A 57,671-nucleotide genomic window follows, 5' to 3' on the forward strand; every position below is an offset into this window, starting at 1 on the left:
AGGTATCTGCATTTATTGCCAGGCATCCGGTAGCGATGACAAAGGCGTTTAACTGTGCCAAGCATCAGCATGCCATTACCACTTGTTCTTTACTTATGTATGGCGCTAAATTGGCTTATCTTGCCGATAAATATCACTGTGAACATTTTCACTGTCATTTTATGCATTGCAGCTTGGCGTATACTCTCGTTGCCGCTCGCTGGCTTGAAATCACCACCTCGAGTGTGGAGCATGGGCGTGATGTCTATGAAAATAATGATGACATCAAATTTAAATTAACAGCGTGTAGTTTCAATATTGCCGAGTGCCAAGATATGCTGGAAAAATTTCAACAACTCGGTGCGACACATTTACATTTACTGCATAGCGGTGTCGATATCTCTCGTTTTCCTGCCCATCCTGCACCGCCACACAAGCAGCTTGAATTGTTATTTTTTGGTCATTTGGTCGAGAAAAAAGGCATCGCTTATACATTAGAAGCGTTGGCGCTGATTGCTGAAAGCAAACGTCCGCATCTTGATATTGTTGGGCAGGGTCCTTCACAGAAGCAACTCTATGACTTGATCAAAAAGCTACACTTAAAAACCTTTGTGCGTTTATTAGGTTACCGTTCACCGTATTGGATCGCACAGGAAGGCGCTAATTATGATGGTTTTGTTGCACCATTTTGTGTCTCTGACGATGGCGACCGTGATAGCGGCCCTGTGGTATTAAAAGAAGCAATGGCGATGGGGTTACCGGTTATTACCAGTGATGTGATGGGCTGTCGTGAGATTGTCACTGAGGATACCGGATACATAGTGGCTTCTAAAGATGTGCTGGCTTTAAAACTGGCGATTGAAGCGCTTATACAATGCCAGAACAATGTGCGTGAAAAAATGCGGATCCTTGCTAGGCAACGTGTAGAACAATTCTTTAATGCTCAAGTGCAAGCGCATCGACTATCTCACTTAATTGAAGGAGCCAGTGTTAAATGAACAGTTTGAGGGAGATGTTTATATATGGAATTGGTATTTTTGTATTAAAAGGCTTGGGCTTTATCATGATGCCCATTGTGACTCGCATGTTGACGCAAGTTGACTACGGTGAGCTTAATTTTTTAGTCAGTATTGCGTCAATGGTGAGTTTATTTCTAACCTTAGGGTTAGGGGATATTTTATTTCGTTTTGCCAGTGGCCAGGTAAAAGAAGATAACGAAGCGGTGATGCGTCAATGCTTTCGTTTATCATTATTGTGCGCGGCAACATTTTTGTGTCTAGCGTTACCGTTAAGTAGCTTAATCATGAGTTGGTTACCGGTGAGTTTAGGGTTGTTTGATCTGCAATTATTGCTGATTAGCTTATCGTTATCTTCATTACTCACTGTACCTTATTGTTATTTTAGAATGACTCACCGGGCTGTGCCTTTTATGGTATTTTCGATTGCCCAAGGTGGGCTGCAAACACTGCTTTCAATTGGCTTATTGCTATCAGGTTATGGTGTCACAGGGATGATGCTATCGAGCGCCATTAGTAGTTCCGCCGTCGCGATTGCCGTGTTAATTTATTTTCGCTCTCACTTGCAAGGTACGCGCGCACAGTTTTCACTGGAGCATTATCGTTATATCGCTTTTATTGTTTGTTCCGGCATCTTTGTGTACTGCCTGAATGGCGCCGAAAATTGGCTGGTAGTTATCCATTTAGGCAAGCAACAATTAGCGATATTCTTTGCGGCGGGGCAATTTGGTTTAATGATCTCGGTGGCTTTCGAACCATTTCGAATGTGGTGGTATGCAAGGCGTTTTCAGGTACATGAAATAGACCCGGAACAAGGTGCTAAATATGCGGTGCTCGGTGTGCAAATCGGTATGTTGTTGGCCGGAAGCATGTTATTTTTCGCGCCTATTTTGATGGATATTATGCTGCCTGAAAGTTACCGTGAAAGTATCAGTTTGATTCCTTGGATGTGCTTGATCATGGCGTTGCGATTTCACTCAGAGTTGTTGAATATTGGCTGTTTTTTGAAACAGAGTGCAAGGTGGGCATCCGTTATTGATGGCGCTTGTGCCGTGCATTTAGTGACAGTTGGTTATTGGGCAATTGGCGAATATGGCATCACCGGTTTATTGGCTATCATGGTGTTAACGGTATTGATTCGAGGCATACTCTTTTATGTGATTAGTCAGCGGTTGGTTTATTTACCATACTGCAAATCATATCTACTGACATCATGGGGTATTTTTATGATCCTCTTAACCGTGAACATGAGCAAGATCACTGGTTATCGAGTGATTGAGTTTATTCTGCTGGCGATAAATGTCTTGTTATTACTCTATTTTTATCGAGATTTGTGGCGCGGTTTACAATTTTCAACATGGCGAAGATACATTTCCCACTAATGTTATATTCATAGCTAAAGTTAAAGGATGAAAGATAAAATATGATCGATAGCGGTGACAAGGAATCATTATATGGAGTTTACTGCGTTATTAGTTGAAGACAGTGCGTCTATTGGTGCTATCTATAGTGCTTATTTACGTAATGAAGGGGCAAGTGTTACCCATGTTCAGTCAGGGCGAGAAGCATTAGCTGAACTTACGCGGTGGCAGCCTGATTTACTTATTTTAGATATCCAGTTACCTGATATGTCAGGGATGGATATTTTAATGACGGTACAGCAACGTCATCCCGACATCAGTATCATTATGATCACTGCACATGCTTCCATTGACCTTGCTGTCGATGCGATGCGTGCTGGCGCCTTTGATTTTTTAGTCAAACCTTTCGATGCTAAACGCCTTTCTATTACTCTTCGTAACGCACTTAAACAAAGGCAGTTACTCAGTTTAGTTGCGAATTATGAAAGCAGCTTACCGAAACATAATTACCAGGGTTTTATTGGCGAATCGCTCGCTATGCAAGCGGTATATAAGACGATTGATTGTGTTGCTAGCAGTAAGGCCTCTGTATTTATTGTCGGCGAAAGTGGCACAGGTAAAGAAGTTTGCGCCCAAGCCGTACATGATTGTGGCATACGAAAAAGCAAACCTTTTGTCGCGCTTAATTGCGCTGCGATTCCTAAAGAGTTAATGGAAAGTGAAATATTTGGACACGTAAAAGGGGCATTCACGGGGGCTACGTCTAATCGTGATGGCGCGGCAATACGTGCGCATGGCGGTACATTATTTCTGGATGAAATATGCGAAATGGATTTGGATTTACAGAGTAAGCTATTACGCTTTATTCAAACAGGTGTATTTCAGCGTGTCGGTGGGGCAAAAGAAGAGTGCGTTGATGTTCGATTTATTAGCGCGACTAATCGCCACCCTTGGCATGAAGTGACTGCAGGGAGATTCCGCGAAGATCTTTTTTATCGATTACACGTGATCCCGATTGAGCTGCCACCTTTGCGTATGCGTAATAATGATTGTCTGTTGATTGCCAAGCAGTTGCTTATTGATTACAGCATTGAAGAGGGTAAAGCATTCACTGGGTTCGATCATCGTACAATTGAGATGCTTACACATTACTCTTGGCCCGGTAATGTACGTATGTTGCAAAATGTGATCCGTCAAATTGTAGTACTAAACAAGGGGAAACTGGTAACGAGTAATATGCTACCTATCGATATACAACAAACTATAGAGCCTGATGAGAATAAAATAAACCCGACTGTATTAGCGTTCGATAATTATATTAGTACACATAATTCTAGCGAAGTTTTACCTACCTTATTACCGCATCTGACTGATTATATCCCGCCTAGAGCTGCTGTGGTTGTTAACAGTGTGGATGACGATATCGTGCCTTTGTGGCAAAGTGAAAAGCGTATTATTGAAACTGCTATTACACATTGTCACGGTAATATCCCTAAGGCGGCAGCACTGCTTGATATCAGTGCATCGACTATTTACCGTAAACGCCAGAGCTGGGCGCAAGTTACAGTGAGTAATGTAAATTAACTTGAGTTTAAATTATATTGTCTTTTATATCGATTTAGCTTTACATGATAACCATTATCAAATATAAATGAGAATTATTATTATTTGGAGTGTGATTATGCAAACTTGGGAAGTGTTGATGGCAGATGGTCATCGTTGTTTTAATGATAAGTCATGGCAAGATGCAGAATTGTATTATCAACATGCAGTTGAACAGATACAGCAACAATGGCAAGATAAACCTGAGAATGAAGCTTTATTAATGGCGTGGATATCGGTTCAACATAACTTAGCTGCGCTGTATGAAGCGCAAGACCAGCCTTATACCGCACTGCGATACTTGACTCTGCCTCATCAGTGGATGATGTCATTATTAGGCGGTAAGTACGTATCGGACACCTTAAAAGCATTAGCAACCCAAGCGATTAAAGTCACTTTAGTGCCATTATTAGACTTTAGTCGTCGCCATCCTATCTGTGAATCTTGTTTTGATGCTTTACAAATATCCCCCGAGTGGCTTGCTGAGCCTAATGCTACAGTGCATTAATCACCATTGTCGAATAGGAGTGGTTATGCGATTGATATCAGTCATTAAAACGGTATTTTTAGTATTCATGTGGTCTTTAGTTAATACCTATAGCTTGGCTTATGCGGGGCAAGATAGCCCTGATACTTTACCTTTTTTAACCAACGTGCTGTGGGTTTTACCGGTTATTCTTGCTGTCGTTTACGTGGTTATTTGTATTCGCCGCGTGTATCGAGTGAAGCGTTGAGAGGGATGTTAAGTCGGTGAGAAAGGGGTTACTGGTGAAGTTGTGCTTAGCTGATCTACTGCATAGCAGACCAGATAAGCACTTAGTTTAGCCGATAAAGCTAATGTAGCCTTGTAGGATAATTAAATTCACAATATCAATGAAGAATGCGCCAACAATAGGCACTACCATAAATGCTTGTGGTGAAGGACCGTAGCGTGACACGAGTGAACCCATGTTCATTACCGCTGTTGGTGTGGCACCAAGACCAAAACCACAGTGACCGCCGGCAATAATAGCGGCATCGTAGTTTGAGCCCATTAATCTAAACGTTACAAAATACGAGAATAGCGCTAATACAACAGCCTGCACTGACAAAATGATAAGCAATGGTAAGGCTAAATCAAAAATATTCCATAATTTAAGATTCATCAAGGCCATGGCTAAGAACAGCGATAAAGCCACTGTGCCTAGAATATCAACCGCTTCAGTATTGACTTTATAACTCTTGGTTACTTCCGTTGTATTGGTAAAGATCACGCCTAAGAATAGTGCATATACAAAGTCAGGAATACGTAACCAAGTGATGTTGAGTAATGATACCGCTTGTTCGACATAACCTGCACCAACGACACACGTTAGTAAAATAAACAGTGTTTCGATGATACTTTTACCCGTGATGCGGTCTTCTTCCAATTCATTGTAGGTGACGAGTTCTGGAAACTCTTCATGGTGATTGGTACCAATACCGTACTCGGATTCTAAGTTGTTTTTAGAGATAAGACGTTGGGCAACCGGCCCACCGATAATACCACCTATCACTAAGCCAAACGTTGCTGCGGCCATCGCCAGTTCAAGGGTATTTATCCCGTACATTTCGTAGAATGTTTGCGACCAAGCCGCGCCAGTCCCGTGACCACCAGATAAGGTGATTGAACCTGCAATTAAGCCGAAGATAGGCTCTAAGCCCAGCATTGTCGCTAAGCTAATCCCGATACCGTTTTGAATAATAATGTAAAGCGAAGCCACCGCTAAGAAAAGGAAAACCTTTGTGCCGCCTTTTAGTAGTTGGGTGTAACTGGCCGCTAGGCCTACGGTACTAAAGAACATAAGCATTAATGTGCTTTGTAGAGGCAGAGAGAATTCAAGCGTTATATTTTGAAAGTGTAAAATAGTGATGATGATGGCGACGATTAATCCACCAACTATCGGTTCTGGGATATTAAATCGTTGCAGTAGCGATATTTTCTTATTAAAGATATGCCCAATAAACAGCACTAAAAAAGCGATCAAAAAAGATTCTAGTTCACCAATTGAATAAATAGTATTCATATTACCTCTTGGTCTTTATACAGTCTTACATAACACGCTCAATCTAAAGCGAACCTGAATGAACAGGTAATAAAGCTGATGGTGTGATTAAAATTAAACTTAAAAATTGACAGACTATTGCTGCAGAATGAATGGATCCTGGCAGATGGAAGTGAACAGCATCATCATTGATGGCTGGGTATTCCATACTGGTTTTTAAGTTTTCTTAAATTGCGTTAAGCGCGAAGCTTAAGTATGTAGACAAACGTTACGTCTATGCATTGTATATGCATCGCAAGGTTTGTAATTTGGCTATCTGCGATTGATAGGTTAAATAAAAACAGTGATAGAATATATCATGCTTTGTCGATTTATCATTACCCTCAGCTATTATAGAATGCTTCTTAAACATATTGGTTGGTATTAAATGGTTTTCTGTGTGAATTTAGTACGTAATGTCGTTTTTAAACTATTTTCATGGTTCATCAATTTATGTGTAGTGTTTGGTAGTGCGAATCGATAGCGAACTTAGATTCAAATATTAAGGGACTTCATCTCGCCTTTAATTTACTCACGCGTCGATGATTGAAGCGCACGCGTAAATCGTAGCTTGAGCTGTCTCAATAAGGTAGAATAATATTTGTAACCGCGTACTCTAAGTGGATATTAGAGTTTAAAAACAATAATGAATGGAATCAATTTTGCGACGATTAAATTACAAAATAGTAAGTTTATTACCGCTATTTTTTGGGCTGAGTGCTCAAGTACAGGCAGCCACGGAAAGTGAGTGTATTGACAAGCAAGTCGAAGCCAGTCCAGCAGAAATGACATTAGGTGAAATAAGAGGCATATGCGCAGCACAAAGCAGCCTTGATGAAGATGGCACTGTCATCATCCGCGGTAAAAAAGTAAAAGCAGGGGTATTAACAAGACGTATTGTTGAGGAACGCCAGAATGATTCGTCGGAATTTGTGCTTACTCCTCATCGAATGAATTACATTCTACCAGTTTACAGTACGAATGAAGTTAATCCCGAAGCTTATAAAGACACAGAAGCCTTGGACGATGGTTACAAGACGGTCGAATCCAAATTTCAATTAAGTCTTAAGTTACCGTTAAGTTACAGTTCTTTGCTTGTTGACGGCGATCGTATCTATGCAGCATTCACTATCGAAGCTTGGTGGCAAGTTTATGCTAAGGATATATCGAGTCCCTTCCGAGAAACAAATTACCGTCCTGAGGTGTTCTATGTAGCACCACTTGATTGGCACCCTAATGATGCGAATACCGGAGTAATGGTTGGTTTTGAGCATCAATCAAATGGACGTTCTGGTAGCCTTTCTCGCTCATGGAATCGAGTTTACGCTGAGTTTATCTATGAACAAGGCAACTTAGTCTGGAGTGTGAGACCTTGGTATCGTCTAGCTGAAGATGAGAAAGTTGGTACCAGTCCAAAAGGGGACGATAACCCGGATATCGCTGATTATATGGGTAATGTCGAATATGGTATCGGTTACGCATTTGGTAAATATGAACTGAGCGCGGAGATGCGCCAAAACTTTGCAACCAATAATGGCTCGGTGCAGGTAAACCTAACAACGCCTTTATATGGTAAGTTGAAAGGTTACATCACTGTGTTTAATGGCTATGGTGAAAGCCTGATTGATTACAACCACAGTCAGACGCGCTTTGGTATTGGTATCGCGCTGAATAATATGTTTTAAGCGTATTAACCAAACTTACGCTCATGCGCTTGTAATGTTCGCTCTACCTTTTTTAACGCTAATGCTATTTTATCGGCGACACAAGGCGACGCGTGTTTATCTCTTAATAAGGTTGATGAGTGCGCGGCGCATAAGTTTTCAGCATCTGCCCATTGTGTGATTAATTGGGTTGCCCAATTTCGGAAGTCTTGTGCTGCGCCCGCTCTTTTTGCTAGTGTTTGTGGCAAGGTCATGTGAAATGCGACTTCTGGCTTTTTGAGTACACCAATGATACTAGGGAACTTCAAGTACATTAAAGTATCATCCACGTGTATGGTTTTAGATGCTTTGTGATAAGCAAGTACCGATGAAAAATGTAAGTTTTCGTTACTTGAAATGAAATCAACACCAGCCGGTACAGAAAACTCAAAATCGTCAGCATATAACGCGGCAAACTCGCTTGTTTCAGTGCGCTGTGATTGCCAAGGCAAGTCGGGAAATTTGTTTAGGTGACGCTGAGTTCCGTAGAGTTTAGCGTTCGGGTACTGCGCATGTACTTTTTGTACATGGATAGTATGGAAAGGGTGCAAGTTAATGATGGCGTCCAGATCTGCACCATTATTGGTTAACGCATCGACTTGGTTTTTAAGTTTGCCGGTTAATGTGTAGGCATCAAGCAAAACGAACTTACCATTTTCACAGCGTACAATCGAAGCATGAGTGCCTATGTTTAAGATACCGCCAATTTTAAAATCGCCGCGTATATTCCAAAAATTATCTGCAATATTTAGTATTTGTTCACTCATGATCTTTGTTACCTCAATATCTGCTTAGCTTTTGCTATAAAGCCACTATTTATGGTGACCGCTGTGGTAGTAGCAATAGCACAGGAAATTAGGTGTATATATCTAATTGACTATTATTAACATAAATAATTGCCGTAAATAATAGTGATAAACAGTTGGCGTAAATAATAATCATAAATCGTTGAAGTGAATAATGGTCGTAAAGAGTTGCGGTAACTTAGTCACAACAAGGAAAAATATGAGTTTAAAGAAAGCGTAATGAAGTTTATGACTTGGTTTTGTGCCCTTGCATAACTCATTTGCTTAAATTTGAATCGAAGGGCGTGTAAAGTGTGCATGCGACATAAGCTGGCTTGCTTGTGGAAACTAACTGCGGCATAATCTCTCTGTCGAAACAATAGACGGTCTGGCTAACAATGTTTAGCGGGATAAGTCGATAGTTAATGGCGGTTGTAGCTCAGTTGGTAGAGCCCCGGATTGTGATTCCGGTTGTCGAGGGTTCAATCCCCTTCAGTCGCCCCATATTAAAAAGCCTGCTTATATAAGCAGGCTTTTTTGGTTATAGAGTTATTAAAATCTAAATGATGACTTAAGCTTCAGTTAAAGTCTAAATTAATCTTTAAATAAAGTTGTAACCCGTCCAGTTTCTGAATCGTAGTTTATAGATATGTCTGCATTTTTTCTATTCTGAGTATCGCCTAAGGTTCTTAGGACGTAAGTACATTGGCTTTTATCACTGCCCCCATCGGCTTTGTGGCGATAAGCGGTAAAATCTTTTCCATCATCTTTTAGCGATACAGATGGTGGTGCGTTCAACAAGATCTTCCATAATTCCACACAACCCTTATCCTGTTGCCCTATGTTTTTAGTATTTTTTATAATCTTATTAGGTCCGCCTTTGTCGATGCCTATTGGGAATCCGCTTGGATTTACATCAATAGAGTTATCTGCATAGCCTGGGATATCCGCCATGTGTTCACTAAGACCTAGAATTTGGTAGCGTATTTGCACAAAACCCACAGCCTCTTGGTAAGCCGCCGCAATTGCTTTAACGCGACTAATCTCTGCATCTTCACGAAAATTAATAAATTTAGGGATCGCTACAGCCGCTAGTACCGCCAAAATGATGATGGTAATAGCTAATTCAATAAGGGTAAGCCCTGTGGTTTTGCTGTTCTAGATGACATATAGCGCCTATTTTATGCTTGCCTTTCTTAAGTGTAACTCATTATTAAGTAAGTGGTAAATGATTGGTGTATTCATTTTTGTCGATATGAGTCTCGTTCAATGCTTGATAATATATGGTGATATATAATATCGTAAAATTGAACTAAACGGGTGTTTCAAGCTGCTTTTCGTTTGGTTATTGGTCATTAGTTTTCATAAACTAGTAGCTATTTAGATATATAAACTGGTTTTGTTTTAATTGTGCGATCGAAGCCACTTATTAGGTACTTCTTAAGTGTTAATATCTTGTCGAGTTTACCTTTCTTTACTTATCCATAATAAAAGAGATTAATTATGTGGAATCGACTGAATAAATCTATGATGTGTTGCCAGATGCTGTTTGGCTTATCTTTCTACGGCGTAATGATTATTTTAACCCGCTTCTTTTTAGAAGATTTGGGGTATAGCGAAGCTGACACCATGATGGTTGTTGGCGCATTTTCAGCTATTGGTCCGTTGTTTGCTATTGCTGGTGGTTTCATTGCAGATAAGTTCTTAGGTGCTTATCGCTCGTTAACGATTGCTTATCTTGCCTTTGCCATGGGTTACGGCTTACTTGTTTTCGGAGCATCGGCAGGTAATGTAGAGTTGTGTCTGGTTGGTATTGCGCTAGCCAGTTACGGCCGTGGTCTTATGTCGCCTTCATATCCAAGTTTGTACAAACGTACATTCGCCAGCCAAGAAGATTTTGAAAACGGTTATCCAGTTAATTATTCAGTTAACAATGTAGGTGCATTTTTAGGGCAATATTTATTCCCAATGTTCGTACTTGCAATTGGTTTTAATGGCAGTTTCATGTTATCTGCTGTGATGGCTTTCATTGCTTTTGCTATTCTAGTCGTTTCACGTAAACCATTATCAACAGTAGGCGCTGAGATTGATCAAGCACCTGTAAGCACTAAAAATTGGATTGCATTCACTGTGTTATCTGTTGCCATGATCGGTTTAGTATTCTTCATGTTTTCAAATATGGATATTGGCCAGAATATCATCTACGCAATTGGTGCATCAGCGATCCTTTACTTCATCTCATTAATGCTTAAATCGGAACGTGCAGATGCATTAAAGATGGGTACTATCCTTATCATGACTGTATTAACAACGGCTTTCTTTGTTTATTACGGCCAAATGATGACGTCAATGACGATGGTAACAATTAATACTATGCGTGGTGATTTGTTCGGGTTTATCCCAATCGCACCTGAAGCGGCAATGGCAATGAATTCACTTTGGTGTATCGTTGGTGGTCCAGTGATCGTATATGTATTCTTATCACTTGAAAAACGCAATATTAACTTTACGACAGCCACTAAAATCGGTTTCGCATTTATCTTAACGGCAATCGCGTTTGGTATCCTGACGATGGCTGTATTGAATGTTGGTGAAGATGCTGTTATTCGCCCTGAAATCTTTATGGTGATTCATTTCTTCCAAGCATTTGCTGAAGTGATTGTGGGCAGTATGGTTGTAGCATTCATCTTGTCTGTAGCACCGAAACACATCGAAAACTTCTCGGTAAGCCTATACTCAGTCGCTATGGCAATGAGTGGTATCGTTGGTGCGGTATTCTCTACTTCAATTGCGATGGAGAAGGGGCAGGTGATCACGCAAGAAGTTGTGCAAACAGTTTACGGTGACTACTTCAGCCTATTAACAGGTTTAGCTGTGGTAATGGTATTTGTCGCATTCCTAGCATCATTTGTTATTCGTAAGATGCTTGAGAAGAGTAAAGAAGCTGAAGATATGACAACAGCTCAAGCGTAATTACACATTGTTTTAAATAATACGGTAGGGCTATGACCTAAGCTATAGACCTACGAAAAGAAGGCTTCTAAATTGATATTAGAAGCCTTCTTTATTTTTTACCGCTAATTTGGCCAGATCCAGATCTGGCTAGTGCAATCACGCTAAGCCAAATTTGCCCCATTCTGATTTAACGTAAATACTCAGTTGTAAATTATACGACCAAATATTCGATACTTTTTCTCATGACAACTAATCGTAAACTGTCATATCTATCCTACATTGGGAGCAAAATGATTTTCCCATGTATAGGTGTAGATTTAGACTCAATAAGTTCAATAGCTGATTGAACTTGATCTAATGGAATACAGCGGTCTACATCTAGCTGTATCTTATTGATTATGAAATGGTCTAACATCATCGTAAATTTTTCACGTCTGACATCTTTACCAACCGTGTTTTCCCAGTAACGTAAGAAAAATGTACTGAAATCGATATTCTGGTTTTTCGCATATTCATAAAAACGAGGCTCATAAAATTCCAGTGAAAGAGTTCCATAGTTGATATACCGACCCTTGATACCCACGGTATGAATCAGTTCAGTGCCCACTTTGCCTCCAATAGCATCAAATGCTACATTGGGTCTAGGCAAATTGAGCTGTTGAATTTGAGTAATTAGATCACCTTTAGCATCTATGACAATGCTTGAATCATATGCATAAGTTTCAGGTTTTGAAGTTACAACAAGAAGAGTAAACCCCAGCGATGAAGATAACTGCGCAAAAATCTTACCTATAGCAGAACTACCTGCATTGACAATCAGTACATCATCTCTTGTCAACTGAGCGACTTCTGTGGTCAAAACCCAAGCTGTTAACGCATTAATATATAATTGGCATGCGTAGCCGTTTTCCAGATGGTGAGGAATATGAAAGAGGTTATCTGGTGATACATCGATATATTTCTGCCAAGTACCACTGGTAGCCACAACGACTCTTTGACCTATGATAAATTTTTCATGGTTAGACTCGATGACTTGCCCGACGGCTTCGAATCCAGGAACTCTGGGTGGCTGATGACCATGCCGATATTGACCTATGCCATGAATAGACAACAGATCGCTTGGGTTAATATTTGTAGCTTCGATTTTGACCCTAATGTTATCTTTTTCAAGCGATTCCAACGGTAAATGCTCTACCGTCAATGAGTCCTTTGGGTTCCCGAAACAGATCTGGTTAATTCTGGTATTTGTCGTGGTGTCAGTCATCTCTTGACCATAAGTGGTTGAATTATTAACGTGCATCTAGGTATACTGGCGTTTTTTATCGTGAATGTCCATCTTTATACTTACCAGTCATGTGGCTCACTTTTGCCCCTTTCCTTGTTAGATTTGCTACTCATTCACAATATGATTATGTCTATTTGCCATACATTTTATCATGCAAATTTACCAACTGAGTTGATCATATTTATGCTCTAATAAAACGGTTAGATAGGATGATTTTATACAGTGTTATTGGTATGTTGGTGAAAGCAGTCTCGACCTTTAGAAACAGACAATAAAAAATTGCTGATATAATGATTATTTTCAATGGATGAAAGGTCATTTTAAATGGTGAACGGATTTGGTGATTTGAGACGTCCTACTATACAGAGCTTAAGGTAACTAAAATGAATATATCAATTGAGTCAATTTCCTTAGAAGACGTTGATTCGCTTTTAGCTTTTGAATTGACTAATCGCTCTTGGTTTGAGCAACATGTTCCGCCGCGTGATGACTCCTTCTACACTCCGCAAGGTGTGAGAGAGCAGATTTCCGAGTATTTATCACTGCATACTAAAGGTGAGATGTATCCAATGCTTATCCGTAGTGATTCTAATGAAGTTTGTGGCCGGATCAACGTTCATCGAGTTGAAACTGACACATGTTCTGGTGAGCTAGGTTATCGCATAGGTGAACAATTTACCTCTAAAGGTATTGCGTCAAAAGCGGTCGATATGTTGGTCGAATATTTGATCTCGGAGACTAAGTTGAATTCTTTGACAGCAGTGGTTCTATGCAGCAATTTAGGCTCACAAAAAGTACTTGAACGCAATGGTTTCAGCAAGATTAAGAACATTGCAGATTATTCGGATCTTAATGGTGAAGTCAAAGATGCTGTTGAGTACAAGCTACCGTTACCTTAATAAGGCGTTTAAGGCGTAATGGTTTAGGTTAGGTGTCAGTGTTGCTCACTACTTAACGCAGCGTTAATCTCAATTTCATCATACTTTATGTAATGCGAACTATATTCTTTGAAGCATAAGCGCTAAGCCAGTTATGTCCATCAATGGCTTAGGATGATCGTGTGAAGACTGTGAACACCAAGGGACTTTGTCGTAGCATAACTACCAAGCGACTTTGTCCTGACAGGAAGATAAGAGTAACAGATCGCAATACTGTGGAAGGTTGTTTTCATTATATAAAAAAAGCACTGAACGTATTCACGAACAGTGCTTTTTTATTATTATCATTTGCTTACGTATAAACAATGACGTTTATTTACTTAACCTTTATAGATCTTCGGGTTAAACGCATCACGTAACCAGTCACCCAGTAGGTTGATTACTAGAACTAGTGTAACCAGTAATACACCAGGGAAGGCTGTGATCCACCAAGCACCAGAGAAGATGTACTTAAAGCCAGTACTGATTAACGCACCCAATGAAGGTTGGTCAACCGGTAAACCTAAACCTAAGAATGATAGCGCAGCTTCTGACATGATCGCATTGGCAATTTGTACTGTTGAAATCACTAGGATAGGGGATAAACAGTTTGGCAGTATGTGTCTAAACATAATGCGCATCGATTTTAAGCCCATCACTTGTGCTGCTTCTACATATTCTTTTTGCTTTTCAGCCAATACCGACGCACGAATAGTACGTGCATATTGCGGCCATTCAGCCACACCAATGATCACCACGAGCATGACGACGGCATATTGACTAAAGAACTCACTACCAAAACTGGCTTTAAAGATGGCAGAGACAATAATTGCCACCATCATCGTCGAGAACGAGAGCTGGACGTCAGCAAAACGCATCAGGAAGCTATCAATACGGCCACCGAAGTAACCTGCTGATAGACCAATCACGATACCTAAGATTAACTGCACACCAACGGCTAAGAAACCGATAGTCAGTGATAAACGTGAACCATAAAGCATGGTTGATAAAATATCACGGCCTTGATCATCAGTACCCAATAGGAAACGTTCATCACCGTCTTCTAACCAAGAAGGGGGGAGCTCAGAATCCATAATATCAATACTGGTAATATCATACGGGTCTGTTGGTGCAATCAATGGTGCTGCGAACGCGCCAATCAAGAATGTTAAAAAGATCGCAAAACTGAACATTGCTACCTTATCTCTTAAGAAATAATAGATAAGGTCTGAATTTTTAAAGCGTTCCCAACGAGTCGGGACATGAGAAGATGTTACTGTATTCATACTCATTATCCTTTACCGGTGATGTTTACTGTTGGGTTAACGAACCCGTATAACAGATCTACAATGGTATTTGTTACTACAAAGATTAAACCTACAAAGATCACATACGCCGTAATTAGTGGTGTATCAACACGGTTAATCGCTTCTAAGAAGAGGAAACCTGTTCCAGGCCACTGGAATACTGTTTCAGTCAAAATTGTATAAGCAATCATAGTACCGATCTGCACACCACCAACGGTGATCACTGGTAACATGGTATTTTTAAGCGCATGTACGTAGTAAATCTTGTTTAATGATAAGCCTTTGGCTTTGGCAAATTTGACGTATTCAGAACTTAATGCTTCGAGCATTTCAGAGCGAACCAAGCGGATGAAAAGCGGCAACATGATAGAAGCCAATGAGATGCTTGGTAAAATTAAGTGTAAGAAACCATCCATAGTGAGGAAACCAGTTTCCCAACCCATGACATTCACGGTTTCACCACGTCCATAGGACGGTAGCCAATTAAGCTCGATAGAGAAAATATACATCAGCATGATTGCAGTTAAGAATACCGGTACAGAAATACCAATACTACTTACTGCCATGATTAATTTTGTTATTGCACTTTTGGGATGAATCGCCGAGTAGACACCTAATGGGATCGACACGAATACAATAATGACCGCGGCACCGAACACGAGTTCTAGCGTTGCTTGAAGTTTATCAAAAATAACTTCAGCTGCAGGTCTTTTAAAGAAATACGAGGTACCTAAATCACCTTGTAATGCATTAACAAGAAAGCGGCTATATTTAGTCATGTACGGATCGTTAAGACCTAGTTCATCACGCAGTGCTTGTCGCTCATCTTCTGAAACAGATTGGCCAACTAATTCGCGTAATGGATCGCCTAGATTATCTTGAATGGAAAATGCTACCAAACTGATCACGAACATTACTACCAAGGCCTGAAATAGGCGTTTGATCAGAAATGTGAACATTCCTTGTCTCCCAAAGTAATATGAAATTTATAACTTTTATAGCTATATTTTTGTAAAAATAATCGGTGTTTTTATCGCTATGAATTGATAAAAACACCGCATAGTCAGGTATTAAATACCCTTAGCAGTTAACGTTATTTAACTACTAGGTCACCGAAGTACGGGAAGTTTAGTGCGTTTACAATCGGATCAATTTGTAGATTCGATTTTGCGCCCCAAGCTAGATCTTGCCAATGTAGTGGCACGAAAGCAGCTTCTTCATACAAGATGTTTTCAACACGTTGTAGCATAACGCCACGTTTTGCTGTGTCTGTTTCAGCATTTGCGCTGTTTACTAACTTATCAACTTCAGCGTTTGAGTATTGACCGCAGTTATAAGCACCACGACCCGTTTCTTCATCACGTGTCATTGTTAAGAATTCAGAGAAGTTAGCTGAATCTTCAGTATCTGAATGCCAACCAATCATCATCATGTCTGCTGCGCAAAGATCAAACTCAGGCCAATATTGTGCTTTCGGCATTGTTTTAAGGTCAACTTTAATGCCGATTTTAGATAGCATTGAAGCAGTCGCTTGGGCGATTTTTGCATCGTTAACGTAACGGTTGTTTGGTGCCATCATTGAAAGTTTGAAGCCTTTTTCATAACCCGCATCTTTCATCAACTGTTTTGCTTTTTTCAAGTCATAACGTGGCACTAGGTCAGCGTCATAGCCAGAGTAACCAGCAGGACCTTGTTGGCCAGCTGTTGTACCAAAGCCTTTCATGATCTTCTTAACAATCGCGTCGTTATTGATTGCATGTACGATAGCTTGACGTACGCGCACATCTTTAAGTGCCGGATTACTGTTTTGGTTCATCTGGAATGTGATAATACGAGTACCAGATACTGTCACTAGATCAACATTCTTCGCGTTTTTAACACGTTTTTGATCGTTTGGTGCAACAGGGTGGATCATATCTACGTCACCAGAAAGAAGTGCAGCCACACGTGTCGCATCTTCTTTAATTGGCACAAGTGTTAGCTTATCAACGTTACCTGGTGATTTCTTGTCCCAGTAATCGTTGAAACGTTCGAATACAACTTTGACACCTTGTTCACGAGAAGCAACAGTGAACGGACCTGTACCTGAAACGTGTGTTGAAGCGTAAGAGCTACCATGTTTAACGATTTCAGACTTATCTTTACCGTCAGTTTTACCAGTGTAAAACTTCTTATCCATTGGGAAGATATAAGTTGCTGTCTGTAGTACCAGTGGGTACGGTTCTGAAGATACGATCTCTACAGTGTAGTCATCAACTTTGGTCATTTTTTCGTATGGAGAGAAAACGTTTTTGAAATCAACTGACGATTGTAGACGGTTGAATGTCCAAACAACGTCATCAGCTGTTAGTTGGTTACCAGAGTGGAATTTTACGCCTTTACGTAGGTGAAAACGGAAAGTTGTGTCATTCACACGTTCCCATTTTTCAGCGATACGGCCTTCAAAATCGAAATCTTTGGTAAAACGAACCAGAGGATCAAACAGCATGTGCGACATCTGTAGTGTACCACCAGATAGTTGCTCATGTGGGTCAAGCGATACTGGATCTGCATCATAAGCAACAGTAATATCTGCTGCAGCAGCGCTAAAGCTTAGGCCTGCGGCCATTAGGGCAATGGCTAGTTTGGTCTTTAAGGTTTTCATTTGCATAACTCCTTCATGCTGGGACGTAACGCCCATATGTGTTTATTTTTGTTATTATTTAACGGTTGTTTTTTCGTGTTTTCTTACAGCTAGAACACGAATAGAATTAGCTTGCTAGCTTGTCACGTAAGCCTTTAAATTCAGGCATTAACGAAACAAGATGTTTGCTGTATTCATGCTGTGGATTAGTAAATAATTCTTCAGTAGGCGCGACTTCAAGTAGCTTACCTTTTTGCATTACGCCCACACGGTCACTGATTTGACGAATAACCGGTAAATCATGACTGATGAATAACATCGTTAGATTAAGTTCGTCTTGTAAATCTTTAAGTAGGTTAAGAATCTGCGCCTGTACTGATACATCAAGTGCTGATGTTGGTTCATCACAAATTAATAAACGTGGACGAGTTGCCAATGCGCGAGCAATCGAAATACGTTGACGTTGACCACCAGAAAATTCATGCGGATATTTAACGCCAGCCATTCTGCCTAGGCCAACATGATCAAGTAGATCGTGTACGATTTGACGAATTTCAGTTTCAGACGAGGCCAATTTATGGAAACGAATCGGTTCTGAAATAATGTCATACACTTTCATTCTTGGATTCATCGATGTGTATGGATTTTGGAATACCATTTGCATCTGACGACGAATAGGACGACGTTCTTTTTCTGATTTCAATGCAGTTAAATCAATACCTTCAAAGGTGATTTTACCTTCGTTTGGTGCATACAGACCGGCGATAATACGGGCGATGGTTGATTTACCTGAACCTGACTCACCTACTAGACCGAAGGTTTCACCTTCATTGATCTCGAAGCTTACTTTGTTTGACGCTTGTACGTATTCACGTTTGCTTTCAAAGAATGAATCTTTAGTCACAAAGCGCAGGCTTACATCGTCAACACTTAATAGAGGGCCGGTGAATTCACGTTGATCTTCGCTCTGACCTAACCAATGGTTTTTAATATCGATTTGCTTCATTTCTACCGCTTCTTCGATGTAGCTAACCAGCGGGAAACGATCTAGTTTGATATCTGAACGCGGTACGGCAGAAATAAGACTACGTGTATAGTCATGGTCAGGGTCGCTAAGCACTTGCTTCGTTGGACCAAATTCAACAAGGTCACCACGGTACATTACCGCGATTTTATCGGTCACGTTGGATACTACGCCCATATCATGAGTCACTAGCATACAGCCAACGTTTTTCTTGATACATAGGTCGCGGATCAGCGTTAGAATTTGATCTTGAATTGATACGTCAAGTGCAGTGGTTGGTTCATCTGCAATGATTAAATCGGGTTCACAAGACAGGGCGATGGCGATAACCACACGTTGTCTCATACCACCAGAAAACTGGTGAGGATATTGTTTAATACGTAATTCAGGTTCTGGAATACCCACTTGCTCCATCAAGCTAAGTGAACGGCTAACCGCTTCTTTTTTGCTTACATTTAAATTAGCAAGGATGGTTTCCGTCATTTGCTGTTCGATAGTGAACAGTGGATTTAACGATGTCATTGGATCTTGGAAGATAAAGCCGATTTTAGAGCCACGAACTGAACGCATCTCTTGCGGTGTTAAACCTGATATTTTTTGACCTTCGAGGAATACTTCACCACTTGCGATCACACCTGGAGGGCTTAATAGATCAATAATGGCATTACCCACAGTTGATTTACCTGCACCAGATTCGCCAACTACACCAACGATTTCACCGCGTTCGATAGAAAAAGACAATGATTTCACTGCTGCGTGAACACCATGTCGAGACGGATATTCGATGCGAAGATTTTTTACTTCTAATAAAGACATTACCAGACCCTTATAACTCGATGATTCTACATCCAGTCTGAAAAATTGATTCCATTCATTATCAGCAGTATATGTCACTGATATGTTACGTGAGTATTAATCTGACAAATAAACTGCGATAAAGCAACATAAAAGGTATGAAAATCTATATTCTGCAAGTTTTTTGCACTATGAAGCAGGTTATCTACAGTTTATTTAGATTTATCAAAAATATTTAAGCGAAAAAACAGAGGTTTTTTACGTAAAATTAACCAATAGGTAATATATTAACTATTTAGTAACACCCTTGCTTAGCGCTTGATAAATCCAGTTCATAACCGGTCCACTGGCTTGATCTCGACGTTTAACAACGCCCATTTCAATTAATAATGGGTCAGTAATGTGGGCAGTTGATAATTCTACTAAGGCACCTTCATACCAGTGTATATTAGCGACGTGTTCAGGCACTAATGCCCAGCCGATTCCTCTAATAACTAGCTCCGTGATGTAATAATAACTGTCAATGTGCCAATGATTAGGAGAAATAGCTTTCGCTTCTGTCATGCCCATTCGATCGCGAATGACTAATTCTCGAAATTGATTCAACTGCTCTATTTTAGGAGCCGGGATCTTAGCCAGAGGATGCTCGGGGGCTACAATCAAGGTTTGACTGAATTTACCAATCGACATGAACTCCAACGAATCTAATAGTGTTTTTAAGTGAAACAAAATACCAATGTCGGCTTTTTTCTCATCGACCCATTTACCTATGTCGGCTTGTGAACCACTGATGATATTGATTTTAAGTAATGGATATTTATTGGCTATATCACTAAATAAATGTTGAAACGCCATAAGAGGTGCTGCTTCATCCATTGCGATAGTCAGTGATATTTCTTCACCGCCTGATACTGTCAATGCGCGAGACTGCAGGCGTTGGCATTGTTGTAAAACAGCTTCAGCTTCGGCATACATATCTTCACCAGCTAGCGTCAGTACCGGTAGTCGAGCACTGCGATCAAATAAGGTGATATCGAGATCCGCTTCTAAATTGGCGATAGCGGTGCTGACGCGTGATTGTGCTTTACCCAAATGACGTGCTGCGGCAGAGAAAGAACCGAGTTTTACCGCGGTGACGAATGCTTCTAATTGATCGACAGTCCAGTTCACTTTATTTCTCGCTTATCTATCGTTCTATTTAAGGCAGTCAGCTAGGCAGTAAATGCATCCACCTATCTGTTATTCGGATGGATGCTAACTTTCATCATTATCAAAAACAAGCATAATCCATTAAATAAATAACTATTCAATATTAACTAGAGGTTTTTGTGAGTTCATCGCAGTTACAAGTAGATCCATTAACGCAAAACATGCGTGACGTAGCATCCGATGCTCAGATAAAACGTTATTTTTGGCGTTATGCGATCCCGTCTATTGCAGCCATGTTAGTCAGTGGTCTTTATCAAATTATAGATGGTATTTTTGTTGGTCATTATGTTGGGGTTGAAGGGCTTGCGGGGATCAATATGGCGTGGCCGATCACCTTTGTGGTCTCTGGATTAGGGATCATGATTGGTATGGGCGGTGGCAGTCTTATTTCGATAAAACGGGGTGAAGACGACAAGGCTTCAGCGCAGCAAGCATTGAATACAAGTTTTGTGTTAATGACGGTATTAGCCGTATTTTCCGCCGCTGCTTTATTATTATGGGGCGCGGACTTACTGCGGGTTCAAGGTGGCGATGGGATCACTTTTACGCTTGGTCTAGATTACGTTAATGTCTTTGCTTTCGGTACTATTGCCACCATTATGGCCGCTGCTATTCCGATGTTAGCGCGCAATGATGAAAGTCCTAAGGTGGCGACGGCGTTAATGATCCTTGGCGCGTTATTAAATATTGTGCTCGATTATGTGTTTATTGTTTTGTGGCAGTGGCAACTTGAAGGCGCTGCGTTGGCGACCATTATTGCCCAGTCGGTGGTTGCGGTTCTCGGTATTATTTACTTTTTGTCTCAGTACTCAAGTTTAAAATTAGACAAGAGTTTAGTTAAAGTTAACCCGCTTATGGCAACTCGAATTATTAGCTTAGGAGCCTCATCGTTAGTCATGTATTTGTATACCAGTTTTGTGTTTGCGCTGCATAACCGTTTATTCATGCAGTACGGCACGTCTGTGACGGTGGGCGCGTTTGCTATTGTCGGTTATATCATGACGGTTTATTACTTGATCGCAGAAGGCATTGCAGAAGGCATGCAACCACCGGTGAGTTATTATTTTGGTGCGCAACAGTTTGAAAATATCAAAAAGATGCTGTTCATGTCGATAAAAGTCACGGTTATTACCGGTATTGGTTTTATCATCGTTTTAAATGTGTTGCCAAATCTGATGATCAGTTTATTCACCAGTGACGATTTCACCAGTGAGAGTACCACGCTAATTTCAGAAGCTAAAAATGGTATTCATTTACATTTATTCGCGATGTTTTTAGATGGCATGATTGTACTGGCATCGGTGTATTTCATGGCGATAGGCAAGGGCGCAAAAGCATTAGCAATATCGGTGGGTAATATGCTCATTCAACTGCCGTTTTTATATTTCTTACCGCAGTGGTTTGGGGTTAATGGTATATGGTTAGCCTTACCTTTATCTAATATCGTGTTGTTTGTGATTGTCGCCCCCGTGGTTTGGCACGACATAAAACAACGAGAAAGGGCACTTGCTAATAGTCCTTGTTGATAGCCCTTGTGCTTAGCTCTGGTTAATAGCCCTTGTTAGCCGTTTTAGTGAGCCGACCTTGTTTATTTAAACTATAACAATCAAGATCGTTGGCTAAAAAAAGATTATTGCTATAAACAGTACGCGCTTCGTTTTCGATATCAAAAATTGAAGGGCTGCTGTGTATTGAATTTTGGTAGCGTGGACTAAAGTGAGTCAATACTAAGTTATCTAGACCGATATTATGAGCAAACTGAGCCACCAGTTTGGCGTAGCTATGTTGTGGGCCTGCCCCCACTTTAATAGCGATATCTTCGGTATAGGTGGCTTCATGTACCAGCACGTTGGCTGTTTTAGCGGCTTGAGTCAGCAGTGTTGGATCATCGTTATCACCCGAGACGATGATCTTACGCGGATTGTGCAGCGGTAATAAGTAATCTTGCGCATAAACAATGCGGCCGTCATCAAGTTGTACATTTAAGCCTTGTTGCAACTCGCCCCACAGCTTGCCACGCGCGACCTTATGCTGCGCTAATTTGTCCGTATCGAGCTTATTACTTAAGCGGTTTTCATTAAAGCTATAGGCAAAAGCAGGTACGCGATGGGATAGCTCAATGGCTTCGACATCAAACTCAATCGCTAAATCTTCCAGTGAACAAATATCATCATCAATAGGCTTATATTTGAGTTCATAGCTTAAATGCAGGTCGGTCGCTGTTTGCATTACCTCTATGAAGGTTTGAATGGCGGTTGGCCCTACAATCCACAGAGGCTCGGTTCTACCAGACATTGCCGCACTGGCGAGTAATCCAGGTAAACCATAACAATGATCGCCATGCACATGCGTAATAAAGATGGCTTGTAAGCGTGCTAACGACAGTTTGGTATGCAGCAATTGGTGTTGCGTACCTTCACCACAATCAACTAAGCACCATTGCTTAGAATTAGCTCGGCGAATCGCTAAACCAGATACATTACGATTTTTGGTCGGCATACCTGCAGAGGTGCCTAAAAATACTATTTCCATAATGAGCTTCTTTTTTATTATCTAAGTCGTTGTGAGTTATTAAACATGTGTCATGTAGAACGTCATGGCGTCGTTATTTGTGTACTGCTCTTTAGTTGAATAAGAATTGATTTAAAATAGTTATGGATATAAACAGAATTAATTATCGCTTCAGTGGTCTAGTACCTTAGTCACACCTTGGTTACTCAGAGTTACCAACATACTTATTAGGTGATTAAGTCGTGTTTAACATAGCGACTTTTCCATAGGTTGTAAATAAGGGAAATATAGTGAAAATTACCACCGTCCAAATGGATGTGAATTATAAGAATAAAACGGCAAATATAGAAACTGTGCGAAAGCTACTTAATGAAGCGGATTCATTAGGAGAGGTTGTGTTGTTACCTGAGCTTTTTAGTACCGGATATTTGTTTAATGATCCAAGTGAGATCCACGCACTCTCTGAATCGTTAGACGATAGTCAGACATTACGGGATCTACAGGCAATAGCTACGCTGCATGATGTAGTGATTGTTGCTGGTATTGCAGAAAAAGCAGGGGACTGTTTTTATAATACCGCTGTGTTGGTCGATAAACATGGATTGAAAGACAAATATCGAAAAATTGCACTGACAAATGTGGATAAACAGTATTTTTCACGTGGTCGTGACATAGTTACGTTCGAGCATTTAGGTGTAACATTTGGTTTAGCTATTTGTTTTGATTTATGGTTTCCTGAGATCATAAGATTGTATGCAGAAAAAGGTGTTGATGTACTGTTGCACCCAGCGAATTTTGGTGGCGAACAAAGTTTGCATATTGCCCGTGCTCGCGCTATCGAAAACAGCATGTTTGTCTTTACTTGTAATCGTATTGGTCGTGAAGATACGAGGGCAATAAGCGGAAGTTATTGTGGCAAAAGCCAAGCTATTTCACCTACAGGTGTACCGTTAATGCTGTGCAGTTCTGGTGCCGAAGTGCAAACGCTCACTATCGACGTTGATGCAGGAAAAGACAAAAAAGTAATTGGTGTTAATCTGTTCGATGAAATGACCGAAATTACGAATGAGATAATTGGCTAGAGCATGAATAAGATTTAGATTTAAGGCTGAGATTAAAAATTAAAACCTGAAATTGTAAGGCGGGTGTGAAATTGATTTATTGTGAATATTTCAACACCCGCCTTGTGATTAAACGTCGCTATTATTCAGAAAACGTCGATAAATGCTGTTTTACTTCGTCAGAGGCGAATGCATGTTCAATGCTGATGTTGTAAATATTGAAGTAGTCTTCACGGCTTAAGTTAAACTCTTCCATCACTTTACGTACTTCATCTGTCATTGTGGTATTTGACACGGTACGGTTATCGGTATTAATGGTGATTTGAATACCATCTTGATAGAAAGCTTTAACTGGGTGGCTCGCTAAATTATCAACTGCTTTTGTTTGCACATTACTGCTTGGGCAAGTTTCTAAGGCAATATTTTGCGCTTTAACCAGCTCGTATGCACCTTCATGGCCTGTAATATGAATACCGTGACCAACACGTTCAGCACCTAATAATGACACTGCATCAAATACATTTTGACCGACGCCTTGCTCACCTGCATGAATGGTTACACGGTAACCTTTTTCAATCGCGTATTGTGCGTAAGGTACAAACTGCTCGCAGAAACCTGGTGCTTCACCACCGGCTAGATCGAAAGCTACAATACCGTCGTTTAAGTATTTCGCCGCAGTATCAAGTACTTCTTTAATTCTATCTTTTGGCATGTGACGCAAGATAGATAAAATGTAGTTACCTTTGATGTCATACATCGCTTCGGCACGTTTCATCCCAGCAACAACACTATCAAATACCTGCTCTAGGGTTAGACCTTGTTCAAGGTGGAGCATTGGACCAAAACGTACTTCGAGGTATTTGACGTTTTCTTGTGCTGCATCTTCAAATAATTCAAAAGAAATGCGTTCGATACCAGCGGCTGTTTGCATGACTGATAATGGTAAGTCAAAACGCTGTAAGTACTCACCAAGATCGGTACATGTCTCTGGTGCGATCATCAAGGTTCTGATTTCTTCAATGTCATTACTTGGCAGGGTAATGTTTTGTTCTGCAGCAAGTGCAATGATTGTTTCTGGGCGAACACTGCCGTCTAGGTGGCAATGTAAGTCAATCTTTGGTAAGTCAAAGTAATTCATGAGTCTCTACCTTTATATATTATTTTAGGTTTTAAAGTTACAGACTTCATAATCAAGAGTTTAAGGATCTTGGTAGAAACTCCCAAACCATATTATTGGGATTATACGAAGTGATTTTACGGGAGTAGTTTAACAGGCTGTTTTCAACACTGCAATTGGAGATGCTATCCTCAGAAATGCCCCTTCGATACTCTCAATGTTGATATTATTTATTGATTCTTGATAGGCATTAATTAGGAATAGTTTAGTATTAATTAGAAATGGCTTAGTATTAGTTAGGAATAGCTTAGTGTTAATGAAGGCATAGGATTTTAAGATGAAGATTCAAATATCGGCAAGTAATGCGCTGTGTAAGTGGATGAAACTTGATTTAGATAGAATAACCAGTATCGACGGTAAACGTATTGGCACCCAAACGATTACGACAGATGCTGAAACGCTTGCTTGGCAATGTCATGTAATAAAAAACCACAACAATGATAGAAACGGCACCGTTATTGCGGTTGAAGCCCGTAGCCGATATGTCATTATTCTTCCTGATCTAGCGCCACCAACTCAAGCTGAATTTGAAGAGCTTTTTTTAGGGCGGCTATTTATTGAAGTGGCTAATTTAATGCTACATAGTAGGGCGATTGAAGAATCGGTTGCTGACATAGTAGCGTCTGAATTTACAACACAGGATAAGGAATTTTGTTGGTTTAAAAATACCGACTTGAGTGTTAATGGTCATGTTATCGATGCCGAATCTTGGATCCGTCAAAGCAGTGACAATAATGACGTAACGGCTTATAACGATGATGAAGCATATGGTTTGTCTATGCACATTAATGAAATGCGCAAAGGTATTGCTAAAGAAGGGCGTAATAGCCGCTTTGTGCCGGTCGAACGTTTACTTGAAGATGCTTTATTTCGTTTTGCCAAAGGTTTAGCCCAAAACAGTTATCCTGACACACCTAATGGCCACTTTCCCAGCCCTTATCCAAAACCGATTGCAGTTAATAAACAAGTACCGAAAGTGATACCTGATAACGTGGTTTGTTTAACAAGCTTTCGTAAACAAAAATTGCAGTAATATAACGTCGACCAGTTACCAGCTAGACTTTTATCGTGGCTGGTTTATCTTTCATATTAGCAATCAAGGCTCCGATTAAAATCAACGCCAGTGCAATAACTATGTTAACAGACCAAGCGTTAAAACCTGCAATAGCCAAGATGATAGAAGAGATGAGCGGTGTGCTAAAACTCAATGACGCTAACAATTGTTGATTGCCTTTTTTTAAGGCAACGTCCCATAAATAAAAAGCGCCGCCGACCGGCCCTAATCCGAGTAATAATATCCCGCCCCATTCCGATAGGCTAAAATTCCAATGACTGGTTTCAAATTGCCAATGCGCGCTCAATGCCAATAGAGCAACTGCCGCAGATAACCAAGCGATATCTTCAACTTCGTTGTCTGATGTAGACAAAAACCATGAATAGCAGCCCCAAATAATGGCGCAGATAGCCGCAAGCAAATAACCAATACGATATTCGCTATTTAATGTTAAATCACCATTGCCCACAATAATGAAGGCGATGCCGATAAAGCCTAAGCTGCCGCCGATGAGTGCTCTGAATCGACTTTGTTTGTTCGCCACTAGTGTGGCTAATAATAATGGCCACAGATAGACAATCAAGCTGACCTCGATAACGGGGGCGAATTTAAGCGCCATGAAATAACAGAAGTGGAAACCAAACAGTCCAATTATGCCAAGCAGCCACTGTGTTAGGGTTAACGATGGTTTGGTAAATATGGGTTTTTTAATCGCAATTCGTTTGATAACGATAATGACTGCGGAAATAGAAAAACAAAGTGAGAGCAATTGAAATGCAGGGATATTAGCCGTTATTGTGCCTAACAGCGCTAAAGTGCCCCACAATCCAATTGCCATAAAACCGTATAGTGTAGCCATTGTTATTATCCTGAAGTCATATTTAAAACCGTATAATAAGGCTTGAATAAACACGTTAGTTTGCTGAAAGGACGATTTTATTGGCTGAAACGCTGCTTGTTTATAGCTGGCTAACTAATAGCTGAATGCTTTGGGAGATTGACCAAAATAACGCGAAAAACGTCGACTAAAGGCCGATAGGTCTTGGTAGCCGATTTGCTCTGCGACAATGCGAATTGGCAGGTCGGTATGAGCGAGCAGCGCTGAAGCCTTTTCCATACGCAGTTGGGTGATATATTGATGTGTAGTCATGCCCATACTTTGTTTGAACAATTTTTTGTATTGGCTTGTGCTTAAGCACGCAATGTCAGCTAACTGCTCAATGCTAAATAGTATGCTGAGATCTTGTTTAATAAAGTGAATAACCTCCGCTATTCGAGAGTCGATGCGTTCATGGCATGTTTGTTGAGCAAGGAGTTGATAGAACAATTCAAACGCAGTCGATTCAAGCTGTTTATTGACTTGATGTGCCAGCTGTTTGTCGATGAATTGTATATAAGCAAGCAGGGGTGGGTTAATCGAGAACTTTTCAATCTTTGATGCGGTAATATTATCTGGAAGAATTACCATATCAACCACAATAAAACGGGCGGCGTCATCTGCCCGAAAGTCATGTTGCTGCCCTGCTTTAATGATCACGCAATCACCAATACTTACTTTACCTGTGTAATCGCCAACCTTAATATCAATTGCGCCATGTAAGGGTAATACCAGCTGGTGGAACTCATGATAATGACTGCGTATTTGGCTTGTATAAGTACGAATTGAAAGGTTGTTATGCATGTTTATCGCTTATCCTTAGCAATTGACGGTCGGTCATATCTTAAAGGGTAAGAGTTTATTTTAAAACGATATTAATAATAAAGTATGACTTTAATATTAATAAAGGGGTCAAAATGAAGAACACTATCTTAGCAGCAACTATTTTCTCTTCATTTCTATCTGTCCTTATAAATACTGGTGGTTCAGTATCTTATGCTGCTCTTCAAGCAGAAGGGCAAGAGTTATCTCTGCGATGAATAACGCAGAATAAATACAGTTAGTAAAATTGGTGCTGATTACTTTTGATTGGCCCCAATAAAAATACCTCTATTTAATTAGAATTAAACACCTACTTTATAGGTAGTGTGATAAACCTCTGATGTTAATTGATTGCTTAATGGTGTTGATTGATTAGTAACTGTAAACAACTGTAAAATAATGTAAATAATAAAAACCTCTTGGTTGTTAATTAGATTGAAGCTAGTTATTAGCTTAGCAAAAGGTTTCATGGAAGTCTTACAGTTGAATTATCTGCCGTATTACTTTAAATATTGAATATTTATAAAGGATTTAAAATGAAGAAGACAATTTTAGCAGCAGCAATAGCACTTTCAATGATTTCTGGTTGTTCAATGATGGGTGCTTCAGAGCAAACACCTGATGAACTACTTGTTGCAGTACAAGAAGTTTCATCACAAGAATATACAGCATCAAAAATTGCTCCTTTAGAACAAACTCGTATGGCAGTAAACACATTATCAGCTGAAGCACAGCCAGTTTATGCTGACTATGTTAACCACTTGAACTCTAACGATGACGCAAAACAGATCCAAGCTGGTCTAAGTATGCAAGAAACAGAAGAAGATAAAGCCGCATTTTGGGCAACGTTGTCTAAAGAAGAACAAGCTGCATACACTGATTTTGTTAATGACGAATATATGACAGCAGTTTATAAAAAAGCAGCTGTTGTAGGCCTAGAAATTGCTGCACAAACAGCAGCGTTTAGCCAATTAGATACTAAAGCTTTAATGGGGAATTTAGATTTTTCAGATATGGGTCAAGAAGCAAGCAACGTAGATCTAACGGTAGATCAACTAGCACTATTGAATGACACAATCTACAGCCTATATCAAGAATATCAATACAATAAAGCAGCTGGCTTCATCAAGTAACTACCTATCTTCTTTATTAATTTAAAACCTGAGGCTATAAATCTCGGGTTTTTTAGGATCATGAATGAACAAAAATAAAATATTAGTAATGTTAGCTTTAATTGGGCTAGCGGGCTGCCAATCAACACCTTCAAATTTATATGCTGATAAAGAAGCAGAGATAGGAGAAAATTCAACGTTACAAATCGTAACCGCTGAAGGTCTTTCGGATGAACGAAACATAACTGTACCCGCTGGCTATAGCGTTAAAGAATTTACGCGTTTATCAATTGCGCCGTACATTACAAAGGTTGGGTTCGATAAAGACTCGATTCAAACTACGATTGATAATGGAATGCCTGCAATCATGCTCGGTGATGGTTTAGCACGAACACAGCGTTTTGTGGTATTAGATAGAACAAGTACGGCACGTGATTATGAAGTTACATTCCAGGCGGAAAATACACGTTCAGAAGGCGCTATTGTTCTCGGTGAAGCTCTTAATCCTGATTATATTTTGGAAGCATCTGTTCAACTTGGGACATCGACCAAAAAAATTAGTGACGAACGAGGGAATTATCAAGAATTAACATTTCGTAGCGTTGTGAGTGCAAAGTTAATCGATGGTACAACTCGTGAAATAAAACATGCTTTCCCACCTATTAGATATAATTTAGAACCAAAAACTTACGTCAGATCTAAGAACAGAGAATGGATAGCAGGTTTTAAATATACTGAACCAGAAGTTATAGATGCAGCTTACCAAGAAGCGGCACAAAAAAGTTTACAAGTCTTAGTTACAGATGTCATGCAGCAATTCCCTGTTGGTGGAAAAGCCGTTCACTATCGAAGTAATCGTTTTGCTATTGCTGCGGGTTCTTCTGAAGGGCTACCAACACAAGGTGTTAAAATACCAGCAATTATTTTCCTTGATGAGTTTGGTCTTCCTATACCTTTAGCTTCGGGGTATTTAACACCAGGCGGTGAGCATTCAAGTACATTTGAAGTTATTAAGTGGAAAGAAAGTGATAAAGATGCAATGAGTATTCGAAAAAAACTTGAGGCACTTGGCAAAGATTATTTAGATCGTAATAAAATATATGCTGTATCGGTTGGTACATCAGCTGATTGGAAACTATAAAATGAAAAAACTACTTCGTAATATCTATTCAGCATTAGCACTTGTAACGGCTTTATTGCTTATATCACCACTGGCGGTTGCTGGTGATCCTATGGACGATGTATTTTCACTATTAGATAGTGGTGGCGGTACGCGTTCAGGTATGAATAAGGTGGATGGATATTACGTTGTAGCCATGGGTACATCTAGCCGTTCTTCAGAAGCTAAAGGTTATGAAGAAGCTAGAATAAATGCTTTGCGTCAGTTAACCGAAATGATTAACGGTGTGACGATGAGTGGCAGTACAAGTTCATCAATGGAATATGTCACTGTTTCAGATGGCGATAGCAATAGTGAATTCTCTAAAGAATCGTTTATAGATGTTGCGAATGTGAGCTTTAAAGGCCAGTTGTCTGCGGCTAAAATGTTGAAGAAAGGCCAATATGATGGTGACTACTTTGTCGCGATTAGTATTGCGCAGTCAGATATTAAAAATGTAAATAAGCTTCAATCTACGGCCGGTAATTCGAATCGCGGTGGTAACACTATCATCATATCGACAGATGCTAGTAATCAAAGTATTGCTGACTTTAATAACGGCTCTTCTTCTGTTGAAGCGAAAGGTCTTGCGTCAATGAAAGTCGGTGAGCAAAAAGCACGAGAGCAAGCATTACAAGACGCAATTCGCAATGCGGTTCAACAGGCTCAAGGTGTGATGTTGCAAGGGAAATCGGGCACATTTAATGATGCATTGACGATGGCGCTGTCAACGAAGACAGAAGGCTACGTTAACGAATACGAGATCCTAGATGAAGATATTGAACGTGGTAGCTATTACGTCATTCTCATGGCTGAAGTTAACTCAGGAAAATTATTAAATGACGTTAATTTTTACCTTAATGTTTTAGGTCAACCTATCTTTACGGTCACCTCTGAAAACAAATCAAAATCAGCCTGGATCTCCGATGAACTAGAACGTCTTGGCTTTTCACTTAACGATGGCAAAACAGAAGCCACTCACTCTTTCGCTTTGAAACAAAGTCAGCGCCAAATTGAAGATCATAAGGGCAGTAAAGGTATAGAAACGGCATTAACTGTGACGTTAAAAGATAACTATACCGGCGATATATTATTTACGGTTATCAACGAACCCATCAAAACCCGTATCGTTGTTAAGCCCGTCAGTCGTGCGAAACAAGTATCTGAACATGTTGCCTATAAGCAAATGAAAAAGAAACTCGGTATCGAAGTTATTCAATCTTTAGCTAAAAATGCAGAAAAAGGCACTGTTTATAAAATTGTGCTGAAGAATGCGAAACGTACCGATGTTGATATTTTTAAGCACGTGTTAAACAACGGTACTGCTGGCAGTGTTGAATCTTGGGATTGGGATAAAACAGGCAAAAAAATGACGCTGAATTATCGTTTTTCAGGACCGCTTAGTGAGGCTTTTGATCAAGGTTTACACGAGATCTATCGGACCTTTAAAACGCAAGGTAAGGGCCGACGTCCACATATGGAAAAGAAAGATCCACGTGCTGCGTATTTTAATATGGTAAGAAGTTAATGAAAAAATTGAGTTTTTTATTAGCCCTTTTAATATCTCAATCCGTATTTGGATTTGATGCAAGGGAGTTATATAACCAAAAATATGCCACGGTAGATACAGGCGTTTATGAAGATAGTGGTTATCTATTTTTTGTTGTTAAGCAACAGTGTCTAACAACAAAAAAATATTCAGGCACTGATGAGTCAGATGCTGCTGAATTAACATTTTATGGATTGCTCGCCAGTGAAATTAAACAACGAAGCGTTTCTTTTGATCCGAGTTCAATCTCATTCGATGGTCAACTACGTCAAGATATTTACGATCATGTATCAAATAAATATAACGCGAAGAACTTAATTTCACATCAGTTGTTGTTTGATCGCGATAACAAAAGTTGCACTCGTGAATATGTACAAATTGCCGAAGCGATACAATTTGAAAAAAACAAAATAACTATACCTGCAATTGATATAAACAATGCACAAAGTGAGCTCTTCAGCACAGCATTAAAAGATCAAGATAATGCTCGTATTCATGCCTATTTTCAATCATTGGGGTTACAGAGGTTAGCGTTAATATATCGTGAAATTGAGAGTGATTCAGTTTATCCATTTGGACTTCAATTTCATAGTGACGCAAGTACATATGAAAAATTTTGTAATGAAAATCAGTATTGTAAGTCAGCGCTGAAGATTAATTCTCCGCATGATTTTAACGGTGTGTTAGCAAAAGTTATCGATGCTAAAGGTATTATTAATATCACATCATTAACTAATAATATTGCGTTGAGTAATGAATACTATATCAAAGCAAAAGCTAATTTTGATCATGGCCAAAGTCCTCATAAAATAATTTCAGATTTAACGCTTGCTATTAATGCGCAATCAAAAAATGCAGAAGCATGGAAAATGCTCTCAACGATATTTAGAGCGACGAACAAAGAACAATTAGCGCTTTATGCCAGTAATCAATACATTATTCAAACACCAGCATCAGTAGAAGCCTGGGTTTACTTAATGAAGTCACTATCAGCGCTCGATAAAGATGAAGCAGACTCGTTGCATTCATTATTAGTTTTAATCACCAGTCATGTTGAGTTATCAGCATGGGCACAAAAACAAATCAAGGAATACCGATGAACAATACGTTGAAGCCATTAACACTAGCTATTGCTTTAGTTTTTTCTCCGACTACTTTTGCGGAAGATTTTATTCCACAGCAAAGTGCCCCTGCACTCGAAGCCATGACTGCAGTAACGGAAGCTCCGTTTGTACAAGAGGCTGTTAGCGAAGAGTTTGTATCTGCTGAGCAACAGGTTCTAGATTTCATGAATACTAAAGGTTGGAATGAAGGCTGGGATCCTACAAAACAGCGTTTATTCGTGATGCATTCAGAGAGTTTTAATACTGAAGATCCATCATACGATGATTCATTTATTACTAAACGTTCGCAATATGCATTGATTACCTCAATGGGCTCTAAAGCGAAGATGGTTGAGTTTATGCGTACTCAAATGACAGCGATGGATCAAATGTCGGCGCCTGGTACAGACGTACATGCTGCTTTAAATGCAAAATATCAAAAGCTAGAAAAAAAGATTGATGCTCAGCAACGTCAATTAATGAAACTGCTTGCAGAAGTTGATGCTGCAGAAGCTGAAAAATTAAAAGGTGTTACTTGGCAAGACCGAAGAGACGCTTATGCTGATGCTTTAATTAAAAAATTAGATGAATCATACAGCGCAGGTAAATTACAAGATAAAAAATTAGCTAAATTTGAAAAAGCTAAGAAACGCTATTTAGAAGCTGCAACTGAAATGTCTGAGATTGAAAAACAAGCACAAGCAATCAAAGGTTCAGTTTCTTTGGAAGCAACAAGTACGGTAGAGACATTAGCTAAAGCGCCTATTATGGGAGCATCTATTTTATTACAATCTGAATCATGGAATGAAGAAGAGGAAGAATATCAAGTTGCGACATTAATGGTATGGAGCCCTAAATTAGAAAAAGCAGCTAAAGCAATCATCACTGGTGAAGAATTCCCCCTTAAACCTAAAAAAGCAATGACGGTAGGGAACTGGCTTAAAACGCAAGAAGCTGCGACTTTGGTTGGACCAAGACAGTATGTTGATAAAGATGGTCATCGCTGGTTTATCGGTGCTTATGCAATGCCAGTTGAAGGCTCATCTTCTTTAAAACGTAAAAATAAAGGCATTGCTGAATTGTTTGCTAAAAAAGAAGCGGCAATGGCTTTATATGCTGATATTGAAACTCAAAAGTCAGCTGCTATTGCAATGCAAACTCGTAGTGGAGATCTAAAAGGTAAAGACCATACAGAAGTAGCAACGAGTCTTGCAGAAACAACTAAACAGTCAATCGAAAATCGCCCAGTAAGTGGCTTATCAAAACTATTTACTAAAACAGTTGTTCACCCAATTTCACAACAAAAGATTTATGTTGTAGCTTATGGTATTTCGGGTAATAGCGCAGCTGAAGCCTTGAAAATGGAACGTTCAGCATTTCAATCAGCAGCATCAGGTAACCGTGCTATCCAACAAAGCATTGCAGATAAAAAGCAACTTGATAAAGAACTGACTAAATCTAATGCTGTCGTTCAAAGTTCAAATGTTTCATTAGCGGAAGAAAACAAAGTCAAAGCTAACGTGACGAACCACTCTGTGAAAATTAAATCAACATCAACAACTAATTCACTCCTTAATGCACCAAGCATTGATGAAGATGATTTTTAATTAGCACCTACTACAGCAGCTGTTATAACCAGAGATTCTGAGAGCTCTGGTTATAACTTACAATAAAAACAACAAGGAATAATAATGAAAAAATTACTCGCACTATCTGCTTTAATGTTAGCTTTAACGGGCTGTCAAACCACACAACAAGCTGTTGTTGAAGTTAAACCACAACCTGCAGAATGTTACTACTACGGTAAATCAGAAATGGCAGCGCCAAACTGGATCTGTAACCCAAATGCTAACCGTGACGAGTTTATTCGTGAAGCTGTTGGCTTTAGTGGTAACACAGCTGGTGGGATTGCACATCAGAAAAATTTAGCGATCTTACAAGCTAAAAAAGAATTAGCAGACCAAGTGAAAACTGAAATAATCTCAAAAGTGAAGAGTAAAGTCGGCACTTTAGGTGTTGACGGTGCTGCTGGTGCAAGCTCAGCTACATCAGCTGAAATGGAAGCGATTGCTAATGTGCAACTTGAAGGCGTTGAAATTATTCGTTCATTCCGTGGACCTGATAGTTACTTCTACGTTCACGTCGGTCTACCTCGTGATGTATTCAAACAAAATGTAGAAAACGTAATCGCTGCAGTGGAAGAGAAATCACCTGCAACAGTATCGACAACAAACCCTGCTACAAATAAGCAATTATCAGATGATATTGCAAAAGCTCTTGGCGAGATGTAAGGAATAATGACTATGGCTAGATTTGTAAAACCATTAGTACTAAGCATAAGCTTGTTTACAAGTTTAGCTGTAGTTCAAAATGTGGCAGCAGAAGACAGTTTTGCGGAAAATAAAGCGGCAATGCTTTCTACCTTCAACCAATCAAAACAAAATTCTATAGATGCTTTCGAAAATTCAAAGTTAGAATACTTAGCACAGTTCAATAAAGTGAAACAAGAACTCGCTAAAACATGGGATACTCCAGAATTAACAAGCCGCAGTACTTGGGTGCAGTACAGCCAAGATAATACTGTTAAAAGAGCGGTTAATTTTGAAACAGGTAAGATTACCGTTGAAGTTGTTGGTGATAATTTAACCTCTCAAAATATTGCTGATGTTGTACAAACGCAATTAACAGAATTACAGACTGAAACAACAGCTGAAGCTTATAAAAAAGACAAAGTTGTGACTAGTGAAAAGCCAAGTAAGTTGGTCGCAAACAATAAGATGTTACCAGACGTAAATGTTGAAGCATTAACTAAGTCGGCAACGACATCGTCAATAATGCAGAGTAATGGACTGCAGATCACACGCGTAAGTATGAATTATCCAAAAGATAATGTAGCAAAAAAAGGGTTAGTTTATTTACCTTCAGTGATGGAGAAATCAGCTAAATGGGATGTTAAACCTGATCTTATTTTAGCTATTATGCATACCGAAAGTCACTTTAACCCTATGGCTCAATCACATATTCCCGCCTATGGTTTAATGCAGGTCGTACCTACCTCAGCAGGTAGAGATGTGACTAAACGCTTTTTAGGCAAAGAGCAATTGTTACCGGCTGAAGTGCTATTTAACCCTGAGTTCAATATTGATATTGGTACTGGTTACCTTAATATTTTACAAGCGCACTATTTACGTAAGGTAAAAAACCCTGAAATTCGTACTTATTTAGCTATTTCAGCTTATAACGGGGGGATTGGTGCAGTAGCAAGACACTTCACGGGTAAAACATCATTATCCGCTTTAGCAAAAAAAGCGAATACATTAGAACCTGACGCTGTATATTTTTCATTGGTTAACGATTTTCCTGCAGCAGAAACACGCAATTATTTAAAGAAAGTATATGCTAAGCAACAGTTTTATAAAAAAATGCTCGCTGTGAGTAATATATAAATGCTTGCTAAAATTTTACTCTTCATTGTTAGTTTTTGTTCATTCCCTGTGTTTGCTATACCACAATGGGTAAATACACCTCCGAGTCCAGCTGGTTACTTAGTTGGCATCGGGCTAGGTGAAGATGTGAGTACGTCGAAACAGGCGGCTATCGCTGATATAGCAATGGCGCTTAATAGTAATGTCAGCAGTGCAGTTTCGTCGATAGCTAAAACGTCCGGTATGATCGGTTCATTCGATACATCATCGACTCACTCGGTTGTCAGTGCAGGTGTGCTTTTACCTCAGATCAGTTGGGATAACATTGACGCTGAAAATGGTATTGTTTATACAATGGCGAAAGTACGTACATCCGAAGTGGTCGATCTGTATGAGCGTAATTTAAATATTGCGCTTAAATCGTTCACCAACATTTTGAGTAAACAACAGATAGACTTGAATGATTATTTATTTTTGTTAGCGAATCAACCTGTATTAGATTTATCTGCAAAACGTGCTGCTGCTATTTCGTCACGATCAACATCAGCTATTAAACATCACCAGAATATTGAAACTCTTTATTTAAAGAAAAATAAATTTGTTGGCTCTACATGTTTTAACGTCAAAAAAAGTAATGACAGAATGGCAGACAAAATCTATTTACCTTCAATTGAGAGTGCCATTCAATCAAGTAGATTTAAGCTACAGAGTGGTAACGATTGTATCCCAGTGAAATTTAGAGCTAAGACAGAACGCACAGGCAAGACTGTTGCTAATGTCACTATGCAAATTTCTATCGGTCAACCTGCAGCTGTGAGTAAGGTGATTAAATTTAAAGGGCAGAGTGGTGGTTCATACAAATCAGCAATGATGGATGCCGCCGATAACTTTTCCAATCACTTTATTGGCGATAAGGCACTGCTCGCGTCGCTTTTAAGTGCGTCGGGCAATACTATCGAAATCGGTTTGTAACTCATGTAATACGAATCCTCTAATAAAACTTTAAATTATAATGATTTAGCATATTATTTATGCTGAATCATTTTGATTTTGAGAATTATAAAATATATTATATCGGTCTTAATATTAACCCTACAAAGCTACCGTATATGAATGTTACCACTCCCGAACCTGATATTGATGCACTCAAATTAATGCATATAGGCATGCGCTTACTTATTGAAGTTGTTCTCCCAAATGGTACTAAATTTAAAGCTGCATCTCGCTTGATTGGTTATAAAAAAGATGACTTCATTCTACTTGAGTACCCGATGGGCGTGGCAGCTGGCTTTGAGAAAGTGTTTCTGGAAAATGCTAATATCATTGTTCGCGCTATTACGGACACTAGCTTTCGAGATATTGTGGCGTTTAAAACAAAGATTAATACTATTATTTACCGCCCGGTTAAAATGCTGTCGCTTGATATGCCTGTACACATAGCTACGCATAAAGTGCGTGAAGCACCTCGGATCGAAGTTGTATACCCTGTCGAGGTAAAGTGTAATGGAAGAAAGAGCCCAGCAAAAATGCTCGACTTTTCTGTTTCAGGTTGCGGTTTACTGCTTGAAAATCAAGATATATATATACTTCAAGGTAACCGGGTAACCATTAATCTATCAATTTCTTCCGATATTAAAGCCGAGCTTGAAGGGCTCGTTACCAGTGTTCAAGCAGACTCTAGTCAACTCAAGGTCGGTATTAAGTTCAATTTACATCAGCTGGAATTGAAGAAGGAAATTTTCCACCACTGCATCCTTGAAATGAGTAATAGTGGTAAAGTGTCGCTTAGCGGTACTTTTTAATCGATATCGCCGCTAACCTCTTAAAATGACTGCGCTAATTCACTCTCTGTCATGCTCACGCCTTTGATCTGCGCATACACAGCTTGGCCAACTTTTAGCGCTAAATCATCGCATGCCCAAGGAGTGATATTCGCCCAGATATGGTCATCACCAAACGCTAATTTTACCTGCACATTATCATTTGATTCTGAGTGGATGATCTCTGCTATCGTCGACGATAAAATATTACGAATACTGCTGTCTGTTGGGCGGTTTATACACACCGAAACATGGTTAGCATGAATACGTACCCGCAGTTTACTGTCTGTGGGTAAAGGCATGCCATTGATCCATAGATACGTGCCGTCAGCGAGTGATAATTTACTCATGCGGTACTTTTGGTTTAGCTCCGTAATGGTTGCCATTAATAATGAACTTTGCTCCTTGACCGGTAACCAAGGACGCATTTCAGCACTGTCCCAAACTGCATGCAAAGGACCATTCACCAACACTTTGCCTTTATCTAATACCAGCATAGAGTCAGCGAGTTGCAAGATTTCATCCAAGCTGTGGCTAACATAGATAATCGGTAAGTTGAGGGTCTTAGCCAGTTGTAATAAGTACGGAATAAGCTCGCGTTTACGCGGCAGATCTAACGCTGCTAGTGGCTCATCCATTAATAACATTTGTGGACGGGTTAACAAGGCGCGGCCAATGGCTACGCGTTGTTTCTCACCACCAGAGAGCGTTGCTGGATAACGGTTTAGTAACTCCGTTAAACCAAGCAGCCCCACCACCGTATCGAAGTGTACTTGGTCTTTATCTTTATTACCGTAGTTTAGATTACCGCGCACGCTGTAGTGGGGGAATAACCGGGCTTCTTGAAATACATAACCAATACGGCGGCGTTCTGGCGGTAAGTTGATCTTTTGTTGCTGGTGGTACAGATGGGTAGCACCTAAGGTTAGTTGGCCATTGTCCGGCGTTGATAGACCGCCAAGGATATTCACCAACGATGTTTTACCTGCACCGGAACGACCGAAAATAGCACAGATACCTTGCATCGGAATTTGCGCATTCACTTGCAAGTCCAAGTCGCCAAGTTGCTTGTTTATATCAATGGTTAACATTATGAGGTGACTCGCTGTTGGGCTTTTTTGGCTAACCACTGTGATGCAGTTAATGACAATACCGCAATGACAATCGCAATCACACACAGACGTGCAGCTTCATGCTCGGCACCCGGGGTTTGGATAAACGAATACATCGCTAGTGGGATGGTGCGGGTCTCGCCGGGAATATTAGAGACAAAGGTAATGGTTGAACCAAACTCACCCAAGCTACGGGCAAAGGCTAATACCATGCCCGAGACAATACCGGGTAAGGTCAATGGCAGGGTGATGGTAAAAAATACCCGTAAGCGATTACTACCTAGGGTACGCGCTGCTTGTTCTAAGCGAATGTCGACACTTTCAAAAGACAAACGGATGGCACGTACCATCAGCGGAAATGACACTATCGCCGCTGCTAATGCTGCGCCACGCCAACTAAAGCTGAAACTCCAGCCAAACCAATCATAAAGCACCGCGCCAATACTGCCTTGGCGACCCATCGATATTAACAAAATGTAGCCAATGACTACCGGTGGTAACACTAAAGGTAAATGAATTAGGCTATCAAATAGTGACTTTCCGGGAAACTCACAACGGGCTAATATCCACGCACAAATGATGCCGAAGGGCAGGCTGAATAACACTGCAACACTGGATACTTTTAAACTCAGCAGCAGGGCTGCAATTTCATAATCACTTAACAAATGTCATTAACCTCAGAACTATTAACCTCAGAACTATTAACTTAAAAACAATTAACTTAAAAAGAGAGCCTTAAAAATAGTGCATTAAAACAGGGGGACCAAAAAACCGTGTTTAATAAATATTGTTTGTGCGGCGTCGGTTTGCAAGTATTGATAAAATGCAGTGGTCGCCGCATTAGCATTACCCTTGACCATCACCAGTGGATATTCAATGGTCTTATGACTCGTTGCCGGGAAGGTTGCCACCGTTTTTACCTTTTTAGCTATCAGTGCATCAGTCGCATAGACAATACCCAACGGTGACTCACCGCGTTCAACAAGCGCTAATGCGCCACGGACATTATTGGCTCGTGCTAATAACGGCATAGCTTGCGACCACAAACCGAGGCTTTCTAAGGCTTGCTTGGCATAACGTCCTGCGGGTACATGGTCAGGATCGCCTACGGCAAGACGGCTATCACCAACAGCTTGGGTAATATTCCAATGTTTGGTTAAGGCGACTTTATCTACCGGGCTGCTGTTTGGCGCGACGAGCACCAGCGAATTACGTAACAAGGTCACTCTCGATTCGGCTGCTACAGCATGTTGAGAGACTAAGTAATCCATCCATTTTTGGTTCGCAGACAAATAAATCTGTGCCGGAGCACCCTGGGCAATTTGTCTTGCGAGTGTTGACGATGATGCAAACGAAAACACCGGATTTATTTTTGTTGGATTGGCAATGCGATCAGTTTTAAAGGTATCACCGACTTCGGCAAGGGCATTGCTTAATGAGGATGCAGCAAAGATAAGCACGCGTTCTTCAGCGATGACGTTACAGCTGAGTGTCAGTAAAATAAAGGTCGCGAATTGTTTGAATCTATGGCGATATTTTGGTGGCATTTACTATCTCTCATTTATATTTTGTTCGACATATGATTAATTATAATTTTGATACTATGCCGCGATACTGTTTTCGTTATACATTCGATATGTAGTTAGTTATACAACGCTCGTTAAATTTTAGCCCTGTTAAGGTGGATTAACAAGGCTAAATGTTATTTTCTTGGTTAGCTGTTAGATGATAACGCGATTTCGACCTGCAGTTTTAGCTTCATACAGTTTTACATCTGCTCGCTTTAATGTTTTATCAAAACTATCGTCAGTATGACTATTATGCAATGCAATACCGGCACTTAATGTGACTCTATACTCATTATCGTCATTTACAAAGCTTACTTCAGACACTTGATGACGGATCATTTCAGCCATATCAACGGCAGCCATTTCACTTTCAAAGAAACCAATGAGTACAAACTCTTCCCCGCCGTAACGCATACAGTAATGATTTTGTTTGGCGTTTTGACGCATGATCTTAGCGACTTTTTTTAGTACTTTGTCACCATTGTCATGGCCATGTACATCATTGACGGATTTGAAATGGTCAAGGTCGATGAATATCGCGGTAAGGTGATAGTCTGTGAGCTTATTGTGATTCAATAGCGCCGGTGAAATCTCTTTTAAGAAACGCTTTGTGTACAGGTCTGTGAGTGAATCTCGGACTGATAATTCACTTAACTGATGCACAAAATAGTTAATAATAAGAATAATCGTGAAGATAAAAATGAGGAATCCAAACAGTAAAATACCTGAGGTTCTTAATACGGCCCAAAAAATATTCGACTTCATATCATCAAGATAAAGCCCCGTACCAACCAACCAATCCCAAGCGGGATAGTGTGCCACATAAGATATTTTGGGAAACTCTTCAGTGGTGTTTAGCTTAGGCCAAGTATAAGAAACCCAACCGCCGCCATTTCTCGCCTCTCGGTCAAACTCTTTAAAAATATATTTACCGTCACTGTCTGCCCAGTCGGTCATATTGAGGCCGACCAAATTAGGCATGTATGGCTGTATCAGGATCTTACCTTCATTATCGTTGATCCAAAAATAACCATCGTCGCCATACGTTGCTGACTCAAGTGTTTGCATTGCCATTTTTTGGGCATCGGCTGTGGTTAATTTCTCTGATAATTCTAATTGATGAAAATGTTGGATAATGCCCAACGCTGATTCAATGAAGTTTTTAGATTGGGCTTTTTTTTCTTCTTCTAAACTGGTTGAAAAAGAATGATAGAAAAACAATACAAAGGCAACAATCCCGATGATAATCATGACTGACAGGCCAACCAATTTATTTTGGAGGGGGAGTCGGTACGATTTTGGCGATAGATTGTGCATGTTAGTCCCAATAAAGAAAAAATAAGCGGTTTTGATACAAGGTGTCAGATAAAAATACGTGGCGGATTATATACGTTAATATCTTCACTGGCGCGCTTATTTTTAAATAAATCACTTATTTTACCATTTCAGTTAGCGGTAACGTTGGTAATGGTAGTACAGCAGTACCATTTGTCTACTGCATTACTTATTTATGTTTGCAGTCAGTACTATGCAGACATAATGTTAATGATCGTCGTATCGGTGTTAGCCATACCATTGGTGACTAACATACCGATATTTCGAATGCTGGTTTCAATATCTTGCGCAATAATACCTTGGTCGAATGCTTGGGTATCATTCATGGCTAACATGAAGGCGGTTACAGCGCTGCTTGTCGAGGTTTTGACTTTCATCGCACAGGTTGATTTTGCACCGTCACAGACCATGCCCGAACAATCGCTCAATACATTTTGGATGGCATAGCATGATTGCTCATAGCTACCGCCAGCAAGGTAAACCATCGCCATTGCTGCAGATGCACTGGTGACTGTGTTACCACAGAATGCTGATAGCGGTGGATAATGTTGCTTAATATAAATTGCACCGAGGTGACTTAAAATAAGCGCTCGGGCGAGTTGTTCGTCACTGGCGTTATAATGCTTGGCAATCATTTCGACAGGGATCGTTGCCGCAATACCTTGGTTACCACTGCCGTAATTACTCATTGCGGGTAATGTTGCACCACCCATACGGGCATCGGATGCAGCGGCAGTACGCATGATAATTGAGTTATTTAGATCGGCAGCCATAAAGCCACTTTTGATATTCTTATCTATAGTGCGGCCGACTTGTAGACCATAAGCATGCGCTAACCCTTCATCTGCTAACGTTGAGTTTAACGTCGCGGCTTCTAGAATAAAGGCGATATCGGTAAATTCGGTCCCCATTGCATAATCATAAATTCCTTGAATGGTGATATCGAGATCATCCGTGATATTGCTGGTGCTTTGGGCTGAACAGCTATTGTTACTGAAGACTAATTTACCGTTTAGCGTTGTCTTGGTTATTTGAGTATGACCACCACTGATCTCGACAACCGCAACATAATCTCGACATCTTGCTTCGACATGGCAGTAAATAAACTCTGTTGAATCGGTACGTTTAACAATAACCTTACCCGTATCGATCAAGGCTTGTGCTTGCGTGACTTGCGGTGGGGTGATTTGTGCTAATACTTCTAATCCAGCCTCTGGATCACCGGCAATCGCACCGACTGCCGCCGCAATAGCTAAGCCAATTTTACCCGTACCGGGTACAAATACACCCATAGAATTTTTATACAGATTATCTGAAACGTGAACGGTTATTTGTTCTGGTGTTGCAGGTAGCATACTTGCCGCAACCGCCGAGGCATACGCGGCCGAGATAGGTTCAGTACACCCTAAAGCAGGTTTTACAAAAGTATTAAGCAGTTGTTTGTATTGTTGCCATTGGTTATTCATTCGCTATCCCTTATTGGTGCTGACAAATAACCTCAGCAACACATAATATGACGTTTGTTGGCGCAGTCTTACATTAACTTGCGTTGACTTGCACTTCTTTACATTGATAGTTAACTGTACGCCTATGTGTGGAGAATATTTTTTCTTATATAGAGGCATATTCACGGTTAAAGAGAATAATATTCTCCTATATTAATTAGCTGCCTATGCTTTGTGGTGTTGATCACATCTTTTATCGAATAAATTGTCTTAGATTTAATTAATGGAGATAAATTTATTGTGCATGTTTTATCCGGTTATCTGTGATTGTTAGCAGGCATACAACCGACGATGTTGTTATTGTTTTACTGATGGCGCACAATATGTACTTCATTTTTAAGCTGATGATATACCATGGATTTAAAAGCCTTATTGACCATTTCCGTTGCAGATAAAGTGTTTGCTAACCCCAAGCGGATTGCATTGTTACAACAAATACAAGCCTGTGGTTCGATTAGTCAGGGGGCTAAACTTGCAGGTATGAGTTACAAGACCGCGTGGGATTCAGTTAAAGATATGAATACCCGTTTGCCTGAACCCGTGGTACACAGTGAAAAAGGGGGGAAAGGGGGCGGCGGCGCTAAATTGACGGTCTTTGGCGAACGTTTACTGCAAATGTACGCATTGACGGGACAAATGCAGGATATGGTCTTAGCAGCCTTGCAAGATCAAGCTATCCCGATGAACAGTTTACTGGATGTAATGGGACATTTGTCATTGAAAACCAGTGCGCGCAATCAATTATCAGGCACTATTTTATCATTAGACAATAGCCAAACGGATGCGAGTGCTAACCACGATAATTTAAATGTACATTTACAGGTTGAGCTGACCAATGGTTTACGACTTAATGCCTGTGTGACTCAAAGCAGTTGTGCGCGCTTATCTTTAGCCGTTGGTAAATCCATTTTACTCTTATTTAAAGCGCCAGCAGTCACTATTAGCTGTGATGAAAATATGGATGACAGCCAAAATCAACTTCGCAGTATTGTCGATGAAATTCACAGTAACAGTCAGACGACAGAAGTGAGTTTAAGGCTTGTCGGTAAGCACAGTTTAGATAATCGTCGTTCACAAATGATTTATGCTTCAATTGACACGCAATTAGCAAATCAATTAAAGCTTGTTGTTGGCGGCGAATATTATGCGGTATTTTCATCAAGCCAAACTATTGTAGCTTGTATGAGTTAGCGTCTTAACAACTCGCCGTTAATATCGAGTCTTATCGTGTCACCATTGATCAAATCAATCGTATATCCAATAGTATGCGTTTGATACATGCCATTCACATCAAAGTATTGTTCTACGGGGGTTAATCCAGTTACTTTATGATGCTGAGTACCATCATCAAAAAAGACGTCTGTTATTTTATTTTTAGGGATATTTTTAAGTAACCCACAGAGCGAACTAACCGACGCTATCGTGAATACAATCATTTTCAACTTCCATTATTGTTATTGCTGATGTTTATTATTAACGTGTTTTGTATAATAAATAATATACATGCGGAAGGTAACATAGTGAAAAAGGTAAATATGTTTCTCTTACTAGCGCTTACAAAAAACCTACTTTTATTTATTGTAAAAGTAGGTTTTTAGTTTTAAAAAGTAAATATCGACTTGGCTTTTAAGGCGTCGTAGTGGAATTCGATTGCAAATCCATATACGACGTCGCTTCAATCCCCTGAGAATTTATCTGCAAGCCTGTATTTAAGCGTAAATTATAATCCTGCATATCTTTAAGTTCCTTTGGTACATCCTGACCGCTGAGCTCTGCTGCAGTAACCAAAGGCGTAAAGGCTTTGCTGTAATCGATGGATAGGCTGTAAATCCCAGTGGCTGTTATTGGTGTATCACCCAGCTCCATGGCGATTTTTTCGGCTTTATCGCCATTGAAAATAACCATATGCTCTTTATGCATCACGACTTGGGGATTGATCCCGGGTAGTGGTGGAAATGGCATTAATGTTGATAGTGGCACTACTTTACCGTTTGCAGGTAATTTGATGTCTGCTAGCTCTGGCCTAAACGTCGCAATAATATTAAATAATGTTCTTGGATCACTGGCTGATAAGCTAATAATGGCATCTAAACTTTTGATGGCCATTTCACTTTGACTTTCATCTAAACTGTAATCAATCACTGCCGCCGAAACACCTTTAATACCGTTGGCCATTGCCGTCATCACCCCAAGCATCGCAGGATTATTTTGTTGAATGGCAGATTGCATCTGCTGTAATGGTGGGCAGACATAAGGCGGTTGTTGTAATTCGTTCCAAACACGGCTGATTGCTGGGGATAAACGACCGACATCAATGCCAATACCCAGGGCTAAAACGGTGTTGTTTAGATCTTTTACGTATTCAGGAATAAACCCTACCATTTGCGTGAGTGCAGAGAGTATGGTTTGATTTTCACTCTCGATCACCATCGACATATCGAGTGTTGTATTATCGTCGTTAATATCAAATTGATTAAAGCCAAATACCGTACGTGGCCAGTTATTGGCAATACTCGTGAGTTCTTTTTCACATGCTGGTTGCTGGTATATTTGTAGGTGATCTTGATCCTGTAATGCCATTAGCTTCGCAATATGCTGGCCAAGTAAACTTTCGTCAGGTGAGGTAATCGCTTTAACGATTGCTTGGTGATTTATATAGCTGATCGCATCGTTGGTAAAATCGTGTTTGCTAATAATATCATCGACAAGGGTTGAGTTTGCCAACCCGTTTTCTACCGGCGTTATTCCCAGTGCATTTTCGAGTAATAAGGGGGCGTTTAAACTGCTATTAAACGTGACGGTTAAGATATTATTGTGCTGACTGATAATTAACGTTAGCTGTTCTTGCTCGGAGTCGTCCGTGAGTTTATAAGCACGATAATCACGTTGTTTTATTTGACCTTGTTCATGGCTAAATCCACTTTCGACTTCCGCCTTATCTAATAATGCCCATATCGCATCAGGGTCGATCACATCCATTTTGAATACAGGGATCATACCTAAGGTATAAAAGTAAGCCTGTACCTCGTCTGCTAGACCAAATGTCGTCATGAATGTATCTACATTTTCCATGCTTTCTAGGTAAATTTGGGTTAATTTTATGAAAAAATTGACCTTGGTATCAGCTGGATCATAACTCTCACTTTCGTATAGCGATGTAATAAGTTCATCAGGAGATTGGCTATAATTGTAACTTATCGAATTAATGTAAGTTCTGATCGGAAAGGGGGTCAATTGACCAGAAAACAAGGCTGTATCTGCTGGAATGTAATCTAATATGGCGTGTTCATTTGATGATTTTTTTTGTGTGAATAGATATCCAGCCGTCGCGATGGTGGTAATTAAAGCGCCTGCAATTAAAGTCCGTTTCATCGTATTTAATCCTTTTTAGGTTGTTAATGACAGTATGGTATATTTATTCCTGTTTCGTAATCAGTTAGATTATATGAAGCTTTAAGGCGCTATACCGTTTCATATAATTTAGTTCGCTTAATAAGCATACCGCTTTATCTTCGTGATTTATTAGATAAATAATATTCGAAATACTTTTATTTTATTATTAATTAGCTTATAAAACTAAATAGCAAGTTGCATAGCTGATATTAAAAGAGTCGATAGCGCATGGAAAATTACACTAATCTTAAAATACCTGTCGAGATGTTAGCTAATTGGCAAGGACTGATTGAGCATGTTGCTGATATAGCCTCGATACCGACATCACTTATTATGCGATTACAACCAGAAACTATCGAAGTTTGTGTCACCAATACACACCAAAAAAATCCTTTTCACGTGGGGGATGCCGAATCGTTAAGCGGTAACTTAATGTGTAAAGCTGTGATCGATTCTCAACAAATGCTTATTGTCGATAATGCGTTAAGATCTGAACGTTGGTGTGATAATCCAGATGCAAAACTGGGATTAATTTCTTATTGCGGTTTACCGATTAATTGGCCTACCGGTAAAGCGTTCGGTACTATTTGTATGTTAGACAGTAAAGAAAATGGCTATACCGACTCAGAGCGACAATTATTAACATTATTTAAAAATATGGTCGAAAATAGCCTGACTATTTTATATCAACAATATATTTTAGAAGAGAAAGTTAAACACAGAACAGCAGAATTAGAACAAGTGAATCAACGATTAATCAAAAAGATAGATGAATATGCATCAGCAGAACAAATTATTGAGTATCAAAAGTACAGTCATGAGCTTACTGGTTTTCCAAATATTCATGAATTAGAAAAGCAGTTTAATGCAAATATTATTACCAGTGATAAAAATGCCGCGTTAATACATATACGCATCACTAATTTGACTCAAATTCGTAATAATTTAGGGCTAGAGTACTCGCAATATATAACTTGCTATGTGGCCGAAAAACTAAAGCGTTTATGTCCAGAATGTATTCACCTAGCCCTACTAGCAGATGATGACTTTGCGCTTATTTATCAGCAACACAATGATGATTTAACCAACGAATTGATGGTTATTATTAATGATTTAATTTCAGGGCTTAACGAAACCGTTTCCTTTGCTGGGCAGAGAGTTAAGCTTACACGTTGTATAGGGGTATCTCTTTATCCTGAACACGGTAAAAGCTTCTTAGAATTGATGCATAATAGCAGTGTTTCAGCCTCTGAATGTCAATTGCATAATCGTGATTATCAAGTTTACGATGCCTCGTTAAAAACAATGTTGATGGATCGATTTCAGCTGGAATCACAATTAATGCATGCGTTGACTAACGAGGAATTGAGTTTGCATTACCAGCCATTATTCGATGTCGGTAGTGAAAAGCTAATCGGGGCTGAAGCCTTGTTACGTTGGCATAACCCGTTGTTAGGATTTGTTGGCCCAGATCGATTTATACCTGTTGCCGAAGAATCGGGGATGATGATTGAAATAGGTTATTTCGTGTTACGTACTGCAATTAAACAATTGGCGAGTTGGCAGGCATTGCATCATGACGATTTCTCTGTGGCCGTAAACTTATCGCCCTTACAACTCGCAGACCCGGCGCTTGTTGATACCATTCAAGCGTTGTTAGAAACCCATCATGTTAAGGCGACATCACTTGAAATTGAAATCACTGAGAATGTTTTTTTAGGTGATCAGGATGGTGTATTACAGGTATTAAATCGTATTGATGCACTGGGAATTCGGATTGCATTAGATGATTTTGGTACCGGTTACTCTTCACTAAGTTATATACATCGATTTCCGTTTAGCACGGTAAAAATTGATCGTAGCTTTATATCTAATTTAGACACATCACTTGTTAACCGTCATCTAGTGACGGCCATCATATCAATGGCTAATGCATTTAACTTGAAAGTTGTAGCTGAAGGGATTGAGGATAAAGCCCAAGCTGATTTTATCCAACGTGCTGGTGGACATATTTACCAAGGTTATCATTTTGGTCGACCGGTCAATGTCGATGATTTTTCCCGTCAGTATATTTGTTAATAATAGTTAAGTGACTTTGTGAATAATAGTTAAGTGATTTCGTCAATAATCGCTAAGTGACAAAATGTGGATAAAAAAATGCCTATTAATAGTGATGAATTCAGTCACTTGTTAATAGGCATTTTTTATTACTATTATTTACAGTTATTATCTTCGAGTCATCGTGTTTGACTAAGCCGTTGTTTGTTCTGCTGGGCTGTCGACTGATTCGGTCTTTGGTTTTAACAATCGACTGGTAATGGTACCGGCAGTCATCGAACCACTGACATTCAGAGCAGTACGCGCCATATCGATTAATGGTTCAATCGAAATAAGCAGGGCAGCAATTGCGATAGGCAAGCCCATTGCTGGTAACACGATAAGCGCCGCGAATGTTGCACCGCCACCGACACCAGCAATACCAAATGAACTGACAATAATAATGGCCACTAGCGATAAGATGAAACTAAACTCCATTGGGTCAATACCCACACTTGGCGCAACCATTACCGCTAACATCGCAGGATAAATACCCGCACAACCATTTTGACCAATCGTGGCACCAAATGAAGCTGAAAGATTAGCAATCGCTGGTGGCACGTTCAGCTCGTTTATTTGTGCTTCAACGTTCAATGGAATACTTGCTGCGCTGCTGCGAGAGCTAAATGCAAATGTCAGTACTGGCCAGATCTTCTTGAAGAATTCAGTTGGTTTAACACCAACAAATGATACCAAGATACCGTGAACCACAAACATCAATAAGATCGCCACATAAGATGCCACGATGAAGCCGAGCAAATTAAGAATATCACCGGCACTTGATGTCGCTACAACTTTCATCATTAACGCTAAGATGCCGTAAGGGGTGATCGCCATGATCATTTTTACTAAACGCATGACAATCGCTTGCGAAACATCAACCAAGGTATTAATTGGTTTGGCAAGTTCAGCATTTTCAGCACTGACTTTAAGTGCTGCAATACCGACTAAAATACCAAAGATCACCACGGCAATAATCGAGGTTGAACGTGCGCCCGTTAAATCAGCAAACGGATTGGTCGGGATAAAGCTCACTAACATTTGTGGAATACTTAAATCGCTGACTTGCCCTGCACGTGATTCGATAACGGTTACACGAGCAACTTCACGCGCGCCTTCGGTTAGACCTTCAGCTGATAAGCCAAATAGCTGTGCGATACCAATACCAATAAGTGCCGAAATCATCGTGGTAAACAATAATACACCAATGGTTAAACCACTGATTTTACCAAGTGAACCTGAACGCTCTAATTTCACCACGGCAGAGATCATCGATACTAATACTAATGGCATGATCACCATTTTCAATAAGCCAACGTAGCCTTTACCGACGATATCTACCCAAGCAAGGGTTTCTGTAATCGTGCTACTGCCTTCGCCGTAACCGAGTTGTAGCAGTAAGCCAAATATGCTACCTGAAACAAGGCCTAATAAAACCAGGCGTGAAAGGGTATGGCCCTTACGTTGTTGGGTATTTAATAAATAAATAAGAATACCAAACACCGCTAAGTTAGCGATAACTACTAATGACATGATCAATTCCTGTTGGGGGGGTTATAGCCTAAGCAACTTGATAGCACGACCTTGTGCAGTGTTTTTAAGCTATTTAATAACAATGATTTATGAATATTTCAGCAGATTACACTGGCCAATACCTTATGCAAAAGAATTAAAAATCATTAGATATTACTTTTTGACATATAAAATACTGCTATATTATTGCTACTTTAGCCCTAACGGTGTTTTTTGCTTTATTTGTTAGCATTACGTTTGTTTTTAAATCGATATTTAGAACGATTTTAGTCGCGCTATAGCTGTCTCAGATCAACGTAAATACAGATGTTAATCACCTTAGTGCAAAATTAAGTTGAATTATTCAAAAAATGTTGAATAATAGGGTCACATGATAAGTGACTCAAGTCACAACAATACTCTGAAACAGGAACAATACTCACATGTCGAACTCATTTGTACTCGTGATCAACTCTGGTAGCTCATCGTTAAAATTCGCACTTATCGATTCAAATACTGGGGATACTGTTCTTAATGGATTAGGAGAGTGTTTTGGCCTTCCTGAAGCGGCGGTTAGCTGGAAATATGAAGGGCAAAAATCTGAAGAAGCAATCGCAGCGGAAGGTAATCACCATGAGCTGGCGATTAAACGTATCGTTGTACTAATTGAAAGCCTCGGTTTTACGTCACAAATTGTGGCTGTTGGTCATCGTGTAGTGCACGGTGGCGAGAAGTTTACTAGCACAGTAAGAATTGATGAATCGGTATTAAACGAAATTCGTAATCTGTCAGACCTTGCGCCATTGCATAACCCTGCAGCTGCCAAAGGTATTGAAGCAGCAATGCATGCCTTCCCATCATTACCTCAATTTGCAGTATTTGATACAGCATTCCACCAAACGATGCCAGCAAAAGCATTTACCGGTGCAATTTCTCACAAGCTTTACAAAGACTATGGTATTCGTCGTTATGGTTTCCATGGTACAAGCCATTATTTCGTGAGCCGTGAAGCCGCTAAGATGATCAATAAACCGATTGAAGAAAGCAGCTTCATTTCTGTGCATTTAGGTAACGGTGCGTCTGTATGTGCGATTCGTGATGGCCAAAGTGTTGATACAAGCATGGGCTTTACACCATTAGCAGGGCTGATGATGGGCACACGCTGTGGTGATCTAGATCCAAGTATCATTGAGTTCTTGCTTAAAAAAGGTTGGTCACAAGATGAAGTGTTTAAAGAGCTGAATACTAATTCAGGCTTTATGGGCGTATCAGGTTTAACCAGTGACTGTCGTGGTATTATCGACGCAATGGAACAGGGTCATAAAGGCGCTACATTAGCATTCCAAGTATTCACATATCGTGTGGCTAAATACATTGCTTCATACATGGTATCGCTTGAATCGCTTGACGGTATTATCTTTACCGGTGGTATTGGTGAAAATGCATTACCAATTCGTAGTGAAGTATTGAGTTATTTGAAGATCTTTGGCTACAAAGAAGATCTAAAAGCGAATGAAAAAGCGCGATTTGGTACTGGTGGACTTATCACTGAAGTAGGTACGCCTGCAGTGATGGTTATCCCTACCAATGAAGAATTCGTGATTGCTCAACAGTCAGTTGAATTACTGTAATAAATCATTTTTAAATTTAAATAATAATGAAACCCGCTTTGATTGCGGGTTTTTTTTTAAGTTTTTTTTAACCTATTTAACATTGACTTCTGTATTTTATCCCCGCCAAATTTGATGTTGTTAAATATAACAAATTTAACGAAGATCACATTGTATTAACTTTGATATTAACCTTGATGTAACATTAAACACTGTAAATGGCGTCACGGCATTGCTAATGTATTGTGCGAGGTGCTGTATCGATGACTAGTATAGTTAGGATGTGTTGATGGTATGTTCTTTTAATATTGTATGTATTTACCATTTTCTTGTTTGTATTTGACTCTTATTATTGAAGTGTTAAGGATAAAAACATGAAGAAAAAACTATTAGTCGTCGCCCTCGGACTATCTAGTTCAATCACGCTGATTGGTTGTGGTGGAAGTGATGATCCTGTCGTAACTGCTTCTGCTGCGCCAGCGGTCGCCCCCGTTTCTTATAGTGTAAAAGTCATTGATGGGTATTTACAAAATGCTCAAGTTTGGCTAGATGTTAATGGTAATAAGCTACTTGACCTAAATGAGCCAACGGCATTATCTGGTGCTGGTGGTATTGCTACATTGGATGTTACTAATATCGTCAATCCACAACAATATGCGATTTATGCAAAAATCATTTTGGGTCAAACAGTCGATGTTGATCGTGGTCCTGTCGCAAACGATTATATTATGTCAGCACCTCCCGGAGAGGCTGACATTACACCTTTGTCGACATTGGTTCATATTTGGATTGAACAAAATACCGATGGCACTGAAACGCCTGAAGCACTCGCGATGGTGAAAGAAGCTGCGATTGCTAAAGTTGCAAATAACTTTGGTATTCCTGAAGGGGATGTTTTAAGTGATTTTATCGCAAGTAACAGTGCTAGTACTGCTTATGTAGCAGAGAATATTGTTAGTTCTAAAATACTCCCTGATGACGAGAATGAGTTTACTCTTGTTATTACCAATGACACTGATAATACTGCAACCACGTTTAATAAGGTGGTGGCCGTAGTCAGCGATAGAATTGAAAATATTGTTAAAGCCACGGCTGAAGAAGATTTTGCTGGAATAGAAGGGGTGTTTGATAGCGTTATTGATTCAGATTTGGCTGATGACAACGATGCTGATGGGGTTCCCAATGCATTTGATGATTTGCCTGATGATGCAAGTGACTGGTTAGATTATGATGGTGATGGTGTTGGTAATATTGCCGATCTAGATGATGATGATGATGATGTTGAGGATAGTAGGGATGCAGACCCCCTCGATCCAACTGTTGGTCAATTTGATGATTGTATTGTTAACTTTACGGAAGGCGCTTCTAGTGATGATTTCAATGCACTGCTCGCGGTCTGTGAAGGATTACCTGAAATGGCTCTAGCGGATAATTCGATTATACGTATCCAAGACGGTAAAACGGATACTTATAGCTTTAATGCCGGTGACGCCGCTGCCTGGCATCAAAATGGCGTACAGCATAACCGTATGTGGGTAATTAATAATGATGGTAATCTAACACTTTCTACTGCTAATGGAGAAACACTTGAGTACCTCATGCGCTTGATTGACAACTCAACTGAAGAAATGAAATTTGCTGTGTATTCTGATCAAAATAACAAAATATGGACTACCACATATAAAGATGTTGATGTCTCTGTGGATATTCTTGCATGTGAAAATCTTGCTTCTAGTTGGGATGAATTTAAACAAGCGGTTGCATCTTGTCAGGAGGGTAAATTATTTAATAAATTCAGTACTGGTTTCATTGGTCAAGGTAAGACTCTGACCACCAGTGATGCCTTAAGCCAAGCTGAAGATGTTGATACCTATCAATTCAATAAAGACAGTACAGGTACATTTACTTATAACGACGGTGCGGGTGCGGGTGATATTAGTATCGATACAACTTGGACAATCCTTGAAGACGGTATTATTAAAGTTGTTTCTCCAATAGCTAATGACTATCTTGCGATTGTTGAAACGAACGGTATCGATTTTAGTGTCATAGTCTTTAGGACTACGACGTTAGACGGGGTTGAGGATACTACATCGGGAGATTCATGGAGTACCGTGCTGAGCGTACCTGATACTGATTAATTATTTTTAATATCAGATAAATGTAATGCCCATCAGTTAACTGGTGGGCATTTTAATTTAACACCCAGAATTATGTTACTTGTGACTCTCAATATCCAAGATAAATAACAGGTTGCCTTGTGTTGTTGAGCAAGGCGATCATCTCATTAAATTCCTGCCTTGTGAAACTTTCTCTTGTTAATCCATGTCTTATTAGCGCATTATAATAATGTAGAAATATAACATTATTATCGTTAAGGAAGGTTACAAGATGGATCACGAACAAGCATATGAGATTGGTACACCAGGTCAAAAATGGACCGCGGAAGATAAAGCCGCCTGGTTAGCCAAGCAAACTGTGGTACGTACTTATCAGCAAGAAGTACTGGCTAAGTTAACACCGCTACAGCAATATTTTGATATTGAGCAGTATGGTGCCTTGTCTTATGATCCTGCTCGTTTCCCGTTATTTGTCGTTAAAACACGTGATTGGAATAATGCTAACCCGACTATTCTAGTGACGGGCGGCGTACACGGTTATGAAACCAGTGGTGTCCAAGGCGCTATTCGGTTTATAGAAACCCAAGCACTAAAGTACAGTTCAGCATTTAATATTATTGTTGCGCCTTGTGTTAGTCCTTGGGGTTATGAAACGATTAATCGCTGGAACCCAAATGCGATTGATCCAAATAGATCTTTCGTTAAAAACAGCCCTGCAGAAGAATCAGCAGCATTAATGCAATGTATTGCAGACCTTAATGTGACGATCACTGCACATATCGATTTACACGAAACGACAGACACAGATAATAGCGAATTTAGACCTGCCCTGGCTGCGCGAGATGCCGTGGTGCATGATAACTGGGATATTCCCGATGGATTTTATTTAGTCGGCGATACGCTTAAGCCGAATACCGAATTCCAAACACATATTATTAATGCCGTTAGTGCTGTGACCCATATCGCCCCAGCAGATGACAGTGGCCGTATTATTGGTGAAGAACTGGCTCAATTTGGCGTGATTAATTATGCGACAAAAGCACTGGGCTTATGTTCCGGCTTTAGTGATTGCATCTATGGGACTACAACGGAAGTATACCCAGATAGTCCGTTAGTTGATGCAGAAAACTGTATTCAAGCGCAAGTCATTGCGATCACCAGTGGGCTTGATTATTTGTCTAAAATATCTAAAATTGTCCCACATATTTAAAAAGCCTGAATTCGGATAATAAGTGTGAGTCCTTAATCATAAATATTAAGGACTCGATAAGGATAAGTTTTGGATTTATTGAATGATGAACAGTTTATGCTTCGTGCATTAGCACTTTCTAAATTAGCGTTACCAAACTGTCGACCAAATCCACCCGTTGGCTGTGTCTTAGTCAAAGATAATACCATCGTCAGTGAAGGTTATACGCAAGCACCTGGTCTACATCATGCGGAAGCTCAGGCCATTTCACACTATGACGGGTCTCTCAATGATATTACCGCTTATGTGACGTTAGAGCCTTGCTCGTTTGTTGGTCGTACACCCTCTTGTGCGCATACACTTGCCGGACTCAATATCAAACGTGTTGTTGTGGCAATGCTTGATCCTGATCCGCGTAACAGTGGCAAAGGTATTAAGGTGTTAACGGATGCAGGTATTGATGTAGATATTGGCGTTTGTCATGACGAAGTAGGGACATTTATCAGCCCGTATTTATTGCCATAACAACGCACTTTAAAGCGTACTGAATTCGTTAGTATCATATTAACTAACAGTACGTTTTTTTGCTTTCACACCTAAACGTATTCCATCCCTGATATTTAAACCAATCATGGTTAAATTCGTCATTCCTGCAATGACTTCTAGAATTTGTACTGTCCAATATAGCCCATCAAATTGACCCAGTGCAGACCATTTAGCTAACACTATCGCGGCAGGTAATAAAATTAACGTGCCATTAATAGCGGCTACTTTCAATCGTGTCTGCTTTAGTTTAAATTTTCCAGTCACCGCACTAGGGTATAGTTTCTTGGCTGATAGCCCTGTGGCCATCATCGCTAAGATAAGTATAGGTATGAACATTAATATTGTATTTTTAACTTGTGCTATTTTCTCTGGAGTTGCTAAAAGATCTGCAATGATGGTGCTAGTTAGAAACGAGGTTATTAATAAAAATGCGAGTATAGCCGCTACTTTGTGTATATTTTTTAATGTTTTAGTCTTCATGCTTACATCCGAATTGAGTGATAAAGTGATTACGATAATGATAATAGCAACGAGATTACCAGCGAGAACGATATTGGCGATGACAGTTACGACAAGTATTATTTGCTTGTTTTAATGCATCTTTTGCAGTGTTCTTATCTTGTTGCTGTATCGCAGAATCCATTTTTATAAAGCTATTATTCATTTTATCTAATGCCGCTTTAAACTGTATATTGTCATCCCATACTTTATCTTTAGCTTTACTGTCGAGTTGACTCCCCTGTACGAATAAGTGCTGTAATGATGCTGAGTTAACGGTTAGGTCAGCACTTAATACTTCTAACTGTGACCAATCTGTTGATGAATTCCCCAGTGCTTTATCAATTTGTTTTTGTTGCTTTTCAATTTGTGAAAAGGCTGCTTGGCGTTGTTCTACATCTTGTATTAATGACGCGGTTAAAGTGCTTTCCGATGCTGCGGCTGACGTGATAGCGAGGCTAAAGGTAAGTGATAATGCTGTGATTACTGTATTAACGCGTGTTGGTACTGACATCGTTTACTCCTGATTGAATGTTTAGGTATGCCCTTGAGGACTTTTGATTTAATTTACACCGCAACTGTTGCGCGTGCAACTGTTTTGTTGTAAATTGTTGCATCTTTAGTTTTTGAGCGATTTTAAAATGAAAATGAAAATTTGGGATTTACCAACACGTTTATATCATTGGCTACAAGCCGGATTATTTATAGGATTAATAAGCACTGGCTATAATGGCGAGGGGCCGCATATACAATTAGGTTTAGGGTTATTTACATTGATTACTTGGCGGATAATATGGGGTTTTATTGGCAGTGATACCAGTCGATTTAAACAATTTATTCGCTCGCCAAAAGTGATCATGCAGTACTTACGTGGACAGACCGATGAGACTAC

The 57,671-nt window shown here is 39.8% G+C and carries 50 protein-coding genes, 1 tRNA gene and 1 riboswitch (2 of these 52 cut by a window edge); of the genes, 28 read left to right on the plus strand and 23 right to left on the minus strand.

Annotated features, from left to right (window positions below):
• The 5 genes from A923_RS0104625 to A923_RS0104645 form a co-directional block, all read left to right on the plus strand.
• Positions 1 to 977, plus strand: the 3' portion of a protein-coding gene (locus A923_RS0104625; RefSeq protein WP_017220487.1) for a glycosyltransferase. It extends 187 nt beyond the left edge of the window; 977 of the gene's 1,164 nt are visible here — the last part of the coding sequence; its start codon lies off the left edge, out of view; its stop codon occupies positions 975 to 977.
• Entirely contained in the window at positions 974 to 2,377 is a 1,404-nt protein-coding gene (locus A923_RS0104630) for a lipopolysaccharide biosynthesis protein (protein ID WP_017220488.1), read from the plus strand. The genes A923_RS0104625 and A923_RS0104630 overlap by 4 nt, the downstream gene beginning before the upstream one ends.
• A 72-nt stretch (positions 2,378 to 2,449) precedes the next feature.
• Positions 2,450 to 3,940 carry a sigma-54-dependent transcriptional regulator gene (locus A923_RS0104635; protein WP_017220489.1) on the plus strand — a complete coding sequence of 497 codons (1,491 nt, stop codon included), beginning with the start codon at positions 2,450 to 2,452 and terminating at the stop codon, positions 3,938 to 3,940.
• 97 nt (positions 3,941 to 4,037) lie between these two features.
• Complete coding sequence (locus A923_RS0104640) at positions 4,038 to 4,466, plus strand: hypothetical protein (RefSeq protein ID WP_017220490.1); 429 nt, start codon at positions 4,038 to 4,040, stop codon at positions 4,464 to 4,466.
• Between the two features lie 25 nt (positions 4,467 to 4,491).
• Positions 4,492 to 4,692, plus strand: coding sequence for a hypothetical protein (locus tag A923_RS0104645; protein ID WP_017220491.1), 201 nt, complete (start codon positions 4,492 to 4,494; stop codon positions 4,690 to 4,692).
• Positions 4,693 to 4,779: 87 nt separating this feature from the next.
• Here A923_RS0104645 and gltS read toward each other — a convergent pair whose 3' ends face one another.
• Positions 4,780 to 6,003 carry a sodium/glutamate symporter gene (gene gltS / locus A923_RS0104650; protein WP_017220492.1) on the minus strand — a complete coding sequence of 408 codons (1,224 nt, stop codon included), beginning with the start codon at positions 6,001 to 6,003 and terminating at the stop codon, positions 4,780 to 4,782.
• A gap of 668 nt (positions 6,004 to 6,671) precedes the next feature.
• On the opposite strand from gltS, the gene A923_RS0104655 reads away from it, so the two are divergent.
• Positions 6,672 to 7,706: a phospholipase A gene (locus A923_RS0104655; protein WP_026006064.1), complete on the plus strand. Its 1,035-nt coding sequence runs from the start codon at positions 6,672 to 6,674 to the stop codon at positions 7,704 to 7,706.
• Positions 7,707 to 7,711: 5 nt separating this feature from the next.
• On the opposite strand, the gene A923_RS0104660 is transcribed toward A923_RS0104655, so the two are convergent.
• Positions 7,712 to 8,491: a hypothetical protein gene (locus tag A923_RS0104660; protein WP_017220494.1), complete on the minus strand. Its 780-nt coding sequence runs from the start codon at positions 8,489 to 8,491 to the stop codon at positions 7,712 to 7,714.
• Between the two features lie 446 nt (positions 8,492 to 8,937).
• On the opposite strand from A923_RS0104660, the gene A923_RS0104665 reads away from it, so the two are divergent.
• A tRNA-His gene (locus A923_RS0104665) sits at positions 8,938 to 9,013 on the plus strand.
• A 90-nt stretch (positions 9,014 to 9,103) separates the two neighbouring features.
• Here the strand turns inward: A923_RS0104665 and A923_RS0104670 are convergent.
• Positions 9,104 to 9,613, minus strand: a complete 510-nt coding sequence (locus A923_RS0104670; protein ID WP_017220495.1) for a hypothetical protein — start codon at positions 9,611 to 9,613, stop codon at positions 9,104 to 9,106.
• 399 nt (positions 9,614 to 10,012) lie between these two features.
• Between A923_RS0104670 and A923_RS0104675 the strand changes: the two genes are divergently transcribed.
• Entirely contained in the window at positions 10,013 to 11,482 is a 1,470-nt protein-coding gene (locus A923_RS0104675) for a peptide MFS transporter (protein ID WP_017220496.1), read from the plus strand.
• A 256-nt stretch (positions 11,483 to 11,738) separates the two neighbouring features.
• Here the strand turns inward: A923_RS0104675 and A923_RS0104680 are convergent, their stop codons facing one another.
• Positions 11,739 to 12,728 (minus strand): zinc-dependent alcohol dehydrogenase family protein, encoded by a 990-nt coding sequence (locus A923_RS0104680; RefSeq protein WP_017220497.1) that lies wholly within the window; start codon positions 12,726 to 12,728, stop codon positions 11,739 to 11,741.
• A gap of 404 nt (positions 12,729 to 13,132) precedes the next feature.
• On the opposite strand from A923_RS0104680, the gene A923_RS0104685 reads away from it, so the two are divergent.
• Positions 13,133 to 13,648: a GNAT family N-acetyltransferase gene (locus A923_RS0104685; RefSeq protein ID WP_017220498.1), complete on the plus strand. Its 516-nt coding sequence runs from the start codon at positions 13,133 to 13,135 to the stop codon at positions 13,646 to 13,648.
• A gap of 359 nt (positions 13,649 to 14,007) precedes the next feature.
• Here the strand turns inward: A923_RS0104685 and A923_RS0104690 are convergent, their stop codons facing one another.
• The 5 genes from A923_RS0104690 to A923_RS0104710 all read right to left on the minus strand — a co-directional run bounded on the left by A923_RS0104690 (position 14,008) and on the right by A923_RS0104710 (position 20,585).
• Complete coding sequence (locus tag A923_RS0104690) at positions 14,008 to 14,952, minus strand: ABC transporter permease (protein ID WP_017220499.1); 945 nt, start codon at positions 14,950 to 14,952, stop codon at positions 14,008 to 14,010.
• 5 nt (positions 14,953 to 14,957) lie between these two features.
• Entirely contained in the window at positions 14,958 to 15,932 is a 975-nt protein-coding gene (locus A923_RS0104695) for an ABC transporter permease (protein ID WP_017220500.1), read from the minus strand.
• 134 nt (positions 15,933 to 16,066) lie between these two features.
• Positions 16,067 to 17,617: an ABC transporter substrate-binding protein gene (locus A923_RS0104700; RefSeq protein ID WP_017220501.1), complete on the minus strand. Its 1,551-nt coding sequence runs from the start codon at positions 17,615 to 17,617 to the stop codon at positions 16,067 to 16,069.
• Between the two features lie 106 nt (positions 17,618 to 17,723).
• Positions 17,724 to 19,436: a dipeptide ABC transporter ATP-binding protein gene (locus tag A923_RS0104705; RefSeq protein WP_017220502.1), complete on the minus strand. Its 1,713-nt coding sequence runs from the start codon at positions 19,434 to 19,436 to the stop codon at positions 17,724 to 17,726.
• Positions 19,437 to 19,706: 270 nt separating this feature from the next.
• Positions 19,707 to 20,585 carry a LysR family transcriptional regulator gene (locus A923_RS0104710; RefSeq protein WP_017220503.1) on the minus strand — a complete coding sequence of 293 codons (879 nt, stop codon included), beginning with the start codon at positions 20,583 to 20,585 and terminating at the stop codon, positions 19,707 to 19,709.
• Positions 20,586 to 20,743: 158 nt separating this feature from the next.
• Between A923_RS0104710 and A923_RS0104715 the strand changes: the two genes are divergently transcribed.
• Positions 20,744 to 22,150 (plus strand): MATE family efflux transporter, encoded by a 1,407-nt coding sequence (locus A923_RS0104715; RefSeq protein WP_017220504.1) that lies wholly within the window; start codon positions 20,744 to 20,746, stop codon positions 22,148 to 22,150.
• 22 nt (positions 22,151 to 22,172) lie between these two features.
• Here the strand turns inward: A923_RS0104715 and A923_RS0104720 are convergent, their stop codons facing one another.
• Positions 22,173 to 23,156 (minus strand): ribonuclease Z, encoded by a 984-nt coding sequence (locus A923_RS0104720; protein ID WP_017220505.1) that lies wholly within the window; start codon positions 23,154 to 23,156, stop codon positions 22,173 to 22,175.
• A 269-nt stretch (positions 23,157 to 23,425) separates the two neighbouring features.
• Here A923_RS0104720 and A923_RS0104725 point away from each other — a divergent pair, with 269 nt between their 5' ends.
• Entirely contained in the window at positions 23,426 to 24,217 is a 792-nt protein-coding gene (locus A923_RS0104725) for a carbon-nitrogen hydrolase family protein (RefSeq protein WP_017220506.1), read from the plus strand.
• Positions 24,218 to 24,338: 121 nt separating this feature from the next.
• On the opposite strand, the gene add is transcribed toward A923_RS0104725, so the two are convergent.
• Positions 24,339 to 25,334: an adenosine deaminase gene (gene add / locus A923_RS0104730; protein ID WP_017220507.1), complete on the minus strand. Its 996-nt coding sequence runs from the start codon at positions 25,332 to 25,334 to the stop codon at positions 24,339 to 24,341.
• 29 nt (positions 25,335 to 25,363) lie between these two features.
• A riboswitch (purine riboswitch) is annotated at positions 25,364 to 25,463 on the minus strand.
• A gap of 187 nt (positions 25,464 to 25,650) precedes the next feature.
• Between add and A923_RS0104735 the strand changes: the two genes are divergently transcribed.
• Positions 25,651 to 26,406, plus strand: coding sequence for a DUF6933 domain-containing protein (locus A923_RS0104735; RefSeq protein WP_017220508.1), 756 nt, complete (start codon positions 25,651 to 25,653; stop codon positions 26,404 to 26,406).
• A 22-nt stretch (positions 26,407 to 26,428) separates the two neighbouring features.
• Here the strand turns inward: A923_RS0104735 and A923_RS0104740 are convergent, their stop codons facing one another.
• Both A923_RS0104740 and A923_RS0104745 read right to left on the minus strand, forming a co-directional pair.
• Positions 26,429 to 27,286 (minus strand): DMT family transporter, encoded by an 858-nt coding sequence (locus tag A923_RS0104740; protein WP_017220509.1) that lies wholly within the window; start codon positions 27,284 to 27,286, stop codon positions 26,429 to 26,431.
• Between the two features lie 114 nt (positions 27,287 to 27,400).
• Positions 27,401 to 28,108 (minus strand): AraC family transcriptional regulator, encoded by a 708-nt coding sequence (locus A923_RS0104745; protein ID WP_017220510.1) that lies wholly within the window; start codon positions 28,106 to 28,108, stop codon positions 27,401 to 27,403.
• 554 nt (positions 28,109 to 28,662) lie between these two features.
• Between A923_RS0104745 and A923_RS0104750 the strand changes: the two genes are divergently transcribed.
• From A923_RS0104750 to A923_RS0104790, 9 genes are all read left to right on the plus strand, one after another.
• On the plus strand, positions 28,663 to 29,259 hold the full coding sequence (locus tag A923_RS0104750) for a hypothetical protein (RefSeq protein WP_017220511.1): 597 nt from the start codon (positions 28,663 to 28,665) through the stop codon (positions 29,257 to 29,259).
• Between the two features lie 64 nt (positions 29,260 to 29,323).
• Positions 29,324 to 30,379 carry a hypothetical protein gene (locus A923_RS0104755; protein WP_017220512.1) on the plus strand — a complete coding sequence of 352 codons (1,056 nt, stop codon included), beginning with the start codon at positions 29,324 to 29,326 and terminating at the stop codon, positions 30,377 to 30,379.
• 1 nt (position 30,380) lies between these two features.
• Positions 30,381 to 31,925, plus strand: coding sequence for a flagellar assembly protein T N-terminal domain-containing protein (locus A923_RS0104760; protein WP_017220513.1), 1,545 nt, complete (start codon positions 30,381 to 30,383; stop codon positions 31,923 to 31,925).
• A complete protein-coding gene (locus A923_RS0104765) occupies positions 31,925 to 33,046 on the plus strand; it encodes a hypothetical protein (RefSeq protein ID WP_017220514.1) in 1,122 nt (373 codons plus the stop codon). Before A923_RS0104760 ends, A923_RS0104765 begins: the two co-directional genes overlap by 1 nt.
• A complete protein-coding gene (locus A923_RS0104770; RefSeq protein WP_017220515.1) occupies positions 33,043 to 34,656 on the plus strand; it encodes a hypothetical protein in 1,614 nt (537 codons plus the stop codon). The genes A923_RS0104765 and A923_RS0104770 overlap by 4 nt, the downstream gene beginning before the upstream one ends.
• 84 nt (positions 34,657 to 34,740) lie before the next feature.
• Positions 34,741 to 35,340 carry an LPP20 family lipoprotein gene (locus A923_RS0104775; protein ID WP_017220516.1) on the plus strand — a complete coding sequence of 200 codons (600 nt, stop codon included), beginning with the start codon at positions 34,741 to 34,743 and terminating at the stop codon, positions 35,338 to 35,340.
• A gap of 12 nt (positions 35,341 to 35,352) precedes the next feature.
• Positions 35,353 to 36,495 (plus strand): transglycosylase SLT domain-containing protein, encoded by a 1,143-nt coding sequence (locus A923_RS0104780; RefSeq protein ID WP_017220517.1) that lies wholly within the window; start codon positions 35,353 to 35,355, stop codon positions 36,493 to 36,495.
• Positions 36,496 to 37,446, plus strand: coding sequence for an LPP20 family lipoprotein (locus tag A923_RS0104785; protein ID WP_017220518.1), 951 nt, complete (start codon positions 36,496 to 36,498; stop codon positions 37,444 to 37,446).
• 137 nt (positions 37,447 to 37,583) lie between these two features.
• Positions 37,584 to 38,276 (plus strand): flagellar brake domain-containing protein, encoded by a 693-nt coding sequence (locus A923_RS0104790; protein WP_237716174.1) that lies wholly within the window; start codon positions 37,584 to 37,586, stop codon positions 38,274 to 38,276.
• Positions 38,277 to 38,296: 20 nt separating this feature from the next.
• Here A923_RS0104790 and modC read toward each other — a convergent pair whose 3' ends face one another.
• From modC to A923_RS0104815, 5 genes are all read right to left on the minus strand, one after another.
• The gene (modC, locus tag A923_RS0104795; protein WP_017220520.1) at positions 38,297 to 39,385 is read right to left on the minus strand and encodes a molybdenum ABC transporter ATP-binding protein ModC; all 1,089 of its coding nucleotides are present in this window, start codon (positions 39,383 to 39,385) and stop codon (positions 38,297 to 38,299) included.
• Positions 39,385 to 40,071 (minus strand): molybdate ABC transporter permease subunit, encoded by a 687-nt coding sequence (gene modB / locus A923_RS0104800; protein ID WP_017220521.1) that lies wholly within the window; start codon positions 40,069 to 40,071, stop codon positions 39,385 to 39,387. Before modB ends, modC begins: the two co-directional genes overlap by 1 nt.
• Positions 40,072 to 40,155: 84 nt before the next feature.
• The gene (modA, locus tag A923_RS0104805; protein WP_017220522.1) at positions 40,156 to 40,953 is read right to left on the minus strand and encodes a molybdate ABC transporter substrate-binding protein; all 798 of its coding nucleotides are present in this window, start codon (positions 40,951 to 40,953) and stop codon (positions 40,156 to 40,158) included.
• Positions 40,954 to 41,127: 174 nt separating this feature from the next.
• Positions 41,128 to 42,291: a cache domain-containing protein gene (locus A923_RS0104810; RefSeq protein ID WP_237716175.1), complete on the minus strand. Its 1,164-nt coding sequence runs from the start codon at positions 42,289 to 42,291 to the stop codon at positions 41,128 to 41,130.
• A gap of 209 nt (positions 42,292 to 42,500) precedes the next feature.
• On the minus strand, positions 42,501 to 43,775 hold the full coding sequence (locus A923_RS0104815; protein ID WP_017220524.1) for an L-cysteine desulfidase family protein: 1,275 nt from the start codon (positions 43,773 to 43,775) through the stop codon (positions 42,501 to 42,503).
• 393 nt (positions 43,776 to 44,168) lie between these two features.
• Between A923_RS0104815 and A923_RS0104820 the strand changes: the two genes are divergently transcribed.
• Positions 44,169 to 45,005: a TOBE domain-containing protein gene (locus A923_RS0104820; protein WP_017220525.1), complete on the plus strand. Its 837-nt coding sequence runs from the start codon at positions 44,169 to 44,171 to the stop codon at positions 45,003 to 45,005.
• On the opposite strand, the gene A923_RS0104825 is transcribed toward A923_RS0104820, so the two are convergent.
• Positions 45,002 to 45,250 carry a hypothetical protein gene (locus A923_RS0104825; protein ID WP_017220526.1) on the minus strand — a complete coding sequence of 83 codons (249 nt, stop codon included), beginning with the start codon at positions 45,248 to 45,250 and terminating at the stop codon, positions 45,002 to 45,004. The genes A923_RS0104820 and A923_RS0104825 overlap by 4 nt on opposite strands.
• A gap of 190 nt (positions 45,251 to 45,440) precedes the next feature.
• Positions 45,441 to 47,186: a hypothetical protein gene (locus A923_RS0104830; protein ID WP_017220527.1), complete on the minus strand. Its 1,746-nt coding sequence runs from the start codon at positions 47,184 to 47,186 to the stop codon at positions 45,441 to 45,443.
• Positions 47,187 to 47,435: 249 nt separating this feature from the next.
• Between A923_RS0104830 and A923_RS0104835 the strand changes: the two genes are divergently transcribed.
• Positions 47,436 to 49,286 (plus strand): sensor domain-containing phosphodiesterase, encoded by a 1,851-nt coding sequence (locus A923_RS0104835; RefSeq protein ID WP_017220528.1) that lies wholly within the window; start codon positions 47,436 to 47,438, stop codon positions 49,284 to 49,286.
• 171 nt (positions 49,287 to 49,457) lie between these two features.
• Here A923_RS0104835 and A923_RS0104840 read toward each other — a convergent pair whose 3' ends face one another.
• Positions 49,458 to 50,837, minus strand: coding sequence for an L-cystine transporter (locus tag A923_RS0104840; protein ID WP_017220529.1), 1,380 nt, complete (start codon positions 50,835 to 50,837; stop codon positions 49,458 to 49,460).
• Between the two features lie 422 nt (positions 50,838 to 51,259).
• On the opposite strand from A923_RS0104840, the gene A923_RS0104845 reads away from it, so the two are divergent.
• The 4 genes from A923_RS0104845 (at position 51,260) to A923_RS0104860 (ending at position 56,260) form a co-directional block, all read left to right on the plus strand.
• Positions 51,260 to 52,447 (plus strand): acetate/propionate family kinase, encoded by a 1,188-nt coding sequence (locus A923_RS0104845; protein ID WP_017220530.1) that lies wholly within the window; start codon positions 51,260 to 51,262, stop codon positions 52,445 to 52,447.
• A 353-nt stretch (positions 52,448 to 52,800) separates the two neighbouring features.
• A complete protein-coding gene (locus A923_RS0104850) occupies positions 52,801 to 54,567 on the plus strand; it encodes a hypothetical protein (RefSeq protein ID WP_017220531.1) in 1,767 nt (588 codons plus the stop codon).
• 250 nt (positions 54,568 to 54,817) lie between these two features.
• Positions 54,818 to 55,756: a M14 family metallopeptidase gene (locus A923_RS0104855; protein WP_017220532.1), complete on the plus strand. Its 939-nt coding sequence runs from the start codon at positions 54,818 to 54,820 to the stop codon at positions 55,754 to 55,756.
• 69 nt (positions 55,757 to 55,825) lie between these two features.
• A complete protein-coding gene (locus tag A923_RS0104860) occupies positions 55,826 to 56,260 on the plus strand; it encodes a bifunctional diaminohydroxyphosphoribosylaminopyrimidine deaminase/5-amino-6-(5-phosphoribosylamino)uracil reductase RibD (protein ID WP_017220533.1) in 435 nt (144 codons plus the stop codon).
• Between the two features lie 39 nt (positions 56,261 to 56,299).
• On the opposite strand, the gene A923_RS0104865 is transcribed toward A923_RS0104860, so the two are convergent.
• Positions 56,300 to 56,761 carry a hypothetical protein gene (locus A923_RS0104865; RefSeq protein WP_017220534.1) on the minus strand — a complete coding sequence of 154 codons (462 nt, stop codon included), beginning with the start codon at positions 56,759 to 56,761 and terminating at the stop codon, positions 56,300 to 56,302.
• 55 nt (positions 56,762 to 56,816) lie between these two features.
• Complete coding sequence (locus A923_RS0104870) at positions 56,817 to 57,293, minus strand: c-type cytochrome (protein WP_017220535.1); 477 nt, start codon at positions 57,291 to 57,293, stop codon at positions 56,817 to 56,819.
• Between the two features lie 127 nt (positions 57,294 to 57,420).
• On the opposite strand from A923_RS0104870, the gene A923_RS0104875 reads away from it, so the two are divergent.
• A protein-coding gene (locus A923_RS0104875; protein ID WP_017220536.1) for a cytochrome b/b6 domain-containing protein crosses the window boundary here: on the plus strand, positions 57,421 to 57,671 show its 5' portion. Its footprint extends 376 nt past the window's final position; the window shows 251 of its 627 coding nt (coding positions 1-251); its start codon is at positions 57,421 to 57,423; the stop codon falls past the right edge of the window.

This window comes from Moritella dasanensis ArB 0140 (assembly GCF_000276805.1).
Taxonomy (GTDB): Bacteria; Pseudomonadota; Gammaproteobacteria; order Enterobacterales; family Moritellaceae; genus Moritella; species Moritella dasanensis.

Excerpts from the sequence above, each read along its gene's own strand:
- A923_RS0104630 (WP_017220488.1), top strand. The coding sequence starts at position 974 with ATGAACAGTTTGAGGGAGATGTTTATATATGGAATTGGTATTTTTGTA.
- A923_RS0104635 (WP_017220489.1), top strand. The coding sequence starts at position 2,450 with ATGGAGTTTACTGCGTTATTAGTTGAAGACAGTGCGTCTATTGGTGCT.
- A923_RS0104640 (WP_017220490.1), top strand. The coding sequence starts at position 4,038 with ATGCAAACTTGGGAAGTGTTGATGGCAGATGGTCATCGTTGTTTTAAT.
- A923_RS0104645 (WP_017220491.1), top strand. The coding sequence starts at position 4,492 with ATGCGATTGATATCAGTCATTAAAACGGTATTTTTAGTATTCATGTGG.
- gltS (WP_017220492.1), bottom strand. The coding sequence starts at position 6,003 with ATGAATACTATTTATTCAATTGGTGAACTAGAATCTTTTTTGATCGCT.
- A923_RS0104655 (WP_026006064.1), top strand. The coding sequence starts at position 6,672 with ATGGAATCAATTTTGCGACGATTAAATTACAAAATAGTAAGTTTATTA.
- A923_RS0104660 (WP_017220494.1), bottom strand. The coding sequence starts at position 8,491 with ATGAGTGAACAAATACTAAATATTGCAGATAATTTTTGGAATATACGC.
- A923_RS0104675 (WP_017220496.1), top strand. The coding sequence starts at position 10,013 with ATGTGGAATCGACTGAATAAATCTATGATGTGTTGCCAGATGCTGTTT.
- A923_RS0104680 (WP_017220497.1), bottom strand. The coding sequence starts at position 12,728 with ATGACTGACACCACGACAAATACCAGAATTAACCAGATCTGTTTCGGG.
- A923_RS0104685 (WP_017220498.1), top strand. The coding sequence starts at position 13,133 with ATGAATATATCAATTGAGTCAATTTCCTTAGAAGACGTTGATTCGCTT.
- A923_RS0104690 (WP_017220499.1), bottom strand. The coding sequence starts at position 14,952 with ATGAATACAGTAACATCTTCTCATGTCCCGACTCGTTGGGAACGCTTT.
- A923_RS0104695 (WP_017220500.1), bottom strand. The coding sequence starts at position 15,932 with ATGTTCACATTTCTGATCAAACGCCTATTTCAGGCCTTGGTAGTAATG.
- A923_RS0104700 (WP_017220501.1), bottom strand. The coding sequence starts at position 17,617 with ATGAAAACCTTAAAGACCAAACTAGCCATTGCCCTAATGGCCGCAGGC.
- A923_RS0104705 (WP_017220502.1), bottom strand. The coding sequence starts at position 19,436 with ATGTCTTTATTAGAAGTAAAAAATCTTCGCATCGAATATCCGTCTCGA.
- A923_RS0104720 (WP_017220505.1), bottom strand. The coding sequence starts at position 23,156 with ATGGAAATAGTATTTTTAGGCACCTCTGCAGGTATGCCGACCAAAAAT.
- add (WP_017220507.1), bottom strand. The coding sequence starts at position 25,334 with ATGAATTACTTTGACTTACCAAAGATTGACTTACATTGCCACCTAGAC.
- A923_RS0104735 (WP_017220508.1), top strand. The coding sequence starts at position 25,651 with ATGAAGATTCAAATATCGGCAAGTAATGCGCTGTGTAAGTGGATGAAA.
- A923_RS0104740 (WP_017220509.1), bottom strand. The coding sequence starts at position 27,286 with ATGGCTACACTATACGGTTTTATGGCAATTGGATTGTGGGGCACTTTA.
- A923_RS0104745 (WP_017220510.1), bottom strand. The coding sequence starts at position 28,108 with ATGCATAACAACCTTTCAATTCGTACTTATACAAGCCAAATACGCAGT.
- A923_RS0104750 (WP_017220511.1), top strand. The coding sequence starts at position 28,663 with ATGAAGAAGACAATTTTAGCAGCAGCAATAGCACTTTCAATGATTTCT.
- A923_RS0104755 (WP_017220512.1), top strand. The coding sequence starts at position 29,324 with ATGAACAAAAATAAAATATTAGTAATGTTAGCTTTAATTGGGCTAGCG.
- A923_RS0104760 (WP_017220513.1), top strand. The coding sequence starts at position 30,381 with ATGAAAAAACTACTTCGTAATATCTATTCAGCATTAGCACTTGTAACG.
- A923_RS0104765 (WP_017220514.1), top strand. The coding sequence starts at position 31,925 with ATGAAAAAATTGAGTTTTTTATTAGCCCTTTTAATATCTCAATCCGTA.
- A923_RS0104770 (WP_017220515.1), top strand. The coding sequence starts at position 33,043 with ATGAACAATACGTTGAAGCCATTAACACTAGCTATTGCTTTAGTTTTT.
- A923_RS0104775 (WP_017220516.1), top strand. The coding sequence starts at position 34,741 with ATGAAAAAATTACTCGCACTATCTGCTTTAATGTTAGCTTTAACGGGC.
- A923_RS0104780 (WP_017220517.1), top strand. The coding sequence starts at position 35,353 with ATGGCTAGATTTGTAAAACCATTAGTACTAAGCATAAGCTTGTTTACA.
- A923_RS0104785 (WP_017220518.1), top strand. The coding sequence starts at position 36,496 with ATGCTTGCTAAAATTTTACTCTTCATTGTTAGTTTTTGTTCATTCCCT.
- A923_RS0104790 (WP_237716174.1), top strand. The coding sequence starts at position 37,584 with ATGAATGTTACCACTCCCGAACCTGATATTGATGCACTCAAATTAATG.
- modC (WP_017220520.1), bottom strand. The coding sequence starts at position 39,385 with ATGTTAACCATTGATATAAACAAGCAACTTGGCGACTTGGACTTGCAA.
- modA (WP_017220522.1), bottom strand. The coding sequence starts at position 40,953 with ATGCCACCAAAATATCGCCATAGATTCAAACAATTCGCGACCTTTATT.
- A923_RS0104810 (WP_237716175.1), bottom strand. The coding sequence starts at position 42,291 with ATGCACAATCTATCGCCAAAATCGTACCGACTCCCCCTCCAAAATAAA.
- A923_RS0104815 (WP_017220524.1), bottom strand. The coding sequence starts at position 43,775 with ATGAATAACCAATGGCAACAATACAAACAACTGCTTAATACTTTTGTA.
- A923_RS0104820 (WP_017220525.1), top strand. The coding sequence starts at position 44,169 with ATGGATTTAAAAGCCTTATTGACCATTTCCGTTGCAGATAAAGTGTTT.
- A923_RS0104825 (WP_017220526.1), bottom strand. The coding sequence starts at position 45,250 with ATGATTGTATTCACGATAGCGTCGGTTAGTTCGCTCTGTGGGTTACTT.
- A923_RS0104830 (WP_017220527.1), bottom strand. The coding sequence starts at position 47,186 with ATGAAACGGACTTTAATTGCAGGCGCTTTAATTACCACCATCGCGACG.
- A923_RS0104835 (WP_017220528.1), top strand. The coding sequence starts at position 47,436 with ATGGAAAATTACACTAATCTTAAAATACCTGTCGAGATGTTAGCTAAT.
- A923_RS0104840 (WP_017220529.1), bottom strand. The coding sequence starts at position 50,837 with ATGTCATTAGTAGTTATCGCTAACTTAGCGGTGTTTGGTATTCTTATT.
- A923_RS0104845 (WP_017220530.1), top strand. The coding sequence starts at position 51,260 with ATGTCGAACTCATTTGTACTCGTGATCAACTCTGGTAGCTCATCGTTA.
- A923_RS0104850 (WP_017220531.1), top strand. The coding sequence starts at position 52,801 with ATGAAGAAAAAACTATTAGTCGTCGCCCTCGGACTATCTAGTTCAATC.
- A923_RS0104855 (WP_017220532.1), top strand. The coding sequence starts at position 54,818 with ATGGATCACGAACAAGCATATGAGATTGGTACACCAGGTCAAAAATGG.
- A923_RS0104865 (WP_017220534.1), bottom strand. The coding sequence starts at position 56,761 with ATGAAGACTAAAACATTAAAAAATATACACAAAGTAGCGGCTATACTC.
- A923_RS0104870 (WP_017220535.1), bottom strand. The coding sequence starts at position 57,293 with ATGTCAGTACCAACACGCGTTAATACAGTAATCACAGCATTATCACTT.